This window comes from Nitrosovibrio tenuis (assembly GCF_900109785.1).
Lineage (GTDB): Bacteria > Pseudomonadota > Gammaproteobacteria > Burkholderiales > Nitrosomonadaceae > Nitrosospira > Nitrosospira tenuis_A.
In genome coordinates this window covers 1-57,671 of record NZ_FOBH01000006.1, presented here as the reverse complement: position 1 = coordinate 57,671, position 57,671 = coordinate 1, and the positions used below count along the sequence as shown (strand labels likewise).

General features: G+C 53.9%; 48 protein-coding genes, 1 tRNA gene, 1 rRNA gene and 2 pseudogenes (1 of these 52 running past the window's edge). 29 read left to right on the top strand and 23 right to left on the bottom strand.

Annotated features, from left to right (window positions below):
- From BMX00_RS09085 to BMX00_RS09075, 3 genes are all read right to left on the bottom strand, one after another.
- Nucleotides 1–745, bottom strand: a 16S ribosomal RNA gene (locus tag BMX00_RS09085) (it extends 791 nt beyond the left edge of the window).
- A gap of 302 nt (nucleotides 746–1,047) precedes the next feature.
- The gene (gene tyrS / locus BMX00_RS09080) at nucleotides 1,048–2,262 is read right to left on the bottom strand and encodes a tyrosine--tRNA ligase (RefSeq protein ID WP_090828784.1); all 1,215 of its coding nucleotides are present in this window, start codon (nucleotides 2,260–2,262) and stop codon (nucleotides 1,048–1,050) included.
- Between the two features lie 18 nt (nucleotides 2,263–2,280).
- Nucleotides 2,281–2,895 carry a superoxide dismutase gene (locus tag BMX00_RS09075; RefSeq protein WP_090828708.1) on the bottom strand — a complete coding sequence of 205 codons (615 nt, stop codon included), beginning with the start codon at nucleotides 2,893–2,895 and terminating at the stop codon, nucleotides 2,281–2,283.
- Nucleotides 2,896–3,359: 464 nt separating this feature from the next.
- On the opposite strand from BMX00_RS09075, the gene BMX00_RS09070 reads away from it, so the two are divergent.
- Nucleotides 3,360–4,640, top strand: a complete 1,281-nt coding sequence (locus tag BMX00_RS09070; protein WP_090828707.1) for a DUF2130 domain-containing protein — start codon at nucleotides 3,360–3,362, stop codon at nucleotides 4,638–4,640.
- A 70-nt stretch (nucleotides 4,641–4,710) separates the two neighbouring features.
- Nucleotides 4,711–5,163, top strand: coding sequence for a DUF1579 family protein (locus BMX00_RS09065; protein ID WP_090828706.1), 453 nt, complete (start codon nucleotides 4,711–4,713; stop codon nucleotides 5,161–5,163).
- Nucleotides 5,164–5,192: 29 nt separating this feature from the next.
- On the opposite strand, the gene BMX00_RS09060 is transcribed toward BMX00_RS09065, so the two are convergent.
- The 15 genes from BMX00_RS09060 to BMX00_RS08985 all read right to left on the bottom strand — a co-directional run bounded on the left by BMX00_RS09060 (nucleotide 5,193) and on the right by BMX00_RS08985 (nucleotide 19,956).
- Nucleotides 5,193–5,618, bottom strand: coding sequence for a group III truncated hemoglobin (locus BMX00_RS09060; RefSeq protein WP_090828705.1), 426 nt, complete (start codon nucleotides 5,616–5,618; stop codon nucleotides 5,193–5,195).
- A 758-nt stretch (nucleotides 5,619–6,376) separates the two neighbouring features.
- On the bottom strand, nucleotides 6,377–7,336 hold the full coding sequence (gene rpoS / locus BMX00_RS09050; RefSeq protein WP_177171821.1) for an RNA polymerase sigma factor RpoS: 960 nt from the start codon (nucleotides 7,334–7,336) through the stop codon (nucleotides 6,377–6,379).
- Nucleotides 7,333–8,235: a peptidoglycan DD-metalloendopeptidase family protein gene (locus tag BMX00_RS09045; protein WP_245727983.1), complete on the bottom strand. Its 903-nt coding sequence runs from the start codon at nucleotides 8,233–8,235 to the stop codon at nucleotides 7,333–7,335. Before BMX00_RS09045 ends, rpoS begins: the two co-directional genes overlap by 4 nt.
- 200 nt (nucleotides 8,236–8,435) lie before the next feature.
- Nucleotides 8,436–9,098 (bottom strand): protein-L-isoaspartate(D-aspartate) O-methyltransferase, encoded by a 663-nt coding sequence (locus BMX00_RS09040; protein WP_090828782.1) that lies wholly within the window; start codon nucleotides 9,096–9,098, stop codon nucleotides 8,436–8,438.
- A gap of 438 nt (nucleotides 9,099–9,536) precedes the next feature.
- A complete protein-coding gene (surE, locus tag BMX00_RS09035) occupies nucleotides 9,537–10,277 on the bottom strand; it encodes a 5'/3'-nucleotidase SurE (RefSeq protein ID WP_090828702.1) in 741 nt (246 codons plus the stop codon).
- Nucleotides 10,278–10,612: 335 nt separating this feature from the next.
- Nucleotides 10,613–10,689, bottom strand: a tRNA-Pro gene (locus tag BMX00_RS09030).
- A 134-nt stretch (nucleotides 10,690–10,823) separates the two neighbouring features.
- Complete coding sequence (locus BMX00_RS09025) at nucleotides 10,824–11,207, bottom strand: MerR family transcriptional regulator (protein ID WP_090828701.1); 384 nt, start codon at nucleotides 11,205–11,207, stop codon at nucleotides 10,824–10,826.
- A complete protein-coding gene (locus BMX00_RS09020; RefSeq protein ID WP_281245903.1) occupies nucleotides 11,185–11,505 on the bottom strand; it encodes an integration host factor subunit alpha in 321 nt (106 codons plus the stop codon). The genes BMX00_RS09025 and BMX00_RS09020 overlap by 23 nt, the downstream gene beginning before the upstream one ends.
- A gap of 9 nt (nucleotides 11,506–11,514) precedes the next feature.
- Nucleotides 11,515–13,911 carry a phenylalanine--tRNA ligase subunit beta gene (pheT, locus tag BMX00_RS09015; RefSeq protein ID WP_090828699.1) on the bottom strand — a complete coding sequence of 799 codons (2,397 nt, stop codon included), beginning with the start codon at nucleotides 13,909–13,911 and terminating at the stop codon, nucleotides 11,515–11,517.
- A 151-nt stretch (nucleotides 13,912–14,062) separates the two neighbouring features.
- A complete protein-coding gene (gene pheS, locus BMX00_RS09010) occupies nucleotides 14,063–15,088 on the bottom strand; it encodes a phenylalanine--tRNA ligase subunit alpha (protein WP_090828698.1) in 1,026 nt (341 codons plus the stop codon).
- Between the two features lie 99 nt (nucleotides 15,089–15,187).
- Nucleotides 15,188–15,547, bottom strand: coding sequence for a 50S ribosomal protein L20 (gene rplT / locus BMX00_RS09005; protein WP_090828697.1), 360 nt, complete (start codon nucleotides 15,545–15,547; stop codon nucleotides 15,188–15,190).
- Nucleotides 15,548–15,558: 11 nt separating this feature from the next.
- Entirely contained in the window at nucleotides 15,559–15,756 is a 198-nt protein-coding gene (rpmI, locus tag BMX00_RS09000) for a 50S ribosomal protein L35 (RefSeq protein WP_090828696.1), read from the bottom strand.
- A gap of 185 nt (nucleotides 15,757–15,941) precedes the next feature.
- Nucleotides 15,942–16,559: a translation initiation factor IF-3 gene (gene infC, locus BMX00_RS08995; RefSeq protein ID WP_218141528.1), complete on the bottom strand. Its 618-nt coding sequence runs from the start codon at nucleotides 16,557–16,559 to the stop codon at nucleotides 15,942–15,944.
- A 27-nt stretch (nucleotides 16,560–16,586) separates the two neighbouring features.
- Complete coding sequence (gene thrS, locus BMX00_RS08990; protein WP_090828694.1) at nucleotides 16,587–18,503, bottom strand: threonine--tRNA ligase; 1,917 nt, start codon at nucleotides 18,501–18,503, stop codon at nucleotides 16,587–16,589.
- Between the two features lie 208 nt (nucleotides 18,504–18,711).
- Nucleotides 18,712–19,956: a TIGR03790 family protein gene (locus BMX00_RS08985; RefSeq protein ID WP_090828693.1), complete on the bottom strand. Its 1,245-nt coding sequence runs from the start codon at nucleotides 19,954–19,956 to the stop codon at nucleotides 18,712–18,714.
- A gap of 55 nt (nucleotides 19,957–20,011) precedes the next feature.
- On the opposite strand from BMX00_RS08985, the gene BMX00_RS08980 reads away from it, so the two are divergent.
- From BMX00_RS08980 to BMX00_RS08900, 16 genes are all read left to right on the top strand, one after another.
- A complete protein-coding gene (locus BMX00_RS08980) occupies nucleotides 20,012–21,166 on the top strand; it encodes a rhomboid family intramembrane serine protease (RefSeq protein WP_090828692.1) in 1,155 nt (384 codons plus the stop codon).
- A 321-nt stretch (nucleotides 21,167–21,487) separates the two neighbouring features.
- Complete coding sequence (locus BMX00_RS08975; protein ID WP_090828691.1) at nucleotides 21,488–24,352, top strand: ribonucleoside-diphosphate reductase subunit alpha; 2,865 nt, start codon at nucleotides 21,488–21,490, stop codon at nucleotides 24,350–24,352.
- A gap of 30 nt (nucleotides 24,353–24,382) precedes the next feature.
- Nucleotides 24,383–25,582 carry a ribonucleotide-diphosphate reductase subunit beta gene (locus BMX00_RS08970; RefSeq protein ID WP_090828690.1) on the top strand — a complete coding sequence of 400 codons (1,200 nt, stop codon included), beginning with the start codon at nucleotides 24,383–24,385 and terminating at the stop codon, nucleotides 25,580–25,582.
- Nucleotides 25,583–25,681: 99 nt separating this feature from the next.
- A complete protein-coding gene (locus BMX00_RS08965) occupies nucleotides 25,682–26,302 on the top strand; it encodes a hypothetical protein (protein ID WP_090828689.1) in 621 nt (206 codons plus the stop codon).
- A 187-nt stretch (nucleotides 26,303–26,489) separates the two neighbouring features.
- A complete protein-coding gene (locus BMX00_RS14355) occupies nucleotides 26,490–26,750 on the top strand; it encodes a hypothetical protein (protein WP_177171820.1) in 261 nt (86 codons plus the stop codon).
- Nucleotides 26,751–26,955: 205 nt separating this feature from the next.
- Complete coding sequence (gene pgi / locus BMX00_RS08960; protein WP_090828688.1) at nucleotides 26,956–28,590, top strand: glucose-6-phosphate isomerase; 1,635 nt, start codon at nucleotides 26,956–26,958, stop codon at nucleotides 28,588–28,590.
- A gap of 250 nt (nucleotides 28,591–28,840) precedes the next feature.
- Nucleotides 28,841–30,943, top strand: a complete 2,103-nt coding sequence (gene tkt / locus BMX00_RS08955) for a transketolase (RefSeq protein WP_090828781.1) — start codon at nucleotides 28,841–28,843, stop codon at nucleotides 30,941–30,943.
- Nucleotides 30,944–31,001: 58 nt separating this feature from the next.
- A complete protein-coding gene (gene pgm, locus BMX00_RS08950; protein ID WP_090828687.1) occupies nucleotides 31,002–32,684 on the top strand; it encodes a phosphoglucomutase (alpha-D-glucose-1,6-bisphosphate-dependent) in 1,683 nt (560 codons plus the stop codon).
- 75 nt (nucleotides 32,685–32,759) lie between these two features.
- Nucleotides 32,760–33,359, top strand: a complete 600-nt coding sequence (locus BMX00_RS08945; protein WP_090828686.1) for a cysteine hydrolase family protein — start codon at nucleotides 32,760–32,762, stop codon at nucleotides 33,357–33,359.
- A gap of 140 nt (nucleotides 33,360–33,499) precedes the next feature.
- Nucleotides 33,500–34,519: a phosphogluconate dehydrogenase (NAD(+)-dependent, decarboxylating) gene (gnd, locus tag BMX00_RS08940; RefSeq protein WP_090828685.1), complete on the top strand. Its 1,020-nt coding sequence runs from the start codon at nucleotides 33,500–33,502 to the stop codon at nucleotides 34,517–34,519.
- On the top strand, nucleotides 34,494–35,930 hold the full coding sequence (gene zwf, locus BMX00_RS08935; RefSeq protein ID WP_090828684.1) for a glucose-6-phosphate dehydrogenase: 1,437 nt from the start codon (nucleotides 34,494–34,496) through the stop codon (nucleotides 35,928–35,930). Before gnd ends, zwf begins: the two co-directional genes overlap by 26 nt.
- A 198-nt stretch (nucleotides 35,931–36,128) precedes the next feature.
- Nucleotides 36,129–36,989, top strand: coding sequence for a carbonic anhydrase (locus BMX00_RS08930; RefSeq protein WP_090828683.1), 861 nt, complete (start codon nucleotides 36,129–36,131; stop codon nucleotides 36,987–36,989).
- 169 nt (nucleotides 36,990–37,158) lie between these two features.
- A complete protein-coding gene (locus tag BMX00_RS08925; protein ID WP_090828682.1) occupies nucleotides 37,159–38,340 on the top strand; it encodes a tetratricopeptide repeat protein in 1,182 nt (393 codons plus the stop codon).
- Nucleotides 38,341–38,576: 236 nt separating this feature from the next.
- Nucleotides 38,577–39,032: a hypothetical protein gene (locus tag BMX00_RS08920; protein ID WP_143053074.1), complete on the top strand. Its 456-nt coding sequence runs from the start codon at nucleotides 38,577–38,579 to the stop codon at nucleotides 39,030–39,032.
- A 931-nt stretch (nucleotides 39,033–39,963) separates the two neighbouring features.
- Nucleotides 39,964–41,625, top strand: coding sequence for a hypothetical protein (locus tag BMX00_RS08905; protein ID WP_090828678.1), 1,662 nt, complete (start codon nucleotides 39,964–39,966; stop codon nucleotides 41,623–41,625).
- A 508-nt stretch (nucleotides 41,626–42,133) separates the two neighbouring features.
- Nucleotides 42,134–44,011, top strand: a complete 1,878-nt coding sequence (locus BMX00_RS08900; protein ID WP_245727981.1) for a thiamine pyrophosphate-requiring protein — start codon at nucleotides 42,134–42,136, stop codon at nucleotides 44,009–44,011.
- Here the strand turns inward: BMX00_RS08900 and BMX00_RS08895 are convergent.
- Nucleotides 43,992–44,492, bottom strand: a complete 501-nt coding sequence (locus tag BMX00_RS08895; protein WP_143053073.1) for a hypothetical protein — start codon at nucleotides 44,490–44,492, stop codon at nucleotides 43,992–43,994. The genes BMX00_RS08900 and BMX00_RS08895 overlap by 20 nt on opposite strands.
- On the opposite strand from BMX00_RS08895, the gene coxB reads away from it, so the two are divergent.
- From coxB to BMX00_RS08870, 5 genes are all read left to right on the top strand, one after another.
- The gene (coxB, locus tag BMX00_RS08890; RefSeq protein WP_245727979.1) at nucleotides 44,477–45,739 is read left to right on the top strand and encodes a cytochrome c oxidase subunit II; all 1,263 of its coding nucleotides are present in this window, start codon (nucleotides 44,477–44,479) and stop codon (nucleotides 45,737–45,739) included. The two genes, BMX00_RS08895 and coxB, sit on opposite strands and share 16 nt — an antisense overlap.
- Nucleotides 45,740–45,888: 149 nt before the next feature.
- A complete protein-coding gene (gene ctaD / locus BMX00_RS08885) occupies nucleotides 45,889–47,877 on the top strand; it encodes a cytochrome c oxidase subunit I (protein ID WP_090828676.1) in 1,989 nt (662 codons plus the stop codon).
- A complete protein-coding gene (locus BMX00_RS08880) occupies nucleotides 47,870–48,469 on the top strand; it encodes a cytochrome c oxidase subunit 3 (protein WP_090828675.1) in 600 nt (199 codons plus the stop codon). Before ctaD ends, BMX00_RS08880 begins: the two co-directional genes overlap by 8 nt.
- Nucleotides 48,470–48,487: 18 nt before the next feature.
- Nucleotides 48,488–48,949: a hypothetical protein gene (locus BMX00_RS08875; RefSeq protein WP_245727977.1), complete on the top strand. Its 462-nt coding sequence runs from the start codon at nucleotides 48,488–48,490 to the stop codon at nucleotides 48,947–48,949.
- Nucleotides 48,950–49,048: 99 nt separating this feature from the next.
- Nucleotides 49,049–50,338 (top strand): cytochrome c, encoded by a 1,290-nt coding sequence (locus BMX00_RS08870; RefSeq protein ID WP_090828673.1) that lies wholly within the window; start codon nucleotides 49,049–49,051, stop codon nucleotides 50,336–50,338.
- Between the two features lie 106 nt (nucleotides 50,339–50,444).
- Here the strand turns inward: BMX00_RS08870 and BMX00_RS08865 are convergent, their stop codons facing one another.
- On the bottom strand, nucleotides 50,445–51,266 hold the full coding sequence (locus BMX00_RS08865) for a cytochrome c oxidase assembly protein (protein WP_090828672.1): 822 nt from the start codon (nucleotides 51,264–51,266) through the stop codon (nucleotides 50,445–50,447).
- A gap of 84 nt (nucleotides 51,267–51,350) precedes the next feature.
- Nucleotides 51,351–51,998, bottom strand: a complete 648-nt coding sequence (locus BMX00_RS08860) for an SCO family protein (protein ID WP_245727975.1) — start codon at nucleotides 51,996–51,998, stop codon at nucleotides 51,351–51,353.
- Nucleotides 51,999–52,303: 305 nt separating this feature from the next.
- Between BMX00_RS08860 and BMX00_RS08850 the strand changes: the two genes are divergently transcribed.
- The 6 genes and pseudogenes from BMX00_RS08850 to BMX00_RS08825 all read left to right on the top strand — a co-directional run.
- Nucleotides 52,304–53,836, top strand: coding sequence for a 2-isopropylmalate synthase (locus tag BMX00_RS08850; RefSeq protein ID WP_090828670.1), 1,533 nt, complete (start codon nucleotides 52,304–52,306; stop codon nucleotides 53,834–53,836).
- Nucleotides 53,837–53,866: 30 nt separating this feature from the next.
- A complete protein-coding gene (locus BMX00_RS08845) occupies nucleotides 53,867–55,120 on the top strand; it encodes a YihY family inner membrane protein (RefSeq protein WP_090828669.1) in 1,254 nt (417 codons plus the stop codon).
- Between the two features lie 4 nt (nucleotides 55,121–55,124).
- A complete protein-coding gene (locus BMX00_RS08840) occupies nucleotides 55,125–55,637 on the top strand; it encodes a TlpA family protein disulfide reductase (protein ID WP_177171819.1) in 513 nt (170 codons plus the stop codon).
- A gap of 197 nt (nucleotides 55,638–55,834) precedes the next feature.
- On the top strand, nucleotides 55,835–56,077 hold the full coding sequence (locus BMX00_RS08835) for a type II toxin-antitoxin system RelE/ParE family toxin (protein ID WP_218141526.1): 243 nt from the start codon (nucleotides 55,835–55,837) through the stop codon (nucleotides 56,075–56,077).
- Between the two features lie 43 nt (nucleotides 56,078–56,120).
- Entirely contained in the window at nucleotides 56,121–56,447 is a 327-nt protein-coding gene (locus BMX00_RS08830; protein WP_218141525.1) for a helix-turn-helix domain-containing protein, read from the top strand.
- A gap of 302 nt (nucleotides 56,448–56,749) precedes the next feature.
- A pseudogene (locus BMX00_RS08825) lies at nucleotides 56,750–57,024 on the top strand (Tn3 family transposase); the annotation flags it as partial.
- Nucleotides 57,025–57,046: 22 nt separating this feature from the next.
- Here BMX00_RS08825 and BMX00_RS08820 read toward each other — a convergent pair.
- Nucleotides 57,047–57,336, bottom strand: a pseudogene (locus BMX00_RS08820) (transposase); the annotation flags it as partial.
- A 23-nt stretch (nucleotides 57,337–57,359) separates the two neighbouring features.
- Nucleotides 57,360–57,488: a transposase gene (locus tag BMX00_RS15035; protein WP_425433885.1), complete on the bottom strand. Its 129-nt coding sequence runs from the start codon at nucleotides 57,486–57,488 to the stop codon at nucleotides 57,360–57,362.
- Nucleotides 57,489–57,671: the final 183 nt, after the last annotated feature.

The window sequence follows — 57,671 nt, the reverse complement described above, 5'->3', positions numbered from 1 at the left end:
AGTGTTAACCCAGGGGGCTGCCTTCGCCATCGGTGTTCCTCCACATCTCTACGCATTTCACTGCTACACGTGGAATTCCACCCCCCTCTGCCACACTCTAGCCTTGTAGTTTCAAACGCAGTTCCCAGGTTAAGCCCGGGGATTTCACATCTGACTTACAAAACCGCCTGCGCACGCTTTACGCCCAGTAATTCCGATTAACGCTTGCACCCTACGTATTACCGCGGCTGCTGGCACGTAGTTAGCCGGTGCTTCTTCTTCCGGTACCGTCAGTAGTCACGGGTATTAGCCGTGACCGTTTCGTTCCGGCTGAAAGAGCTTTACAACCCGAAGGCCTTCTTCACTCACGCGGCATGGCTGGATCAGGGTTTCCCCCATTGTCCAAAATTCCCCACTGCTGCCTCCCGTAGGAGTCTGGGCCGTGTCTCAGTCCCAGTGTGGCTGGTCGTCCTCTCAGACCAGCTACTGATCGTCGCCTTGGTAAGCCTTTACCTCACCAACTAGCTAATCAGGCATCGGCCGCTCTAAGAGCGCAAGGTCTTGCGATCCCCTGCTTTTCTCCGTAGAGATTATGCGGTATTAGCACACCTTTCGGTGCGTTATCCCCCACTCGAAGATACGTTCCGATGCATTACTCACCCGTTCGCCACTCGCCACCAGGGTTGCCCCCGTGCTGCCGTTCGACTTGCATGTGTAAAGCATGCCGCCAGCGTTCAATCTGAGCCAGGATCAAACTCTTCAGTTTAATACTGGTAAAACTCTCGCTTGACGTATTACCCGATTCCGAATTTACCCTGAGTCCTCAAATTGAGTTCCCGGGGCAATTGGAATCTTCTTACTTCGTGCGAGCACTTCAACTTTTGATACTCGGCCATCCCCTTTTAAGAAGAGAATAGCCATAGTGTCCCAGTCAAATGCCCACACCTATCGGCTGTAAATTGTTAAAGAGCAGTGCCGGCTTGAAATTTAACACCCTACAAGCCAAGCAACGAAAGGCGGCATTATACAGATACCAGAGAGACGGTCAAGGACTTTTGTCTTTTGTTTTTATTCTCCGTCAGGGGAGATTGTCACCCTGGCGAATTTTCGCTTGCCTACTTGCACCACAGCGGTTTGACCACGACCCAGTGTGATAGTTTTATCGCTGACCCTTTCGCCATTTAATTTTACACCACCTTGCTCAATCATGCGCAGTGCTTCTGTCGTACTGGCGGTCAATCCAGCCTGCTTGAGCAACTGGGAAATGGATAAACCTTCTTTTCCGGTATGCAATAATTTTTCCAGTATATCGTCCGGAGTTCCACCGCGCCTGAAACGGGCCTCGAAATCAGCAAGCGCTTTTTCGGCATCCTGATTGCTGTGGAAACGCGCAACGATTTCTTGGGCAAACATGACTTTGATATCCCGCGGATTACAGCCATGCTTCACCTCGTGCTGCCACTGGCGGATGACACTGGTAGGCTCAAAAGATAATAAATCGATGTATCGCCACATCAGTTCATCGGAAATCGACATCAGCTTACCGAAAATTTCGGCGGGACTCTCGGTAATTCCAACATAGTTGCCCGTGGATTTGGACATTTTGCTGACGCCATCCAGCCCCTCAAGAAGCGGCATGGTCAGAATACACTGAGGCGATTGCCCAAAATGCTTCTGCAATTCACGGCCCATCAGCAAATTGAATTTCTGATCGGTGCCACCCAGTTCGACATCTGCCCTGAGCGCAACCGAATCATAGCCCTGGATCAGAGGATAAATGAATTCGTGAATGGCGATCGCCTTGTTGCTTCGATAGCGTTTTCCGAAATCGTCACGCTCCAGCATGCGCGCGACGGTATGAGTCGCCGCCAGTTTTATCAGGTCGGCGGCGCTGAATTGATCCATCCAGGCGGAGTTGAATACGACCTCGGTCTGTTCAGGTTTGAGTATTCGGAAAACCTGGTTCTGATAGGATCGTGCGTTCTCGATCACCTGTTCGCGCGTGAGAGCAGGGCGAGTGGTATTCTTGCCACTGGGATCGCCGATCATTCCCGTGAAATCGCCAATCAGGAAGAGGGCATGGTGCCCTAAATCCTGAAAATGGCGCATCTTATTGAGCAGGACAGTATGCCCCAGATGCAGATCCGGCGCTGTGGGATCGAATCCCGCCTTGATTCTGAGAGGCCGATTGGAAGCAAGCTTCTGCTTCAACTCCTCTTCTAGCAGAAGCTCGCTACAACCGCGTCGGATAATTTCCAGCTCTTCTGGAATCTGTCTCGCCACCGTCACAACCAGTGTGTTTTAAACATCATTGTCCGCGGCAAATCCCCAATTGATCAGCTTATCAAGGACGGCGCTGACGTAATCGGCACGACGGTTCTGATAATCGAGGTAGTATGCATGTTCCCATACGTCGATCGTTAACAGCGGCTTCAGCCCTTTAATGATTGGCAGATCCGCATTGCTCGTCTTTATCACTTTGAGACTGTCCCCATCCTTTACCAGCCATGCCCAGCCACTGCCGAACTGTGTGGTCGCGGCGTTCGCCAGCTCTTTTTTACACGCATCCACACCACCAAACGAGGTTTCGATCTTTTGCCTCAAAGATGCGGGGGGCTCACCGCCTCCTTTTGGCGACAGACTGTTCCAGTAGAATGTGTGATTCCAGACTTGTGCCGCATTGTTGAAAATCGCTACCTTGTCGGCCTGGCCAGCCGTTGCGGCGATGACCCCCTCCAGGGACACATCCGCAAGCTCGGTCCCGGCTATCAGCTTGTTGAGGTTGTCGACATAAGTCTTGTGATGTTTCCCGTAATGGAAACCGAGTGTATTTGCCGATATGACAGGCTCCAGCGCGTTATCCGAATAGGGCAGAGGTGGGAGGGTATGTGGCGCATTTCCAGTTTGATTGCTCATCTTTTTCGCTCCTATGTGGTGACATAAAATCTGATCCGTTCTTACTCTCTGATTTATGCAGAGTAAGGCATATAAAAGCAACCGACAAGGCGTAAGAGATAGCTTATATCTCTGCCAAAAACCTGCCGCTCCAACTCATGAAGGACACAGGCGATGATAATAAATAAGTAGAATTGAAAACTGGTTTGTAATGAAGTGACCAAGGATACGCTGAATCAGCTCGGCAGAAACAGCGGATTCGTCGAGAGATTTTCAAAGCCAGGTGATCCCCGGGCTCGTTCCGGATAATTTACCTGTCAGTTTCTAAAACCAAGTATATCTCAAATATGTTCTTCCCCGTATTGGCGGCTACGTAAATCAGGCGATCGCGCAGCGAGGCAACAAATGCCTGGCTTATAATCGCGAACAACAATCGGCATCCAGCAAGGCTGGATTCAGCTACTAACGCTTTAGGGGAAATGAATATGACAGAACCTACCATTAAGTGCCCTAAGTGCCAAGCCGAAATCCGGCTTACCGAATCGCTTGCGGCACCGCTTATAAATGCCACGCGCCAGCAATACGAGCAGAGACTTTTGCAAAAGGATGGGGAAATCGCAGGGCGCGAACAAGGTATTCGCGAAAAAGAAAAGCAAATTGCGGAAGCCAGACGCACGCTGGATGATCAGATAGCCAGCCAGGTCGCCGCGCAGTTGAGTACAGAGCGTAATCGCGTTATTGCCGAAGAATCCAGAAAGGCAAAACTCGCCAATGCTGCCGAACTGGATAGCAGAGCGCGGGAAATTGCGGAGCTTCACGAAGTTCTTAAGGTACGCGATGAGAAACTGGCTGCGGCCCAAAAAGTGCAAGCGGAACTTGCCAGAAAACAACGCGAACTCGACGATGCCAAACGCGAACTCGAACTTACGATCGAAACACGTGTGCAGCATGGACTCAACGCGGTGCGCGCGCTGGCCAGGCAGGAGGCGGAAGAAGGTCTCAGACTCAAGGTAATGGAAAAAGATCAGACCATCGCATCCATGCAGCAAAAAATCGAGGAACTGAAGAGAAGAGCCGAGCAAGGTTCGCAACAATTGCAGGGCGAAGTGCAGGAACTCGCGCTTGAGAATCTGTTACGCATAAAGTTTCCCTTCGATGCAATCGAGCCGGTACCCAAGGGCGATTATGGAGGGGATGTTCTTCACCGTGTCGTGGGTGCGGCCGGGCAACCCGGGGGGACGATTTTGTGGGAGACAAAACGTACCAGAAACTGGAGCGATCTCTGGCTTGCAAAATTGCGCGAAGACCAACGCGCCGCCAAAGCCGAAATCGCGGTCATCGTGAGCCAGACGTTGCCAAAAGGTGTGGAAACTTTTGAAATGATCGACGGCATCTGGGTTGCGCACCCGCGCGCCGCGCTCCCCGTGGCGCTTGTCCTGCGACACTCACTGCTGGAGCTTGCGCTTGTGCGCCAGTCTTCCGAAGGCTTGCAAACCAAAACGGAACTGATTTATCAGTATCTCACCGGTCCGCGCTTCCGTCAGCGTGTTGAGGCGATAGTGGAAGCATTTTCCACCATGCAGGAGGACCTGGATAAGGAACGCAAGGTAATCATGAAGCAATGGGCCAAGCGCGAAGAGCAGATCATGCGCGTAATGAGCGCAACAGTAGGCATGTACGGCGACTTGCAAGGAATCGCGGGCAAGTCGCTCCAAGAGATCAAGGGGCTCAAGCTGAAGAGCTTGGGCCTGGACGAGGAATTGTAACGGTTCTTTCCAGCGAGCTGCGCTTTTGCAGCTGCTGAACCCACACGGCCAGACGTCATATTAATCCGGGATGGAGGCGGATCCACCCAGCTCGCGCGACCTATGGGTGTATGCCGGGCCGTTGAGCCCGGAAGGAAAGATGCTGACGCTCGATTCCGAGGGTCCGAATTGCGCGGAGGAGGGGAATCTGGTGAAGTACAGGGACGTGATTGAGGTGAAGCGTCAAGACCACCGGGTATTGATATCGCATATGCTGGGCAATGACGGAGAATGGCGCCCATTCATGATGGCGAATTATCAGCGGAAAAATGTAGTGGCCGAGCCGCCCCGTTCGTCCGCCGGGTGCAATAAACCAGCGGAAAAATGCTGGGCCATCATGCGCGATAGCGCCCATACGCGTCCCGTCCGAGCAAGCCTGAGTCTACATAGCATAACGCGACTAAGATTAGCTACAGTGCTGCTCGCAGATCCTGCTTCGGCCGCCTCGCTCGACGCTGGAAAAACCGGACAGGAGCGCGTTTAAAATCGGCAACGAGCGAGTCGCACCCACAACTACATTTGGGAGAGCTCGACCATTTCTCTGTCGGGATAGCGCTCCATCTGATACCTTTGCCACAACCTGGTCCCGATATGATAGGCCAGCATATCAGCGTTGAATTGCAAAATCGGATTACCCATTTCGCTTGTGGTTTGACGGAAGAGCTGCAGCCATCTTTCGAACAATTGGGCGTTGAGCCCCGGCAGAGCTACATGCTTGGGCATGGGGGCACCCCGAAAATGGCTGGTGCCACGCAGTTTCATCGACCAGAAATTGATCATTTGCACAAAATGCGCATCCCAGTCCACGACATGCGCTTCGAATATCGGACCCAGAGATGGATCACGCCTGGCCCGCGCATAAAATGTATGGACCAGTTGCGAAATCTCCTCTTCGGTACACAGGTTGGGGTCGGGGGCTATAAACTCTAGTTGTGACATGGCTATAAGTAAGTTAGAAAATAATAGATTATCGCAAACGCGGGGAGCCGTCATTTGGAATCTTCGTGGGTTACAGCGCTGATTCCGCATGACGGTATTGATAACTTATCACATTAGTTTATGTGATAAGTTTGACCGAGTAAAGAGTTTAACCTAAATCGGGCACTTGATCGCTTGGGGTAGTTCAGGGTCAACGACGGTCAAGCTAACGAGGAGCAGGCGGATCCAGTTGCTCCGGCGCCTTCTTGCATAGTTCTGAACTCAAGCTCCGCCCGCCCTGCGGCAAAGTGGGTAGGAAACGTCGGGACCCGCTGAACAAGTCCTCGCGGGACGCGATTGTGGCTGGGTAGGATGAGCGAAAGGTGACGCAGCGATTGGTGCGACCGGATGGTGGGCCGCTTTAGGGCGGAGCAGTGCCTTCTGGAGGAAAGTGCGATCTGGAAGTGAGCAGTTTCGAAATTGATGAAGTTCAGTGAACACGGTCGTGGCATCCCTTCGCTGTGCGATCCCGCTTTGCAGGAGTCATCGCCGATGCTTGGGGATGCCCCCGCAGCGGGTGCCCACAAACGCGGTCGCGGCACTCGACCTTGCCCGATCCGCTTCGCGGGGTCCGGGCTCCTTGGGCAGCGCCGGGGCGCCACCGCGTTGGACTTCCTGACATCGCAGACCAACAGCTACGACTCTGCATCGCGCCTTGTGATATTCCCGAGTTACTGTAACATGCTTGCGAGGCTCATGAGGACTTGTCCAGAGGCTCGCTAGAATACCCCTTCCCGCGATACTCCATCGCATCGCAATATGATACGCAACGTCTGCAGTGCTTCGAGCTGAATCTGGCGAACTCGTTCACGGGTAAGATCAAGTGTGGAGGCCAGTTGTTCCAGTGTTTGAATTTCATAACCGTTGAGGCCGTAGCGCTTTTCGATTATATAACGTTGTTTTTCATTTAGACGGTATAACCACTCTTGCACCCGGTCTTTGATCTCGGATTGTTCCAGCATGAGATCGGGGCCAGGCGTGTTGTCGTCGGGCATGATGTCACCCATGGATAGCAACGGGTCAACCTCGAGCGGCGCATCCAATGACATCATGCTCATGTTCAAGGACAGCATTCGCTGTACTTCCTTTACCGGGCGCCCGAGCAGATGCGCCACATCATTGGCCTTGGGCTCCTTTCCGGTATGCGCTTCGAGGTGACGGGCCGCCTGCAGAATAATGTTTAAATCCTTAATGACGTGTACCGGCAGACGAATAGTCCGCGATTGGTTCATGATGCAACGCTCGATATTCTGGCGTATCCACCATGTGGCATAGGTGGAGAAACGAAACCCGCGTTCCGGATCGAATTTGTCCAGCGCGTGCATCATTCCCATGTTTCCTTCTTCGATCAGATCCAGCAAAGCTACGCCATGATTGGTATAGTGCTTGGCGATATTTACCACCAGCCGCAGGTTACACTCAATCATTTTCTGGCGCGCAGAAAAATTGTCCTGCTTGACCTGGCGAGTCAGCTCCCCTTCTTCCTTCGCGGTCAACAGGCAGTTTTGCCCGATCTCATTGAAATAGATTTGCGTAACATCGGTCAGCAAATAATCGCTTTGAGGCTCCACCCCAGCAGCCGGCGCTGCCTCGGCAACTTCAGGGGGCAAGTCATCTGGATCCATTGGATCCGTCTGATCGAACGGCTCTTCGTCGCAGCTATAATTTAGTTGGCTCATCCAGATACCTCGGGTAAATGTTTCAGTGGATCCACAGGCTTTCCGTTCTTCCGAATTTCGAAGTGAAGTTTTACCAGATCGGTGTCAGTATTTCCCATCTCAGCGATTTTTTGCCCTTTGGCTACTGCTTGTCCTTCCTTTACCAAGATTTTATTGTTGTGAGCGTAAGCGCTCAGATAAGTATTATTATGCTTAATAATTATGAGCTTACCATAGCCGCGCAATCCTGCGCCGCTATAGACCACCTTGCCTGCTGCCGAGGCGGTGACTGCTTGCCCCGGCTTGCCCGAAATATCGATGCCCTTGGTACTTTCGGAAAACCCTTCCAGCACTTTGCCTTTTGTCGGCCAGATCCATTCAACCCCATCGTCATTTCGGACAGCTTCCGCCGTAGAGGGCTTGACACTGATTTCGGCATTTTTTTCAATCATTGCGTCAGCCTTGGCCACCGCCGGAAGAACTGCCACGGGGGTATCGGCCAAGCCCTTTAACTGTGCTACTGCCTGCTCGGAATACGGCAGTTTGAATGCTTTGGGCTGGTTTTTCAGCTTTTCGGTATTGCTCAGCGGTTTTGCTTCCGATAGCGCAAGAGTGCCGGGCGTAGCGATAGCCTTGGATGGCGATGCGGGTTGGGGGAGTGAAAAAAGAGAAGGCTGCGTCAGTTCGGCGGGTGGAGACAAGTAAAGCTGTTGGCCAACATGAATGGCACCCGGATAGTGAATATTGTTCCATTCGGCCAAATCCTTTTGACTAACCCTGTTACTCAGCGCGATGGAATAGAGGGTGTCGCCTTTCTGCACGACATGGATCTTGGGTCGTTGGACGGTTATTTCGGAAGTGGGACCCGGTGTATCTACCGTAATTTGCGGTTCTGCCGTGGTACGATCAATGATTGGCACGGGTTGCTGGGTCGATACGCAACCGGTGATCAGCAGAGATAAAAGAAGGCACGGTCGAAGAAGGGACGGCCCATATGTAAGGGCAAAGTTCTTTCCCGTAAATGATCCAAGACGGCATCCCATCTTAACCCGGGCGGACGATACACGACTATTCGCGTGCCCCTGCCTGATCCTTGTACGCCTCATTCCCATCTCTCACTTTAACGTTTCCAGATACCGGACATCATGGGGACAAACTTCACTTCATCGAGGATTATCTCCGTATATCCGTCCGAGTTGCGTTCGATAACGCACAGAGACTGCTTTTGATTTCCCTTGGGTAAAATCATCCTTCCGCCGACCGCCAATTGTTCAAGCAGCAGAGGAGGAATATGTGCCGTCGCGGCCGTTAGGATAATTGCGTCGAATGGCGCGCATTCTGGCAACCCGAGCAAACCATCAGCATGCTTCAGGCGTATATTGCCGAGCCGCAACTCACGCAAGCGGGCACGAGCGCGAGTGAGCAACGGGCCCACCCGTTCGATCGAATAGACCTCGCGCGCAAGCTGTGCCAATACGGCTGTCTGATAGCCGCAACCTGATCCGATTTCAAGCACTTTATCAACGCTCGAGCCTGCGCGTGCGAGCTCGCTCATGCGCGCTACGATAAATGGGCTTGAAATAGTCTGTCCAAAGTTTATAGGTAGGGCAACATCATCATAAGCGCGGGTTGCCAGAACTTCTTCGACGAAAATATGGCGAGGAACTACGCTCATTGCCGCCAGTACCACTTCGTCAGCGATACCTTGTGCGCGCAACCGCTCGATCATGCGCGCGCGGGTCCGCTGAGAAGTCATGCCGATTCCGGAGTGATGGCTATTCAAGCTCTTCATTACCTCGAGAAGGGGGCTGCAGCCATGTCCAAATGGCGACGGGAAATGTTGAATAAGTTTCCTGCGGTTCGCATTGGGATAAGATCGGGAGGATCACAAGCGTGCGACGTTAATTGTAGCGTGATCTACGATCTCAGAAAGTGCGGCGCAGCGACGCCCAAGGCGTTGCCGAACGGGCTCCGCGAAGCAGGGATCGGGCAGCGTCGGGTGCCGTGACCGCGTTCGTGGGGGCCCACATCCCGCTGAGGGGGCCTTCCCGAAGCATCGGGCGAGGGTTCCCGCAAAGGGGGATTGCACAGCGAGGAGGATGCCCCGAACATGTTCACTGAACTTCATCAATTTCGGAAGCGCTCACTTCCCGGTCGCACCTTCCTGCGGAAGGCACTGCTCCACCCTGCGCGGCCGCATCCGGTCTCAGAGGTTTGCGGGCTATTTGATCCATTCCCGCACGGCATCCATCTGCCCATACCGGGTCAGGTCGATTTGCAACGGTGTTATAGACACACGGTTGCGCTTGATTGCAAAAAAATCCGTACCCTCGCCCGCATCTTGGGCGGGTCCGGCTGCGCCCACCCAATAAACCGTTTCGCCCCGCGGACTTTTCGATCTGACTACCGGCTCCGCTTTGTGCCGCCGGCCGAGGCGTGTAACTTCCATGCCTTGCAGTTCGGAATAAGCGATATCGGGAACATTGATGTTCAGCAATACCGCCCCATGCAGCTTGTCATTTTCCAAACGTTGCACGATTTCTGTCGCGACGCGCGCTGCGGTAACAAAATTTCCCGCGGAAAAACTTGCAAGAGAGATGGCAAGAGAAGGTATGCCCAGCAAAAAACCTTCAGTGGCAGCAGCTACAGTGCCGGAATAAATTGTATCGTCGCCCATGTTGGCACCGTAATTGATGCCGGAAACCACCATATCGGGCAATGTGTCCAGCATTCCGGTTACCGCCAGATGCACACAGTCCGTGGGAGTCCCGTTGACATAATAAAAACCGTTGTGCGATTTATGTAAATTCAGAGGCCGGTCGAGCGTCAGCGAATTGCTCGCGCCGCTTCGGTCGCGCTCGGGCGCGACCACGATGATGTCCGCGATAGCGGAAAGCGCTTCCGCAAGACAGGCTAGGCCAGGCGCAAAATACCCGTCATCGTTGCTGAGCAATATGCGCATTCGAACAGTACCCTAGCCCGGATATTTCACCAGACCGGCCGGAAAATTGTCGCAAGCAGCGTGAATAACGCCATTGGTTAACAGAGCTGAAATTCAATTTGTACCGCTAGCCCTCACAGGCTGACGGGCGTTTGCGGCATCTTTGCCCCGCTTCCGGCGAATAGACTCGACTATTAGCTTGACTTGGGATGCGAAAAATTCTGGTCGCACATCACCTTGCCACCATCCCACGATCCCGAGATGTATCCGGGCTGGATGTTTTTAGCTTATCGGGAAGGACAGCTCATTACGCTAGCCCTCGATATGCAGAGGAATCGATCAGATTGTGGCTTGGCTGGTCGGGGCGAGAGGATTTGAACCTCCGACCACTTGCACCCCATGCAAGTACGCTACCAGGCTGCGCTACGCCCCGAAGGTTGAAATTATAGCAAAAGCAGGAAGGTTAGGCGTCGCTGAATATATTTCTTGTGGATCAATCAGGTTATCCGTACCATGAGGCGGGTGAATTCATGGCGTGCGGGCGCGGGAGACACGCGCTAAACCAAGTTAAGACCGAAGCAAAGAAACAACACTTTCAATCTCGCTCCGTAATAGCGCCAGATCAATTGGCGAAGACAATGGTGGAGTTGCTGAGGCAGTGGCATACGGCATCGCCTCGATCATCCCCTGACCCAGGCGGCTGCGCGCGCCATGAATGGTAAAACCCTCTTCATAGAGCAATTCGCGGATACGACGGACAAGCAGTACCTCATGGTGCTGATAGTAGCGACGATTGCCGCGGCGCTTTATGGGCTTCAATTGCGTAAATTCCTGCTCCCAATAGCGTAACACATGGGGTTTGACCCCGCACAGCTCGCTCACCTCGCCAATCGTAAAATAACGTTTTGCAGGAATGGGAGGCAGGGCACTACTGGCTATTATGTTTTCCATGCTGATTTTTCTCTACCATGGCTTTCAATTTCTGGCTGGCGTGAAAAGTCACCACCCGTCGGGCGGTAATCGGAATTTCTTCCCCGGTCTTGGGGTTACGGCCGGGGCGTTGGGGCTTATCCCGCAGCTGGAAATTGCCAAAGCCGGAAAGTTTTACGCCATCACCATTTTGCAGGGCGACGCGAACCTCCTCATAGAAGGATTCCACCATGTCTTTGGCTTCGCGCTTGTTAAAGCCGACCCTTTCGAATAGCAAATCCGCCAGTTCGGCCTTTGTTAAGGTCATAGTCTCTTTCACCCGTTTTCCTTAGTTACGCAACGTTGCATCGAACCGTTTTTCCAGAATGTTCAGCAACCTTGCAACCTCCCGATCCGCTTCCGCATCGGTGAGCGTTTTTTGAGTATCTTGCAATAAGATACGGAATGCAAGACTTTTTTTGCTGTGCTCGACTCCCTTGCCGCGATACACATCGAATAAGGAAATTTCCGAAACGATGGACGATTTCTCAGCTTGCATGCAGTCCAGCATCATCTGAACCTCGATGTTCTCAGCCACTACCACGGCGATATCACGCCGTATCGGTGGGTATTTGGAAATCTCTGCGGCTCTCGGCAGTGTTCGCGCCATCAAAATGCCAAGATCCAGTTCAAACAACACTACGGATTTAGGCAGATCGAAATTTTTCTGCCAGCGCGGATGCAGTTCTCCCATATGGCCGGCAACCTTTTCCCCCAAGCGTATTCTCGCCGATTTGCCGGGATGCAACGCCGGATGGGGTGCCGGTTCGGCGCGTATCGAGGCCGGCCAGAACAGCGCCTCGATATCAGCTTTCACATCGTAAAAATCCACCTCGCGGGCAGGGGCATCCCACTGTTCTGCCACGATATCGCCGTAACAGAGTCCAGCCAGTTTTTCCTCCTGCAAGTAGACATCTCTGTCTTTTTCTCTTGCTTTTGTAAAGCAATAGCCTATCTCAAACAGGCGCACCCTGGGCTGCTTATGGTTGAGATTAAACCGGAGGTTTGATATCAGGCCGCCGAGCAAGCTGCTGCGCATCGCGCTCATCTGGCTGGACAGCGGATTCTTCAACATTACCGGTGTCCTGTTGCCCGCCAGCTCCGATTCCCACGAGACATCCACGAAACCATAATTGATTACTTCCTGGTAGTCGCGCCCCGCCAGGATTTGCCGCAACTGCGACGGCGCGCGAGCGGTTTCCGGATCCGGCAGCATACCCAACCCGGCGGCGGGTAAATTGGCTGGAATGCGATTGTAACCATGTACCCGCGCCAATTCCTCAATTAAATCTTCTTCTATGGCAAGATCGAAGCGATAGGTCGGAGGCGTCACATGAAACACACCATCAGCGGATCGAAAGTTGAACTGCAAGCGCTGCAATATTTCCGCGATCCCGGTTTCACCGAGATCAATGCCGAGGATTCGCCGCGTCCTTTCCAAACGCAAACATATGGGATCGCGCCGTGGCAACTCGCCTCTGATTTCAGAAACCGGTCCCGCCCGGCCGCCGCAAATATCGAGTATGAGGCGGCTCGCGCGCTCCATCGCATCGCGCGTGGCAGCAAAATCGACGCCGCGTTCGAAGCGATGAGCCGAATCCGAGCTGAAACCCAGGGTAAACGATTTCCCGGCAATTACCGTGGGACTAAAAAAAGCGCTTTCCAGAAACACATCCTTAGTGTGCGGTTCCACCCCGCTTTCAATACCACCCATGATGCCCGCCAATGCCAGCGGCTGCACCTCATCCGTAATGACCAGCATATCGGGCTGCAACACGAGATCTTCACCATTCAGCAACTGTATTTGCTCGCCGTGCTTCGCATAGCGCACGTGAATCGAACCCTTACCCCCGAGCCCGTCCGAAATTTTGGCGAGATCGAAAGCGTGAAGCGGCTGCCCGGTCTCCAGCATTACGTAATTGGTCACATCCACCACCACATTGATGGCACGGATGCCGCTGCGTTCCAGGCGTCGAACCATCCATGGTGGCGTGGGCACGTCCAGTGTCACATTTCGTATGACTCTACCGCAATACAGCGGGCAGGCATCCGGCGCCTCCACGCTAATGGGCAGAGCATCGCCGATCTGGCTGGCGACCGGTTCAATCGCCAAAGGGTAGAGGTTTTCGCCAGTAATAGCGGCCACCTCCCGCGCCACGCCCGTCAACCCAAGGCAGTCGCCGCGATTTGGCGTTAATTTGAGGGTAAAAAGCTTGTCATCCAACTCATAATAATCGCGAAAATCCACGCCTGCCGGAGCGTCGGGGGGAAGCAACAATAAACCCTGCGAGTCTCCCTGCAGACCCAGTTCCTGGGCTGAACATAACATTCCCGCGGATTCGACGCCACGTATTGTTGTCTGCCTGATGGTAATACCCGGAAGTTGAGCGCCCGGTAGAGCGCACGGCACTTTTATTCCCGCCCGGGTATCAGGTGCTCCGCACACAATTTGCAGTGGCTCCGCATTCGTGGCTAAACCAGTGTTTACCCGGCATACGCTAAGATGATCCGCGTCGGGATGCTTCTGAGCAGACAGCACTTCACCTACCACTACCTTGTCAAAGGCTGGGGCAACCGCTTCAATAGCTTCCACTTCGAGCCCCGCCATGGTCAAGGCGTTAGCCAGTTCGGTAGCTGACAGAGGCGGGTCAACGAAAGTGCGGAGCCATTTTTCCGAAAATTTCATGAGAATATATTGTTCTTTTTGGACAAGGCACAATGCGCCTGATGCGCTTCAGATATCTTCCCCGCTCCTTTCGCTGAGAGCTGGGAAAGCTTATCTGGATGCACGGAAACGTTGAGGGAATGCTTTGAGGGGAACTCTTTAAGGAAAACTTTTAATTGAATTGTCTCAGGAACCGGAGATCATTCTCGAAAAATAATCGCAAATCATTTACGCCGTATCTCAGCATGGCCAGCCGCTCCACACCCATGCCAAAAGCAAAACCAATATACTTTTCGCTGTCTATACCGACATGTTTGAAAACGTTAGGATGGACCATGCCGCAACCCAGCACTTCGAGCCAGCCGGTATAACTGCACACGCGGCAGCCATCCCGGCACATCACACAACCAATATCCATTTCAGCCGAGGGCTCGGTGAAAGGAAAGAATGAAGCACGGAAGCGTACCGGCAAATTGTCGCGCTCGAAAAACTGTTGCACGAAGTCTGCCAGCACTCCCTTTAACGCTGAAAAATTTGCATTTTCCGCAATCCATAACCCTTCAACCTGATGAAACATCGGCGTATGGGTTAAATCGGAGTCGCGGCGATAAACGCGCCCTGGGGCAATCACTTTTAAAGGTGGCTGCGTTTTCTGCATATAATGAATCTGCACCGGCGAGGTGTGCGTACGCAGCAAATGCGTATTGGCCCCGTTATCTATATAGAACGTGTCGTGCATCGCACGCGCCGGATGATTTTCGGGAATGTTAAGCGCCGTAAAATTGTAGAAATCGGTTTCGATTTCCGGACCCGATGCTACAGCAAATCCGATTGAGTGAAACAGTGCCTGAATTCGCTCCAGTGTGCGGGTTACCGGATGAAGTCCGCCCATTCCCATACCCCGCCCGGGTAGCGTGACATCCAGTGTCTCTTCCGCCAACTGCGCTTCGAGCTCCTTTTGCTGTATTGCATCGCGGCGTGAGTTGAGCGCTTCCTCCAATGTTTCCTTTGCACGGTTGATGCGCACGCCCATTGCAGGACGATCTTGGGGCGGCAGCTTGCCTAACCCCTTCAGTAACTCGGTCAGCCTGCCATGCCGGCCCAGGTAACGCCCTTTTGCCTGCTCGAGCTCGGCAGTGTCACTGATCCCGTTGAACAGATCGATGGCTTCGCTAAGGAGGTGATCCAGATTATTCATGAAATATACTAGGGATGGGCCGCCGGCCTTCTGCAAGAAAAAAGGAGGCAAGGCGCCTCTGCCTTTAGCCTCCTCCAGTTTTCGTCAATTCTTTTACTTTTATACAGCCAGACTGGCTTTGGCCTGTTCCGCTATCTTCGCAAAAGTCGCCTTGTCGAATATGGCCAGATCGGCCAGTACCTTGCGGTCCACCTCAATCGCAGCTTTCTTCAGGCCATTCATGAATACGCTGTAGGACAGACCGCATTCACGCGCTGCGGCATTGATACGAGCGATCCACAAGGCCCGAAACTGGCGTTTCTTCTGACGGCGATCACGGTAAGCATATTGCCCCGCTTTCATTACTGCTTCCTTGGCGACACGATAGACGTTCTTCCGACGCCCGCGGTAGCCTTTTGCCAGATCCAGAACTTTCTTATGGCGGGCGTGAGCCGTTACACCACGTTTTACTCTTGGCATGTCATTCTCTCCTATGCGTAGGGCAGCATAGCGCGCACGGATGCCACATCACTGCAATGCACGCCGACGGTTCCACGCAATTGCCGCTTACTTTTCGTGGTTTTCTTGGTAAGAATATGACGCTTGAACGCCTGTGAACGCTTGACACTTCCGCCAGCGCGCACCACAAATCGCTTGGCTGCGCCGCTCTTTGTTTTCATCTTGGGCATGACACTACTCCTGCTTTAATATGACAGCGGGTGTTTCCGTCCGGAACACTTTGAGACCCGAAAATCACTTGGTTTTTAAAAAATGAACAACACTTGCGGGAAAAAAGCAATTGCCCTGCACCTGCTTTCAATTGCGTTATAAACGAAAGCATTACAACGGAAATCCGGTTTTCAGCTACGGATATCTACGGTTGTACCGGACCAGGATTCTGCGCCACAACCCCGTTTTCTCCGTTCTCCCCAACCATTTTTGGCTTGGATTCCTTAGGCTTGACTATCTTTACCTCTTTCTTCTTCGGGGATAGCACCATTACCATCTGCCTGCCTTCCATCCGCGGAAATTGCTCAACCACCGCATAGGGTTCCAAATCCGTCCTTACGCGCTCCAGCAGGCGTATACCGAATTCCTGATGCGCCATTTCACGACCGCGGAAACGTAACGTGATTTTGGCTTTATCTCCCTCTTCCAGAAAACTGATCAGGTTGCGCAGCTTGATGGCATAATCGCCGTCATCCGTGTTGGGCCGGAACTTGACTTCCTTGATCTGGATCTGTTTTTGTTTAAGCTTGGCCTCGTGCTTTTTCTTGCTTTCCTGATAGCGGAATTTGCCGTAGTCCATCAAACGGCACACAGGGGGCCGAGCGGTAGGCGCAATTTCCACCAGATCCACTTCGGCTTCTTCCGCCAAACGATTGGCAGCCGCCAGGGTGACTACGCCTATCTGCTCTCCATCTGCACCAATCAAACGCACTTCCGGCGCATTAATCTCTTGATTGATACGTGCTGCTTTTTCTTGAACTATAGTAATTCCCCAAATCTGATTGATAAATTAAACCGCACCAGCTTTCGCGGATATCTCTGCCTTGAGCCGTTCAATCAGGCCGTTTAAGGACATCTGGCCAAGATTGGCGCCTGCCCGGTTCCGCACCGAAATCATTTGTGCGGCCACCTCCTTGTCACCCACGATGATCTGGTAGGGCAGTTTTTGCAAACTGTGTTCTCTGATTTTATAGGTTATTTTCTCATTTCTCAAGTCTGCGTACGCGCGAATGCCGCCGCGCTTGAGCTCCTCGGTTATCCTTTGTGCGTAGTCCGCTTGTCCTTCAGATATATTCAACACCACTGCCTGATCGGGTGACAACCACAAGGGAAGAGCCCCTGCATAATTTTCGATGATAATGCCGATAAAGCGTTCCAACGATCCGAGGATGGCACGGTGCAGCATTACCGGCACCTGGCGGGAATTATCTTCTGCCACGAATTCGGCCTCCAACCTCCCCGGCATGGAGAAATCGAGCTGCAGGGTGCCGCACTGCCATACACGGCCGATGCTGTCCTTGAGCGAAAACTCGATTTTGGGGCCATAAAACGCGCCTTCGCCGGGTTGGAGTTCCCAACCGAGCTTCTTGTGATCCAATGCCGATTTTAGTGCGGCTTCCGCCTTGTCCCACTGCTCTTCAGAGCCCACGCGCTTCTTCGGGCGGGTGGAAAGTTTTACCAGAATCTCGTTAAATCCGAAATCTGCATAAACCTTTTGCAACAGGTCGATAAATTGCACAGCCTCATTCTGCACCTGGGATTCGGCGCAGAAAATATGAGCATCGTCCTGGGTGAACGCTCGCACGCGCATGATACCATGCAGAGCCCCGGAGGGTTCGTTTCGATGACATGAACCAAATTCTGCCAGCCGCAAGGGCAGGTCACGGTAACTTTTTAGTCCCTGCCTGAATACCTGGACGTGACCGGGACAGTTCATCGGCTTGACTGCAAAGTCGCGCTCCTCCGCCCGGGTGATGAACATGTTCTCGCGAAAGTTTTCCCAGTGCCCGGAGCGTTCCCACAAACCTTTGTCCAGAACGGACGGTGTGCGGATTTCCATGTAACCGTTATTACGGAATATGTCCCGCATATACTGTTCCACCTGTTGCCAGATAACCCAGCCTTTGGGATGCCAAAACACCATGCCCGGCGCTTCTTCCTGAATGTGAAACAAGGACAATTGCCTGCCGAGCTTGCGATGGTCCCGCTTTTCCGCTTCTTCCAGACGATGCAGATAGGCGTCCTGGTCTTCCTTTTTGACCCAGGCAGTGCCATAAACCCGCTGTAGCATTTCGTTGTGGGAATCCCCGCGCCAGTATGCGCCGGCCAGCTTCATCAATTTGAATACTTTGAGCCTGGAAGTGGTCGGTACGTGCGGACCGCGGCACAAGTCGGTGAAATTGCCCTGGGAATAGAGCGAAACATCCTCGTCTCCAGGGATGGACTCGATAATCTGCGCCTTATAATGTTCGCCCTGGTTCTTGAAGAAATTGATAGCGTCCGAGCGATCCCACACCTGGCGTTCCACTTTCAGATCACGCGTACTGATTTCCGCCATGCGTTTTTCTATCGCAGCCAGGTCTTCCGGTGTAAAAGGTCGCTTATAAGAAAAATCATAGTAAAAGCCGTCTTCGATTACCGGACCAATGGTAACCTGTGCATCGGGAAACAGCTCTTTCACCGCATGCGCCAGCAAATGCGCGGTAGAGTGACGAATGATTTCCAATCCCTCCGCATCCTTTTCGGTAACAATTTTCAGCTCGCTATCCGCTTCGATGCGGCTGGACATATCCACCAGTTTGCCGTTCACTTTGCCCGCCAGGGCGGCACGAGCCAGTCCTGCGCCAATCGACGCTGCAACTTCTCCTACCGTCACTGGCTGTTCATACCTGCGCTCCGACCCGTCCGGTAACCGAATGACCGCCACAGCTCTTCCTTTCAAAAATAGTGTTATTAAAAGTTGCGTGACCTTGATAAAGCCGGTTTTCTCCCGAACCCGGACAGCACAAGACGGGATTCTCCCACAGATTCCCTACATGGACCAAAGCCTGCCAAATTCTGCTTTGCCCTGCTTTCCGCGGCAAGCGCAGATAACAGCCCTGTGGATGATGCGCTCATGGCATTCGTGTATCGCATCACCACCTCAACCGGAGGTAGCCTTCCGTTTCAGTGAGTTTGAAGCGCACCAGATTGGCGCCACGGCGTAGGGAAATTTGCCGGGGAAGCGGCCTGAAAGGTCCGGCAGCCGAAAGGGACCGTTCCACTCCGAGCCGCCTTTCGCGCGGCGAAAAAATTTGCAGCTCGAACTGCCCTGGTCGAAGTTCCCGCAACTTGGGCGCAAAGGGTTGCGCCAGCGGTTCACCTATGAAAACGCCTTCTCCTGGCCAGGCTACGCTTTTCCAATAAGCTTCAATGGCGCTTGCGCCAAGCGCGTAGTGAAACATCGCAATACCCGGGAAAGGGAACTTCTGCATATGGTTGCATGGTTCCACCACGGTTCCGTAACTTGCGGTGGCGCCTGCTTCCAGCCACCTCAAGCTGCTCATTTGATTCGAACCGGTAAGCTGGCCGCCCGATGAGGTCAAATGATCAGCCAGCGCGCCGGGCAGAAATTCCAGCGTGTGAAGGTCGGGTACCTGCGCAAGCCCGGTGAAATAAAAGAGGACGTCGTGTCGGTCCGTTATTGCCTCGGCTTCAACAATTTCGATTGGAAAAACACCGGCCAGTTCTTTTGTAGTCCGCTCGAAATAGCTTGCCCGCACGCTGCGTGCTTTATCCGGGGTTATGACCAAGTATGCGTGCCCCTTGGGGAAACTCTGGTCGGCGGCAACACCGCGATCGATTAGCGCCTTGACCTGGTCGAAGTTTATGCCAGCGAGCATCATGGCAGGTCTTAGCTGGTAGTCGCGCGCCGGACTGAGGCTGGAAGAGTTGAAATAAGGGCTGGGTTTAGTCGGACCACATTCCGATGAGCAATAACTCTCATCGAAGCCAAGAGCCAATGCAGAGGTAAGCGACATGCAATTTACTCTATAAGGAACAGTCCAAGCCACAGCATAAGCTTGAACATGAGGAGGTGTCGCCCGATCGACCTCGGCCTTCAGTTGCTGAAATTCATCCTTTGAGAGCATATCCCGCCCGGATGGAAAATCCACATGGATCACGTTGGCTGCCGGGATATGACGGACCTTTTGATAATAATCACCGATTTGCCTGGATAGCGGATCCGCATCATTAATAATGACGGCCAAGTCACCAGGCGCCAGCCCCGTACGCGGTAACTGAATCCGCGGTTGAGCGTCGGCGAACGAGGGGCGGGCCGGCAGAGAGATCAGTAGATAAAGGAATAGCTGTGTTAAAACCTTCAAGCTTGCGGACAAGAATGGCTATCGAGCGATGCATAATAATGGGTCACCGGAAATGAGTCCACCGTTCATGCTTTCCCTCCATGATCTGCTTTATCAACGAGCGCCACGTGTACCCGTGACTCTGCTGCTTGTAACAGCCAATTTGCTGATCTTTCTCGCCATGCTTGCCAGCGGCGCGGGATTGTGGCACTCGGCCAACAGTATACAACTGGCTTGGGGCGCGAACTTTGGCCCGGCTACTCAGGATGGCGAGTGGTGGCGTCTGGGCACCGCCATGTTCCTTCATTTCGGCGCTATTCACTTGACATTGAATATGTGGGCACTCTGGGATGGGGGTCAGTTGGTGGAACGCATGTATGGGCACGCCCGCTTTGCCGGCATTTATTTCTCCAGCGGCCTGACCGGCAACCTGTTGTCCCTCGTCGCACATAAGGGAGCGGCTATTTCCGGCGGTGCTTCAGGTGCTATTTTCGGGATGTATGGCGCGCTGATGGTATTTCTCTGGCGTGAGCGCCGCAATCTTCATCCGCGAGATTTCCGCTGGTTTTTCTGGGGAGCGGCCGGATTTGCCTCTGCCAGTCTTGCGCTTGGCCTTTTGATTACCGGAATCGACAACGCTGCACATATCGGCGGTTTCCTGGCCGGGATACTTGGCGGAGTAATATTAGCGCGACCCATCAATAAAGCCAAACCTGACCCCCATCGCCCCCGGGTCCTGGCGGGAGCCGCGTTTGCTTTGTCCATTGTCATCCTTATCGGCGGAATCCCCGCGCCTGCTTATCTATGGAGCCAGGAATTGCTGGCGCGCAAGGAAATTGGACAATTTCTGCGTGACGATGCTGCAATCAGCCAGGCTTGGCAGAAAATACTGGATGAGGGCAAACGGGGTAATATCTCTTTTGAAGAGCTGGCGGGCCGCATCGATACCGTAGTGAGCGACCGTTATGAAGAGAGCTTTGAGCAACTTTCCCATATTCCACCCAACCCTGCCATGCCTTCCGCCGCCACATTGGAGACGCTGCGCCATTATGCGGAGCGCCGCCGGGATGCCTCGCGCGCTCTGGCGGAAGGGCTGCGCGCCCATGAACCGGAACAGATCCGTCACGCTTTGGAAATGGCAAAACAATCGCAACAACCGGCTCAGCCCGAGAGGGAAGACGTCAACAAGTCGATAAATAACAAGGCTGACCGGGGTTCAGTAAAAACGGAGGATGAGCGATAGCGGAAAGCATTTCGCACTGCCGCCTTTATTCTCGGCCAAAGCCTGAATTTTCGCTGCGTGCCTTGTCCATTCTTTCAATATCATTTCTGCGGCGCATAACCTTTCAATTGCTTACCTGTAATTTAGAAAAACCCTGCAAAAAATTTTTGACATGCACGAATTGACATACGCGAAGAAATATTGCACCATTGGCTGAACGCACTAACTGTAGTAAAATACGTTCAACAGTAATACTAGATATAGTGGTTTAGGAGTTTTAAAAATTTCGGCTCCGGCCATCGGAAAGGAGCAGTTTCCGATATAGATGAGGAGGAATCCGACATGCAGCTTGCAACAGACCCTATGAATCGCCCGGCAGTATCAGGATATGATTCTTCTACAGCCCCCGCCAGTCAGGATGCGAGATATTCCCAGTACAAAATCATTCGCCGCAATGGTTCGGTGGCCGCGTTCGAGCCGGGCAAGATATCCATTGCGATGACGAAAGCATTCATCGCCGTTAATGGCGGACAGGGTGCGGCCTCCGCCAGAGTGCGTGAAGTCGTGGCGCAGCTGACTGATGAAGTAGTGAAAGCGTTGATTCGCCGCCAACCGGCGGGAGGAACTTTTCATATTGAGGATATTCAAGACCAGGTAGAACTGGCCTTGATGCGCTCCGGCGAACATGACGTGGCACGCGCCTACGTGCTCTACCGCGAGGATCGCGCCCGCAAGCGGGCGCAACAGAAAGAAATGGCCCTGGTGGAAGCGCCAGCCAGCATTCTGAATGTGCTGGAGAATGGCCACAGAACACCCCTCGATACGGCCGAATTACTGAAGCTGATCGAGTCCTGCTGCACCGGATTGGGTGAAGCGGTGAATGCCACCCTTATACTCAAGTCTACGTTGAAAGACCTGTATGACGGCGTGCCGATGGAAGAAGTGAGAAAATCGGCCATTCTCTCGGCGCGAGCATTAATCGAAAAAGAGCCCGGCTACAGCTATGTGACTGCGCGACTGCTGCTGCACACCCTTCGTTTAGAGGTGCTGGGTGAAGAAGTCGTACATCAGGAAATGGTAGATCGCTATACAGAGTATTTCCCCGGCTTCATCAAATACGGAATTGATGCCGAGTTGCTGGATGAGCGTCTGGCACAATTTGATCTGCCGTGCTTGGCCAAGGCACTGGATGCCAGCCGTGATCTCAAGTTTGGCTATCTTGGTTTACAAACTTTGTATGACCGTTATTTCCTGCACGTACGGGACCGCCGTATTGAGTTGCCTCAGGCATTCTTCATGCGCGTGGCCATGGGACTTGCGTTGAATGAAATCGACCGCGAAGCGCGCGCTATAGAGTTCTATCACGTGCTGTCGAATTTTGATTTCATGAGCTCCACCCCAACACTGTTCAATTCAGGCAGCCGCCGTTCACAGTTGTCTTCGTGTTATCTGACCACAGTGTCGGATAACCTCGATGGTATTTACGAAGCGATCAAGGAAAACGCCTTGCTCGCCAAGTATGCCGGCGGACTCGGCAATGACTGGACACCGGTGCGTGCAATGGGATCACGCATCAAAGGCACGAATGGCAAATCGCAAGGCGTGGTACCGTTCCTCAAGGTGGTATCCGACACTGCGGTAGCGGTCAATCAAGGGGGTAAGCGCAAAGGCGCAGTTTGCGCTTATCTGGAATCATGGCATCTGGATATCGAGGAATTTCTGGAGCTGCGCAAGAATACCGGCGATGACCGCCGCCGTACTCATGATATGAATACTGCCACCTGGGTTCCCGACCTTTTTATGAAACGGGTAATGGAGGGGGGCGAATGGACGCTTTTTTCCCCTTCTGACGTGCCTGATCTGCATGAAAAGTTCGGTAAACAGTTTGAGCAGACGTATCTTGGCTACGAGGAAAAAGCCGCTCGCGGCGAGCTCAGCCTGCACAAGAAAATTCCAGCGCTACGGTTATGGCGCAAAATGCTCAGTATGCTGTTTGAAACCGGCCACCCATGGATTACTTTCAAGGATCCATGCAATATCCGTTCGCCGCAAAACCATGTGGGCGTGGTGCACAGCTCCAATCTCTGCACCGAGATAACTTTGAATACCAACGAGCATGAAATTGCCGTGTGCAACCTGGGTTCGGTCAACCTGGCGGCACACGTCCATGACGGCGAACTTGACACCGCCAAGCTCAAGCGGACCGTGGGCACCGCTATGCGCATGCTGGATAATGTCATTGATATCAATTTCTACGCTGTCGCCAAAGCGCGCAATTCCAACCTGAAGCATCGTCCGGTAGGGCTGGGCATCATGGGCTTTCAGGACTGCCTGCATAAGCTGCGCATTCCCTATGCCTCAAAAGAGGCGGTGGAGTTTGCCGATCACGCAATGGAAGCGGTTGCTTATCACGCCTTTTGGGCTTCCACTGAACTGGCCGAGGAGCGCGGCCGTTATGCTTCGTATCGCGGCAGCCTGTGGGATCGCGGCATTCTGCCCCAGGACACGCTCGATCTGTTGCGCGAAGAGCGCGGAGGATTTGTCGATGTGGATATGTCGTCCACGCTGGATTGGAATCCATTGCGCGAACGTATCAAGAAATATGGCATGCGTAACTCCAATTGTCTTGCAATTGCGCCAACCGCAACCATTTCCAACATCATCGGCGTATCCGCCAGCATCGAGCCGACCTATCAGAATCTTTATGTCAAATCCAATTTATCGGGAGATTTCACCCTGGTTAACGAGTACCTGGTAAACGACCTGAAAAAATTGGGACTCTGGGACGAAGTCATGATTTCCGATCTCAAATATTTCGATGGTGTCTTAAGCAAGATAGACCGGGTGCCGGCCGATGTTCGCGAACTTTACGCCACGGCTTTCGAAGTGCAACCCCAGTGGTTGATCGAAGCCGCGGCACGGCGTCAAAAATGGGTCGATCAGGCGCAATCGCTGAACATCTACATGGCGGGTGTTTCCGGGAAAAAAATGGATGAGGCCTACAAGCTGGCTTGGCAGCGCGGTCTGAAAACTACTTATTATCTGCGCTCGCTGGGGGCAACTTCAGCGGAAAAATCCACAGTGGAAGCAGGCTCTTTGAACGCAGTCCCCGCAGAGCGAAACATGGCCGCCATGAGTGCGGCCACGCCCGCAACCGACGTGAAATATTGTGCCATTGATAACCCCGAGTGTGAGTCTTGCCAATAATGCAGGAGATTCGGAGTAAAAGGAGAAGGTATGTTGATATTTGAGGACGAAACAGTGCAATCAGGGATGGCACGGCTAAACGGGACATTGAGTGATGCGATGCTGACCGCATCCAGTCCAGGTCCGCAAACAACCGGCCGCGTGACGGATTTCAAGAATATCGAAGCAGTCCATAGCGGAAACGATGAGCATTTTGCTGGCAGTGACGCCACGCGTCGCGTGTCGGTTGAAGATAAGCGTATTATCAATTGCAAGGCGGATGTCAACCAGCTCGTGCCATTCAAATACAAATGGGCATGGGAGAAATATCTTTCCGCCTGCGCTAACCACTGGATGCCCCAGGAAATCAATATGAGCCGCGACATCGCCCTCTGGAAAGATCCCGATGGGCTGACCGAAGATGAGCGCCGCGTCGTTAAGCGTAACCTGGGCTTCTTTGTTACGGCTGATTCGCTGGCCGCGAACAATATCGTGCTCGGAACCTACCGCCACATCACCAACCCCGAATGCCGCCAATATCTGTTGCGCCAGGCATTCGAAGAAGCAATTCATACGCATGCCTATCAGTACATCGTCGAGTCGCTCGGGCTGGATGAGGGAGAAATTTTCAACGCCTATCATGAAGTGACGTCCATTCGTGAAAAGGACGAGTTTCTGATTCCGTTCATCGATATACTCACCGATCCGCAATTCAAGACTGGCACGCCTGAAACGGATCAGAAGCTGCTGAGAAGCCTCATCGTATTCGCCTGCATCATGGAAGGACTGTTCTTTTATGTCGGTTTTATACAAATCCTGGCGCTCGGAAGGCAGAACAAGATGACGGGTGCGGCGGAACAATATCAATACATCCTGCGGGATGAATCCATGCACTGTAATTTCGGCATAGATGTCGTGAATCAGATTAAGATGGAAAATCCACACTTGTGGACCAAGGCGTTCCGTGACGAAATCAGCGCACTCATGCGAAAAGCGGTGGAATTGGAATATCGCTATGCCGAGGACACGATGCCGCGCGGTGTGTTGGGACTGAACGCGCCGATGTTCAAGGAATACTTGCGCTATATCGCCAACCGCCGCTGTCAGCAGATTGGCCTGGAGGCGCTCTATCCCGGGGCCAGCAATCCCTTTCCATGGATGTCCGAAATGATTGATCTCAAAAAAGAGAAAAACTTTTTTGAAACCCGCGTTACCGAGTATCAGACCGGGGGGGCTTTAAACTGGGACTAAAGCATAAAAATGGCAAGGAATGTAAGGATGCTGGGCAGATCGATAGGCGCAATAATAATTAATGAGCTGTAATTCCATAACTTTAATCTGGAGGTTGAAATGGCAACGACTAAGAAATCCGCAGCAAAGAAACCTGCCGTCGAGAAGTCCGTGGCTGTGAAAAAGCCGGCAACCAAGAAAGAAGTTTCAGCTAAAAAAACGACCAAGGAGTCCGCCGAAAAAAAAGTGGAGAAAAAGGACGAGAAAAAAAACGCGGCAGCAACTAAAAAGTCTGCTGTAAAGAAAAAGACTTCAGCAACAACTTCTGAAAAAACTCCTGCCAAGAAAGAGGTAACCGGTAAGAAGACGGCGGGCAAGGAACCAGTCGAAAAAAAGCCTGAGAAAAAGGCGGAGAAAAAGGCGGAGGGGAAAACAGGGAAAAAGGCTGAAAAGGGGGCTGGAAAGAAAACCGCCACATCAACCAAAGGAACAGCAGTCAAGAAAGAAGTTTCGGACAAGAAACCCGCTTCAACCAAGAAAACAAGCCCTTCCAAGGGGTCTGCGGGGGAAAAATCGCCGCCTGAAAAACCTGCGACAGAGAAAAAAGCTTTGACCAAAAAACCTGCAACCGGAAAAAAAACATCTGGAAAAAAAACATCGGAAAAAGCAGCTGATACCTCCGCCGCAACCAGCACCCCAACTTCCAGTTGGCCGTTTCCGCTTTCAGGGTCGCGCTCTTGATTGATGGTTGACTCTGCGGATCAGCGCCTGTTACCTTGTCAGTAGCGCCTGGCTTCTGGGTAACAGGCTGATCCGGGGATTTGCGAGCACGATGGTGCAAGCCCATCTTCACCGCGGGCATTCCCTTTCCTGCCCCATGGGTTTGCCGAATTGCTCACATTTACTTCACTTTTCGGTAACACCTGCTATGCTAGATTTGAACCTGAATCCGGCAGTTGGATGGGATGTGCGATTTTTTAGGGATGCAGAGCAAGGTCGCAACGATGCGGAATGGTTGCGACCCCACAGCGACATGCAGGCGCCCCGACGAACCATCAATGCGCCTGTTGCTTCCGCTGCGCTGCCCGCTCGCTTCGCACGGACCCGGGTGTGGCGCTTTGCGGCGTCCCCATTCCAAGGCGTTGCGACACCGCCACCTGCCGCAAGAAACGCGTGTAATCCAAAATAGGAATCCTACGGGTAGCGAACTCGCCATGAAGGTGAAGTTCAGGTATCGCGAAAGGGCTCTGTGAATCATAGCGATAAACTGGAAAATGAGTGGCCAACCATGAATTCAGGTTTAACCAAGATGAAGCCAGGCTCCTCAAGTCATGCTTCGATTTGATTCACTAGACTCCCAAGGCCAGCTAGACACGGGCGATCAGCCGGCAGGAATGGCACCCCCGCGAACGCAATCCCTGGTAGAGCGCCCCGCATGGAAGGCGCTCGAACAACATTATCGGGAAATCCAGCCGTTGCATCTGCGTCAGCTTTTCGCTGATGATCCCAAACGGGGTGAACGCTTCACGGCTGAAGCCGCCGGCATTTACCTCGATTATTCAAAAAACCGAGTCACCCGCGAAACGCTTGAATTGCTTGTGCGGCTTGCTGAAGAGTGTGGTTTGTGCGGACGCATCGATGCAATGTTCAGAGGTGAACAGATCAATTTCACTGAGAAGCGGCCCGCGTTGCACATTGCCTTGCGCGCGCCCAAGGGTGAACGGATCGTTGTCGAAGGTATCGACGTCGTGCCCCAGGTGCACGCGGTACTCGATCACATGGCTGCTTTCGCGGATCAGATACGCAGCGGCGTCTGGCGGGGTCATACCGGCAAACGGATTCGCGTTATCATCAATATCGGCATTGGCGGCTCCGATCTAGGTCCGGTAATGGCTTTCGAAGCCTTGCGCGCTTACAGCTTGCGCAGTATGGACTTTCGTTTCGTATCCAATGTGGACGGCACCGATTTCAACGAAGCAACCAGAGATGTCGACCCGGAAGAAACGTTGTTCATTATCTGTTCCAAGACGTTCACCACGACTGAAACGCTAGCCAACGCCTGCGCGGCCCGTGAATGGATGCTACGCAAGCTCGATGACACGAAAGCGGTGCGCAAACACTTCGTTGCTGTTTCGACCAATGCGGAGGAAGTGTCGAATTTCGGGATCGATACCGCCAATATGTTTGAATTCTGGGACTGGGTGGGCGGACGGTATTCGATGGACTCAGCGGTGGGCCTCTCAACCATGATCGCCATCGGACCCGAGAATTTTCAAAGCATGCTGGCGGGCTTTTATGAGATGGACCAGCACTTCCGCACGGCTCCTTTCCAGGAAAATGTGCCCGTTATCATGGCACTGCTCGCGATCTGGTACAACAATTTCTTCAATGCGCACACAATTGCCGTGCTGCCCTATGAGCAATATCTCAAGCGCTTCCCGGCTTATTTGCAGCAATTGACCATGGAGAGCAATGGCAAGCATGTCACTATGGATGGTATTCCTGTAGATTATCAAACCTCTCCCATTGTGTGGGGAGAACCCGGGACGAACGGTCAACACTCTTTCTATCAACTCATACATCAGGGGACCCGGCTGATCCCGTGCGATTTCATCGGCTTCTGCCAGACGTCCCAACCGCTGGGTAACCATCACGATCTGCTCATGGCGAATCTCTTCGCTCAGACCGAGGCCCTGGCGTTCGGAAAGACCGAGGAGGAAGTGAGAAGCGAGGGAGTGCCGGACTGGCTCTGCCCGCACCGGGCTTTCGAAGGCAATCGCCCAACCAATACCCTACTCGCGGAGCGCCTGACGCCCTATACGCTCGGAGCTTTAGTCGCTCTCTATGAGCACAGCGTTTTCACGCAGGGGACGATCTGGAACATTGATTCTTTCGATCAGTGGGGCGTCGAACTGGGCAAGGCGCTGTCCAGGCAAATTATTGCGGAGCTGGAAAATACCGACGGCCAACTGAATCATGACAGCTCGACCAATGCGCTGATACGGCGATACCGTGGTTGCAGGCTTTAATAATCATGAGCAAGGGCCTCGTTTACATAGTGGATGATTTTGCCGGCTTGTCGGCTGGTTGAAGCTTCAAATTGGGATAGGGACGACCTTCAGGCGCAAGTGTGCTTCAAAATTCTGGTTAGGCTCCAGACGTTTGCTTAAGAGGGATGTAAGCGAAGGGTTGTTAGGTTGTAGGCGTTGTAGAAGAGAGTGTTTTTGAGGCATTTTTTACCAAGCACAGCCGAGCCGCTTGCTCTACCGGACCAATGCCATGCCCGAACAAATGACACTCGACCAGTTATGTATCAATACCCTCCGCAGTCTGTCCATCGATGCCGTGGAAAATGCGCATTCCGGCCATCCCGGCACCCCGATGGGTGCCGCTCCGACGGCATATTGCCTGTGGCAGCGCTTCCTCCGCTATGATCCGGATGATCCGGAATGGCCCAATCGCGACCGTTTTATCCTTTCAGCCGGCCACGCCTCGGCATTGCTTTATAGCCTCCTTTATCTCACTGAAGTAAAAGCGGCGAGCCCGCGCTATGACACGACAGACCGATTGGCTGTAACGCTCGATGACCTCAAGAATTTTCGGCAGGCCGGCAGCCGCTGCACGGGACATCCGGAATATGGCTGGACCTCGGGTGTGGAAACCACCACCGGCCCCCTCGGCCAGGGTGCCGCCGTCAGCGTTGGGATGGCTATGGCCGAGCGCTGGCTGGGCGCCACGTATAACCGACCGGATTTCAAACTGTTCGATTATAACGTCTACGCGCTCTGTAGCGACGGCGACATAATGGAGGGAATCAGCAGTGAGGCTGCGTCTTTGGCCGGGCATCTCAAACTGGCCAATCTGTGCTGGATTTATGATGACAATCACATCACCATCGAGGGATCAACCGATCTCACCTTTACTGAAGACACGGCCGGGCGATTCCTGAGCTATGGATGGAATGTCACGCGAGTTGGTGATGCAAATGACCTGAATCTTTTGACGCAGGCTTATGAAGCATTCCTCAATACGCATGACCGTCCGACACTGATTATCGTGCGCAGCCATATCGGTTACGGCGCACCGCATAAACAGGATACGCGAGAAGCCCACGGCGAACCGCTTGGCGCCGAAGAAGCGCGGCTGGCGAAAGAATTCTATGGCTGCGATCCCGATAAGCAGTTTTATGTGCCGGATGGCATCCGGGAGCACTTTAAAGCGCAGCTCGGGCAGCGCGGTGCAGCCACGCATGAGGCCTGGAAAAAATCGTTTGCGAGCTATCATACGCGGTATCCCGATCTGGCTGAACAAATCGACTGTATGCAACAGCGTGGTTTGCCGGCAGGCTGGGACAGCGCGTTACCGGCCTTTCCCGCAGATGCCAAGGGGATCGCGACGCGCGAGTCATCGGGCAAGGTTTTGAACGCGATTGCAGGGAAAATACCGTGGCTGCTCGGGGGTGCGGCAGACCTTGCGCCTTCGACAAAAACAGAATTGAAGGGTGAGGAGTATGGCGATTTCCAGGCGCCCGGACAGCGTGGGGATTACCGCGGACGCAATTTCCATTTTGGCTTGCGCGAACACGCGATGTGCGCCATTTCGAATGGAATGAGCTTATCGAAACTGCGCTTCTATGCTGCAAGTTTTCTAATTTTTTCCGACTACTGTCGGGCGGCGATCCGGCTGAGCTCGATGATGGAAATTCCCGTCATTTACATCTGGACCCACGATTCGATCAGTCTGGGTGAGGATGGACCCACGCACCAGCCCATTTCGCATCTTGCTTCCTTGCGCGCAATGGTGGGCATGATCGTGTTACGGCCAGCGGATGCGAATGAAGTCATTGAGGCCTGGCGAGTCATCATGCAACTCAGGGATTGTCCCGCTTGCCTGATACTGACCCGCCAGGCGGTACCTACTTTCGATCGCACTCGGTACGCGCCTGCGAGCGGAGTCTCTCGCGGCGCATACGTCCTCGCTGATGCTGAGGATGGCAAACCCGATGTGCTGCTGCTGGCTACGGGAAGCGAGGTCGCGCTGTGTATTACGGCCTATGAACAGCTCAAGTCCGAGGGAATCAAGGCGCGCGTCATCAGCATGCCCTCCTGGGAATTATTTGATAATCAGAGTCAGGAGTATCGCGACAGCATCCTGCCGCCCCAGATATGGGCACGAGTAGCGGTTGAAGAAGCGTCCACCTTCGGTTGGGAACGCTATACCGGCGTGGCGGGACGCATCCTGGGCATGCGCTGCTTTGGCTTGTCCGCCCCGGCAAAGGTGGTCGCTCAGCACTTCGGATTCGAACCCGGACATGTCGTAGCTGCAGCCAAGGAGCAAATAGCGCGGCATGCTTCACACTCGTCAGGTCAGGCTGGTAGATGAGATCGCGCCTGCGCTCGATGGCTGGCCGGCCGGTCTACCATAATTTCAGAAGATCACTATGAAGATCAGCCCCCTTGCAGGGAAACCTGCCCCGGCGTCCGTGCTGGTGAACGTACCCAGACTTGTTACCGCCTATTATACGGAAATTCCGGATTCGGCAGTGGCAGCACAGCGAGTGGCGTTCGGTACCTCGGGGCATCGCGGCTCGGCACTGGAAACGAGCTTCAACGAGTGGCACGTGCTTGCCATCACGCAGGCTATCTGCAGTTACCGTAAACAGCAGAATATCAATGGGCCACTGTTTTTGGGCATTGATACCCACGCGCTTTCCGAGCCGGCTTTGGCCAGCGCGCTTGAGGTGCTGGCCGCTAATGGGGTCGAAGTCATGCTGGCGAAAAATCGCGCCTACACCCCTACGCCTGCCATATCTCATGCCATACTGACCTATAACCGCGGACGCACCGAAGGTCTTTCTGACGGCATCGTCATTACGCCTTCCCATAATCCTCCCGAGAGTGGCGGCTTTAAATACAATCCACCACATGGCGGTCCGGCCGGCGTTGAAATCACCGCATCCATAGAAACTCTGTCAAATGAATTTCTCGAAAATGGTCTGGCCGGCATAAGAAGGGTACGTTTCGAAAACGCCCTGCGCGCTTCCACCACACATCAGCATGACTTTCTGAATAATTACGTAAACGACCTTGCCGCTGTAGTCGATATGGATGCGATACGTGAAGCCGGTATTCATATCGGGGTGGACCCGCTCGGCGGCGCCGGGGTGGACTATTGGCCAGCAATCGCGGAGCGCTACAAGCTGAACCTCAAAACCGTGCGCGAGGAGGTCGATCCGACATTTCGATTTATGACACTTGATTGGGACGGCAAGATTCGCATGGATCCATCCTCGCCTTACGCCATGCGGGGGTTGATCGGTTTGAAGGATCATTTCGATATTGCCTTTGCCTGCGACACGGACCATGACCGGCACGGGATCGTGACCCGAAGCTCAGGTTTGCTGCTTGCGGATCATTATCTGTCCGTCGCTACCCACTATCTCTTCCAGAACCGCCCGAAATGGACCAGCGAAGTGGCGGTAGGAAAAACAGTGGTAAGCAGCCGGATGATCGATCTTGTAACCGCAAAGCTTGGCCGCCGCCTTTACGAAGTACCGGTAGGTTTCAAATGGTTCGTGGATGGCCTGCATAACGGCTCGCTCGGCTTTTGCGGTGAAGAAAGCGCGGGGGCATCATTCCTGCGCTTCGACGGCTCGGTCTGGACAACGGATAAAGATGCCATCATTCCGGCGCTGTTATCCGCGGAGATTACCGCACGCACCAACCGCGATCCCGGCGAGCTATACAATGAGCTTGGACGCGAGTTTGGCGACCCGGTATTCAAGCGCGTTGACGCGCCCGCCTCTCCGGTGGAAAAACAAATTCTGGCGAAATTGTCGCCCGAGCAAATCGATTGCAGGGATCTGGCCGGGGAAAAAATCCAGACTATTCTCACCCGTGCCCCAGGCAATAATGCCGCCATAGGCGGGATCAAAGTCATTGCTGAACATGGCTGGTTTGCTGCACGCCCGTCCGGCACTGAAGATATCTACAAGATCTATGCCGAGAGTTTCCGTGGAACGGATCACCTGCAGCATATCCTTGAGCAGGCGGAAACAATCGTGGCCGATGCGCTTGCTGCGGCAATGAAGGACAATGCTGAGGGCATGCGATCGGCCGGCTGAAGGTGCTGCCCCAGCCGGGCCACATTACTATCGGAGCCGTCAGCATGACGCCTGGCGGAGCGGATAAACTATCGAATGAATAATGAGTGCGTGCGTCACGAATGCGCCGTTGCGCTTCTCCTGGTCGATGTCATCAATGACCTGGAGTTTGAGGAAGGGGAAGATCTGATGAAGACCGCCCTGCCCGCAGCCCGGAATATTGCACGGCTAAAACGGGAAGCAAAGAAATATGGGGTTCCGTGCTTGTATGTAAATGACAATTTTGGCCAGTGGCAATCCGATTTCAAACACTTGGTGATGCGTTGTGTGACAGATGACGCACGGGGCGCGCCGATAGTCCGGGAACTTGTTCCACAACCCGACGATTACTTCGTTCTCAAGCCCAGGCACTCCGGTTTTTTCCAGACACCGCTGGATCTTTTGCTCCAGCATCTGCACGCGACCCAATTGATCCTTTGCGGATTTACGACGGATTCCTGTGTGCTATTTACGGCTAATGACGCGTATTTGCGTGGTTTTGGGATCCATGTTCCGGAAGATTGCAGCGCCGCGGTGGCCAAAAGCCGGCACGTCAGCGCGCTTGCGCAGATGCGAAAAACAATAAAGGCCGACACCTGGGACTCTGTGCAGCTCGACTTTGAGCAGTTATTGAAAAAGGATTGGAAAAAGAATTAAGTCAGCCTCTGTTCAAGATTTAAATATTATCGCAACTTTTTTTACGGGTGAACGGATTAATTCCACCTTCCGGATGGCTGGTCTTCTGAACCCGTGCCAGCCCCGGCGAACTCGGCATTTTTAAGAGAAGGAGACGCACGATGCAGCTCGGAATGATCGGATTGGGGCGTATGGGTATCAACATGGCAGCCCGCCTGATGAAGGCTGGGCATGAGTGCGTGGTGTATGACCAGCGCGCCCAAGCCATCCATGAACTTCAATCGCAGGGCGCGGTTGGCACCACCTCGCTTGAAAACCTTATCGCCCGTCTGGCCAAACCGCGGGCAATATGGTTGATGATTCCCGCCGCCGCGGTGGATGGACTTCTTTCGGAGGTACTGCCGCTGCTCGAAAAGGACGACATTGTTATCGATGGTGGAAATTCCTATTACCACGACGATATCCGGCGCGGCGCTGAGCTAAGCTTAAAAGGCATGCATTATGTTGACGTCGGCACAAGCGGCGGCGTTGCCGGACGCGAACGGGGATATTGCCTCATGATCGGTGGCGAAAATGAAATTGTCCAGCACCTGGATCCGATCTTTGCCGCCCTTGCCCCAGGCATCGACGCAGCGCCCCGCACATACGGCCGCCGGAAGGCGGAAGGGACAGCCGAGCGGGGTTATCTCCACTGCGGACCGCACGGAGCCGGCCATTTTGTAAAGATGGTCCATAATGGGATCGAATACGGTCTCATGGCGGCCTATGCCGAAGGCCTGAATATTCTGCACAGCGCTAACGCGGGCAAGCAGGCGCGTGATACGGATGCCGAAACGGCGCCCATGCGTAACCCGGAGTTTTATCAGTATGAACTCGATGTCGCGGAGATCGCGGAGGTCTGGCGCCGCGGCAGTATTGTCGCTTCATGGCTGCTCGATCTGACGGCGGAGGCACTGGTCGAAGACGCCGATCTCAGCAAATTTTCGGGAAGGGTATCCGACTCGGGCGAAGGACGCTGGACCACGCTGGCCGCGGTGGATGAGGGCGTACCTGTACCGGTGATCAGCGCCGCGCTTTTCAGCCGCTTTGAGTCTCGCGGCAATGCGGACTATGCCGACCGTGTGCTTTCTGCGATGAGAAAGCGGTTCGGCGGGCATGATGAAAAAAAAGGACAAGCCTGAGATGACTGGCGTAAACAGAACCGATGGGAGTACTGTGCGTTCGGATGCGCTGGTGCTATTCGGCGTAACGGGCGATCTGGCGTATAAAAAAATCTTTCCGGCACTGTACGCGATGGTAAAGCAGGGTTCGCTCAACGTGCCCGTTGTAGGGGTGGCCTCCACGTCATGGAGCACTGACCAGCTTCGCGACAGGGTTATCGATTCGGTTTCGAAGTCGGGGATCGACGATCGAGATGCGCTTAGCCATCTCCTTTCGCTGCTACAGTACGTCTCTGGGGATTACAATAACGCGGATACGTTCGCAACGCTCAAGCGCGCCCTGGAGGGAACCAAGCACCCCCTTCATTATCTGGCCATCCCCCCTTCCCTTTTCGAAACGGTAATAAAAGGGCTGGGCGCCGCCAGTTTGGCGCGGGGGGCCCGTGTCATCGTGGAAAAGCCGTTCGGGCGGGATCTCGAGTCCGCCCGCAAACTCAATTGCATCGCGCGATCGGTGTTTCCGGAAGATTCGATTTTTCGCATCGATCACTTCCTGGGCAAGGAGGCGATCATGAATATTCTTTATTTTCGCTTCGCCAACTCCTTCCTTGAACCGATCTGGAACCGGAACTATATCGGCAGCGTCCAGTTAACACTCGCGGAGAATTTCGGCGTCGAGGGACGCGGCAGATTTTATGAATCGGCGGGTTGCCTTCGCGATGTAATCCAGAATCATCTTTTCCAGATCGTCGCGCTGCTTGCCATGGAACCGCCATCCCACAAAGGCTTTAAGCCCATTCAGGGAGAAAAGGCAGATGTCTTTCAGGCCATGCGTCCGGTGAACCCGGATGACGTCGTACGGGGCCAATATGCGGGCTATCGTGAGGAGCCAGGCGTCGCACCGGACTCCGACGTTGAGACGTTCTGCGCCTTGAGGCTTTTTATCGACTCCTGGCGCTGGGAAGGCGTACCGTGGTACCTGCGTTCCGGCAAATTCCTTGCCGAGACCGCCACTGAAGTACTTGTCCAGTTGAAGCCGCCGCCGCAGCAGCTTTTTGCTGACCCAGCACCCGATGCCAGGGATGCCAATTACCTGCGGTTTCGCCTTTCTCCCATCTCCGCCGTTGCGCTCGCTGCGCGAGTCAAGCGCACGGGAAAAGAGTTCGTCGGCGAGCAGCGGGAACTCTGCCTGGTCGAAGAACACTTCGGGCGCGAGTCCCCTTATGAACGGCTGTTGCGAGACGCGATGAATGGCGATGGAGCCCTGTTTGCCCGCGAGGACGCGGTGGAGGCCGCGTGGGCAGCCCTGGAACCTGTTCTGAAAAAGCATCACCCCGTTATTCCTTATGAGCGCGGAAGCTGGGGACCTGAAGCGACGGATAAGCTGATCGCACCGGATGGCTGGTGGCACAACCCCGAGTCGAGAATCTGACCGGACTGTACTGTCAACTTTCGACAGTAACAAGAGTAACCCTGGTCATAACATTCTAATGTGACGTTATAGTGAACCTTAACGAATTTTTAACGTTTAAGCGACGCTTTTTTCACATAGGTCATGTTACTTTTGAATTGCATAGCGTTATATGCAACCCTTCCATTCAAATGCCATCTTTATAAGGGATCCCTCATTATGAAATCATCATTGTCTCGGTTATTGCCGTTAGCATCGCTTGTCTCCGCCCTTTTCGTGTCCGGGCTGCCCGCTGCCTATGCGGATATAGTGGATGATAAATTAGCTGGAATGGAGGCCCAAAGTCCGATCGATATTCGTTCGGACAATACATTTTTTGGAAATTTATCTCCGTTGACATTTAATTTGAGTTCCAGCACCACGCTGGATGTTATCAATAACGGTTCCCCCGGTAAGGAGAAAACCGTCAGAGCCAATGTAGCTGCCGGCGCGGGGTCTATTACGGTCGATGGGGATACCTATAATTTAGCCCAATTCCATTTCCATACGCCTTCAGAGCATTTGGAGAACAGTCACGCAACCCCCCTGGAGTTGCATCTGGTATTTAGCGATGCTAATAGTCATCTTCTGGTGGTTGGCCGGTGGATCAACTATGGCGATACTAATGCCGCACTTGCTCCAATTTTCTCTAATCTGCCCCAAACCACTGCCGACCATCTTGCGGTCAATTCCTTCAATCTGAATTCGCTTATTCCGGATAACCTGGAATCTTTTCGCTACACTGGTTCGCTCACGACGCCCCCCTTCTCGGAAGGTGTAAAGTGGATCGATCTGGCTCAGCCGCTGGATATGTCCGCAAGCCAAGTTCAAGCTTTTCAAAAGCTCTTCCCGGATGGGGATGCGCGTGAGGTTCAGCCGCTTAACGGGCGAATCATACTCACTGATGTACCGAATTTCGTCCACGTCACGCCCGTTCCCGAGCCCGAGACCTATGCCATGCTGCTCGCTGGTCTGGGTCTGATCGGTTTTATTGCAAGGCGGCGCCTGGCCACCCCTGGCTTTATGGGATCTGGTGCATAACTTCCCGTCGCAATTTTCTATCCACGTCGGTCGTTCACCATCCTGATGGTGGGAGACCGAAGTGGATTACAATCCAGTTTCCCACGGAAAGCTTGTCTTCGGTTTCTGACCGCTTGCCGAAATGCCCCATAAAAGCTGTCGTGTCTATACCTGTGGGTTAGTACGAGAAATGGAAAAGACGGCAATCTCGTTATTTCTTATTACTTTTCTACTTGCCCTTGCATCTTTTGCTCATGCCCAGAATGCGGAATGGGCTCATCTCAATAACGAAGCACGGCTACTCTATCAGAGAGGTAAATACGACCAGGCAATAGTGCTGGTGAAAGAGGCGCTCGAGGTCGCTCGTAAGGAGTGGGGCGATGACCATCCAAACGTAGCCCAGACTTTGAACAACCTCGGGTTGATTTATCAGGACCTGGGCGAATATGTCCAGGCGGAGCCGCTTTACAAGCATTCGCTTGCCATCTGGGAAAGAACCTTTGGCCCCGATAGCCCCGCCGTGGCAAAGGGCTTGAATAACCTGGCGGAGCTCTACCGGGTGCAAGGCCAGTACGCCAACGCTGAGCCGCTCTATAAACGCTCTCTTGCGATTTGGGAAAAAACATTCGGACCCGAACATATCGATGTCGCAACCAGCCTGAATAATCTCGCGCTGCTTTTCAAGATACAGGGGCGCTATGCGCAGGCGGAGCCGTTATACCAGCGCTCGCTCGCTGTCTCGGAAAAGGCGCTCGGCGCGGGCCATCCCGATGTCGCCATCAGCCTGAATAATCTGGCCGGGCTTTATCTGGCACAAGGCCTTTATTCAAAGGCTGAGCCTCTCTACAGCCGCTCGCTGGCAATTCTTGAAAAAGCCCTCGGACCGGATCACCCGCGCGTGGCGAAGAGTTTGAACAACCTCGCGGAACTCCATATGGCCGATGGCCGCTATGAAGTGGCGAAGCCTCTCTTCAAACGCTCGCTCTTGATTCTGGAGACAGCCCTGGGGCCCGCCCACCCGGATGTGGCCACCACACTGAACAACTTGGGGAATCTTTATTATGCGCAGGGTCACTTTATCCTGGCCAAACCCTACCTCGAGCGCTCGCTGGCAATCTGGGAAAAAGTGCTCGGGCCCGGCCACCCCCATGTCGCCTTGAGTCTGAACAATATTGCCGCACTCTATGAAGCTCAGGGTCAATATGCGGAGGCCGAATCGCTCTTCACCCGCTCATTGACAATTCTGGAGAAAACCCTAAGCCCCAACCATCCGAAGGTGATCACGAACCTCAAGAATCTTGCGGAACTCTACAGAAAATCCGGCAGGGAAATTGAAGCGGCGGCGATGGAAAGACGGGCTCTGGTTGAGTAGAGCCCGGGGGCCAGGCGTATTGGGTATAAGCGTTGATTACTTGACGGCCGCATATCGAAACCGATATGTTATGCCACCGGCTCCATAATGCTTGAGTACCGGAGGTGAAAGCTTCTTGCTGTGTCTTTAGTATTGAATAGTGTCACAGGCAGCTCGCTATCTCCACGCTCACGCATAATGTATTCATGCGGTATTATTTGCTTTGCTGTGGGGCGTAACAATCAGAGAGGACCACTATGAACCGTATTCCCATTTTGAGAAACTCTGCAGTATCCGCCGCACTTGTGAGCATCATGCTTTTACCCGTGCCAAATGCAGCCCATGCACAGGCCGGCGCGGCTACACAAAATAGCACGGGAACGCAGTCCACCCCTGCACAAGCTAACGCTGCACAGACCAGCTCAGCGGCTGGCCAGCCGGCAGCGGGGTGGAGTGAAACCGCACCGGATCGGGGTAACTGGTTCTCGAGAATTTTCGGTAGCTCCGCCTCTGGGCCCGCCCGTTCCGATCAGGCAGGCTCCGGGGGAACATGGTCGTCCGCAAGACAGGGGTATAGCACCTGCAGGGATGCCGCTTCTGGCCAGGAGGACTTTCTCTGCAAATTGGGCAGAATATTGTGGGGACCTGACACGCCACGCGGGCCTAACCGTGACATGGACGACAATGTTGCGGCGGGAGGCGCAGGGGGCTGATTGTCCCACTGAATAATGGAGTTGATTGAATTTCATTGTTGAGAAATGCGAATTCCGAACAAAGCCTCGAACAAATCCTATGGAGGGCCTCAGGCGGGTGATCACGGTTTTTCAAGCATTCGCGGGAAGAAGAATTTATGCTTCCTGCTTCCTTATGCTTCCTGCTTCCCTTAAGCACGCCACAGCCCGAGCTATCTACCTGTGCGCAACACTGTTTCTTTGTGCTGCATGCGTATCCCAATCACCGGGAGGTACGTCGGAATGGGGTAGCGTCACGATGCCCGGCCGCGCCAGTTCAGTAACGGAAACTCCTCCTGGTCAAAAAGCCGTAACCACAGGCCAGGAAGTTTCGCCATCCGAAAATAGAGGTTCGGCTTCGGGGCAGGCGGCAGCTGATCAACCGGGTTCTTCGACGGGTTGGGCCACGGCAGGGCAGACGCGCCGCTCGTGCGCACCGCCAATACCGGAGAATGAAGGCCTTCTCCACAAGATCGTTAGGATTTTATCTGGACCTGACTGGTGCGGTCCGGATCCTGACGTGGACACCAATATTTCAGCAGGGGGAGCAGCCGGAGGATAACGACGGTTTCGCTCGAGTTCAGACCCCATTCTTCCGCGCATGCGCGGCAATCCGCCGCACCCCAGCCCGCCTTTTCCACAACCCCTGCCCCCCACAGCGCCATTAATGCCTTATCAGGCAAAAACACTACCGAGATAGTGGTTTTGCATATCCCCGGCTGCAAGAAATCGTCAACGAATAATTCACTTCTCCGTCACATTTAACTCACGTATTTGTCACGTTTTTTTCACCGTCCCCTGACGGTTTTTTGACACCTCCCATGCTATTTTGACCAATAGGATCAAGCTTTCCCTACTTTTCATCAATATAACTAATTAAACCTATAGCATAACTCTGATCAGGGAGATCGTAATGAAATGTCATGCTCCGTTGTTATTACTGTCAGGCTGTTTACTTTCAGTTCCCCTGCATGCACAGGATAAGCCGACATCCGCCGATTCGGATGCTGCGTCTTCGAAGGCTTATGTCATCGATCTTTATGTGGACACCAAAACTAAACAGATTTACTCGGAACCCGGTGAAGGACGGGTGCGCATGGGGTCCTTCGAAAAGGTTTCGGATAAAAAACCTGCTCCCAAGGCCGGGGCGGGTGAAGCTGCCGAATTGCCCGCTACCAGTCAGGCCGGGGGAGCTATTGCCGCCGGCGGTCCAGCTCCCGCTCCCACACCCTCGGGAATGGGTTACGCAAACTGGAAGTCACCTGATCCATTCAAGTGGAACCTGAATCCGGATGGAAGCCAGTACCTGAAATTTGGCTTCCTGAACCAGGTCTGGCTACGGTATGAGCAGAACAATCCAGGTTCGCAGGTCCTGGGTCACCCGGTGACAGACACGACCGATATTGGGCTGCGCAGAACCCGTTTCGTGTTACAGGGTCAACTGACTGACCGGGTGTATTTCTATACCCAGTACGGGATGAACAACTTCAACTTTCTTACGCAGGATGCCAGTACCCAGCACAATGGTGTAGATACGGCTGTCGGCAACAGGAAGATCCAGGCATTCTTTCACGATGCGTTTGGTGAATTGCGCCTGACCCAGGGCCATCAGATGATCGTGGGCGGCGGCCTGGTCATGGCCAATGGCGTGTCCCGCTTCAGCAGCCCCAGCGTCAGCACGATCATGACCATGGATATTCCGCTGTTCGCCCAGTTCACCGCCGACCGGACCGACATCTTCAACAGAAGCCTGAGTGTTTATCTCCGTGGTCAGATCGGCATGTTCAATTACCGGTTCACCGCCAGCGATCCGTTCCCCATCAATACCTCAGGCACGGCCTTCGAGACCATCTCGCCCACCATGGCTCAGTTCTCTCGGGAAGGGCATCACAAGCGCTACCAAGGGTTCTACGCCATCAACTTCTGGGATACCGAGCCCATGACAAACCCCTACTGGCAGGGAACCTATCTGGGCAAAAAGAGCGTATTTAACCTTGAAGGCGGCTTCATCACTCAGAAGGGGGCAACGTGGACGGGCACCCCAATACTGAATGGAAGTGGCGCCGAAGTAGGCGAAACAAACGTCAAATTCCACGACATGACTATCTGGTCGCTGGCGCTCTACCTGGATGCGCCGGTGGACAAGGTCAAGGAGACCGCCGTCTCGGCTTATCTGGGTTTTTTCGACACAAATTACGGCCCGAATTACCTGCGCATGAACGGCATTGGCATGGCTCCGGCCACGGGCGGTACGGCACCGTTCGCTACCGGAGGCAACGCGTTCCCGATGTTTGGAACGGGAAAGCTTTTCTACGGGCAGATCGGCTATCTGATGGCCAAGGACTTGCTCGGCGGCAACAACGGGCAGTTGATGCCCTACTTCTCCTGGACGAGCGCAGACTACCAGGCTCTGCATAACCAGGTAAACGTTTTCAACGTGGGCATAAATTGGCTGATAAAGGGCCACAACAGCAAGGTCACGTTTGATTACCAGAACAGGCCGGTATTCAACAATGACGGATACAAGATTTCCAATAGAGGCCAGTTCGTCCTGCAATACCAGATTGCTTTCTGATTTCAAAAAAGTCTCATCTGACATTCGCTTTTCGATTTGCTCTCAGGCAGGCCTGGCAGTCCAGGCCTGCTAAATCATTTTCCTGCGCATTGCCCTCCGCATTTTCTAACGCAAGTTCTTCTCCCTCCCAGCTTTCCTGCATGCGCCCCTCTATTCGCGGCCGGGAGCGGTGTCATCCCGGGCCTCATTGTCCTGTTTTTTCTCCTTATCCGCCCGCCATATGTTGATGACATGTAGTCGGCCATAAATATTCCTGTAAATGATCAGCTACGCAGTACGCGCTGAAATATCTATTTTCAATATTTCAAGACAAGACGTATGAGTGGGCTAGCGCACAGAAACACTGGATTCGCGGCGTAGTATTGAATTCATGGATCGATGTCCACCTGATACCTAATTGTACGGACTGTAATTCAAGCGGCTCAAACTCTGCCGTAAACCCCGTAAAGCGCCTGGGCCGTAATGCATTGAGAAACTGACAGGAGGATACATACCGTCAGCATCATACATGTCCGCGGGGAACTCGCGTCTGAAAACGAGCCGAATAGAAGCGCAAGGCGATGCATTAAAGGTCGTTCCGATGTTCTGCCGGACTAAAGGAGCAACAGAGGAGATGGCAATGAAGGAGAATGTCAGCGATTTTTTAGTGCGACGCTTATCCGAGTGGAGAGTCAAACGCATCTTTGGATATCCGGGAGATGGCATCAACGGGATCATGGGTGCACTGAACCGCGCCCCTGATAGAATTGATTTTGTACAGGTGCGGCACGAAGAGATGGCCGCATTCATGGCCTGTGCGCACGCGAAATTCACCGGCGAAGTAGGTGTTTGCCTGGCTACCTCCGGTCCAGGCGCAATTCATCTGCTAAACGGCTTATATGACGCCAAACTCGATCACCAACCGGTGGTCGCCATCGTCGGCCAACAGAAACGCGCCGCGCTGGGCGGCAACTTCCAGCAGGAGGTCGACCTGATCTCCTTGTTCAAGGACGTGGCGCACGAATACGTCCATATGGTATCCACGCCAGAGCAAATGCGCCACATTCTTGACCGCGCCATGCGCATCGCCCAGGTTGAGCGAAACGTGTGTTGCATTATCGTACCCAATGATATCCAGGAGATGGATGCGGAAAAACCCGCGCGGGAGCACGGTACGATCCACTCTGGAATTGGATACAAGGAGCCCCGCGTGATACCTCGGCCGGAAGATCTACAGCGCGCCGCCGACGCCCTCAATGCCGGCTCGAAAGTCGCGATGCTGGTGGGCGCTGGCGCGCTGCAGGCCACACCTGAGGTCCTGGAAGCTGCCGATCTGCTCGGTGCCGGTATTGCCAAAGCTTTACTTGGAAAAGCAGTGGTTCCGGATGACCTGCCCTTTGTAACTGGATCGATAGGACTGCTGGGCACCAGGCCGAGCTATGACATGATGATGCAGTGCGATACGCTGCTCATGATCGGATCGAGCTTTCCCTACTCCGAATTTTTACCCGAGGAAGGTCAGGCGCGCGGTGTGCAAATCGATATCGATGGCCGCATGATGAGTATTCGCTATCCCATGGAAGTGAATCTGGTCGGAGACAGCGCGGAAACGCTGAGATTACTTATCCCGCTACTGAAACGAAAGAATGACCGCGCCTGGCGTAAAAAAATCGAGGATGAGATAACCCAGTGGTGGAAGACGATGGAGGCCCGCGCCATGGCGCCGGCCAGCCCCATCAATCCACAAAGAGTATTCTGGGAACTGTCTCCGCGCCTGCCGGACGGCTGCATTCTCACCTGTGACTCCGGCTCTTCCGCAAACTGGTATGCGCGCGATCTGAAAGTCCGCCAAGGTATGATGGCATCGCTTTCAGGTGGACTGGCCACCATGGGGCCGGCGGTACCTTACGCGATTGCGGCCAAGTTCGCGCACCCCCGCCGGACGGTCATTGCAATGGCCGGAGATGGTGCAATGCAAATGAACGGCCTGAATGAACTTATCACCGTCGGGAAGTATTGGCGGCGCTGGAGTAATCCGCATTTACTGGTGATGGTGCTGAACAACCGCGATCTGAATCAGGTAACCTGGGAACAGCGCGCCATGGAAGGCGACCCGAAATTCGAAGCATCGCAGGATGTTCCCGACTTTCCCTACGCGGCATACGCGGAAATGATCGGCTTGCGGGGCATCCGTGTTGACCGTCCCGAAGAAATCGGCAGTGCCTGGGGCTGCGCCTTAGGCGCCGACCGTCCGGTGGTTCTGGAAGCCTATACCGATCCGGACGTGCCGCCTCTACCGCCACACATCACATTCAAGCAAGCGAAAGCGTATGCGTCGGCAATATTGCACGGCGATGCCGATTCACCCGGAATCATAAAGTCATCCGTCAAGCAGATTTTCGCTTAAAAACGGATTCCCATACGAACACAGGCGCCGCCCGGCCGCGATGGGGAGGTAGTATGCTTCGCATCTCCCGGGTATCGGTATCCGATTTTTCTATTCCGACCGCAACCTCGACACGACGTTCCCAGCATCCTGCGGCCCTACCCGCCGCTTCGATTCCCGTTAGGCTGCTCTTGCCTTGATGAGCACGATTGCCTGTCCGGGCACGCGAGGAATTGATGAGGTTGTTCCCACGCCCCCTGGAGTCAGCTGTGACCTTGCTGCACCAACGATCGATCTGCCGCACTGCTGGGAAGATACGGTCTGATGCGACCATGCTCGCATGGCGCCGCGTGCGACGACCTCGAAACCGTTTCTCGAAAAATCCGCGCAGTGTGGTGCGGAAGACGCGGCAGGCATTCACACCGTGGCGCACTGCAAGGCATTTACTATACTGAATGGAACTGCTCCTCGAATCCACGCGATCCCATGCATGACGAGCCATACGCCTCGGCGTTCGCGATCAAGACGAACCTCGAAGCGGGGTACACATACACAGACGGCACCTTTGATCTCGCCTTTACCTTGGCGCCTCGGTCCGTTGCGGCTGCAACATCCAGCTCAAACAGCGTCGAAACCGCGGTTCGGGCCTGTCAAAGCATGAATCCACCTCCACCGGAATCCCTGGATGAATGCGGTGAAGCGAGGCCCTGGCCCGGCTCAACACTAACAGGCGGGCGCGGGTTCGGCGCGGCCGTGGCCGGGCTGACGGCCGTTCCGGGCGCATGCATGGCCGAGACGCTGGATGCTCCATTGAATTATTTTTTGCACAGTTATGGCCCTGCGGCCCGCCCGACCATGTACCTTGGCTGGGTACTCGTTGGAGTATGCGCCGCGGTCTGTTTCATTATCGCTGTGCTGTTGATCATGGCGGTTCGCCGTAAACGTCCAGCCGCCGATCCACGCGCGATCGGCCGCGAAGGCGAAGGGCTTGAGTGGCTGTATATTGGGACGGGAATCTCGACCCTCGTCCTCATCGGGCTGGTGGTTTATTCGCTGATGGTACTGAATGCCGTTGCCAAGCCGCCCGAGGCACCGACCGTTACATTGACCGTTACGGGATACGATTGGTGGTGGAAAGTCGAGTATGAACATTCCGATCCGGCACAACGCTTTATTACCGCGAACGAGGTGCATATCCCTGTGGGCCAGCCCGTTCTCATCAAATTAAAAAGCGCCGACGTCATTCATGCCTTTTGGGTGCCGACACTCGCTGGAAAAACACAGATGATTCCGGGCCTGATGAATCAGAAATGGATCCAGGCGGACGCGCCCGGCACCTACACGGGACAGTGTGCACAATATTGCGGCGCTGGCCATGCCCACATGGGTTTCGAAGTCATTGCGGAAGATATCCAGGAGTTTGAAAAATGGCGCGATACTCAGCGCCGGCCAGCATCATTATTGCCTTCCGTATCGAATGAGGACCCCGGATACAAACTGTTCATGGACCGTTGCGCCGGCTGCCATGCGATTCGCGGCACCAAGGCTCGCGGTACTCATGGGCCCGATCTGACCCACTTGAAATCGAGGCGGAGGCTTGCGGCGGGATTGTTGACCAATACACCCGACCATTTGATGGATTGGATCATTCATGCGCAACAGTTCAAGCCGGGATCGCGCATGCCAAGCATTAGCTTGTCGGAAGCCGAAAGCTCTGCACTCGCAACATTTTTATCGAAGCTGGATTAAACCTAAATCCGGCAGTTGACCGCTCATTTTTCAGTTTATCGCGATGATCTACAAAGCCCTCTTTCGATACCTGACCTTCACCTTCATGATGAGCTCGCTACGGAAGCCAACTGCCGGGTTTAGGTTAAAGACAGATACCGGGATAAGCCATGGCTAGCGCTGATATCACCGAACGTCCAATCGATGACCATCTTGCCCGGGTGCCGGAGATTGGCTGCGCGCCGCCTGGTTCCGACATCGAAGTACAGCTCGCCAGAACGTGGGAATCGGAACCTGGATGGCGTGGATGGCTTTCGACCGTGGATCATAAAGCCATCGGTTTGCGGTACATCGTTACCGCTTTCATCTTCTTGATAATAGGCGGTCTGGAGGCGCTGCTCATACGTATCCAGCTGGCCCGGCCCGATCAGACATTGCTGACCCCGGAACAATATAACCAGCTTTTCACCATGCACGGTGTGACAATGATTTTTCTGTATGCCCTGCCGATACTGTCGGGGTTTTCAAATTATCTTTGGCCGCTATTGCTGGGTTCAAGGGATATGGCTTTCCCCCGGCTTAACGCTTTTTCCTATTGGATATTCCTGTTCGCCGGCATCTTCATGTACGTAAGTTTTCCCCTTGGCCAGGCGCCGAACGGAGGCTGGTTCAACTACGTCCCTTTTTCAGGGCCCACGTTTAACACGGGCCCGAACATTGATGTCTTCGCACTCGGCATGGTGCTGTTAGGCATATCCACATCCGTCGGATCAGCCAATTTCGTGGTGACACTTTTCAGGATGCGTGCGCCCGGCATGACAATAAACCGCGTGCCGATTCTGGTCTGGGGCACGCTCACAGCGTCCGTAGCCAATCTTCTGGTAATACCTTCTGTCAGCCTGGCATTTTTTCTGTTATGGCTCGACCGGCAGATGGGCACGCATTTTTTCGATGTCGCCAACGGCGGCAAACCGCTGCTCTGGCAGCACTTGTTCTGGATCTTCGGCCATCCATGGGTTTATGCCATCGTGCTTCCGGCCATGGGTATTGTATCCGATGCATTGCCGACATTCTGCCGCCGTCCGCTGGTAGGTTATACCGCGATGGCACTGGCTACCATGGCCGTCATGCTGATCGGTTTTGAGGTCTGGATCCATCACATGTTTGCAACCGGTTTGCCGACCGTTGCGTTGTCGATCTTCGGCGCGGCCAGCATGGTGATCTCAGTCCCGAGCTCGATAGCCGTGTTTGCCTGGATTGCGACCATCTGGCTGGGAAGACCTGTGTTCAAAACGCCGTTTTTATTTTTTGCCGGGTTTGTCATGCTGTTTGTGATCGGCGGCTTGTCCGGCGTGATGACAGCGGCGGTACCGCTCGATTGGCAGCTTAACGAAACCTATTTTATAGTCGCCCATCTGCATTACGTTTTACTCGGTATTAATGTCTTCCCCGTGGTAGGGGGCATCTATTATTGGTTCCCAAAATTCACGGGCCGGATGATGGACGAGACGCTTGGAAAATTGAGCTTTTGGGTCATGTTCATCGGTTTCAACGTGGGGTTCTTCCCCATGCATTGGGCGGGTCTGCTGGGCATGCCCCGGCGCGTTTACACTTATTCGTCCCGGATGGGATGGGATGGCGTCAATATGATCACTTCAATCGGCTCTTTTGTGTTCGCAATTGGCGTCCTTATCTTTTTAGTCAATGTCGTGGTAAGTCTCAAGCGAGGAGCCCTGGCTGGCCCGAATCCGTGGGATGCGGCAACGCTGGAGTGGGCGACATCGTCGCCGCCGCCCGCATACAACTTTGCCGTAATTCCCACTGTGGCAAGCCGTCACCCGTTATGGGAGGATCGGCTGGATGAAGGCAGAGGACGTTCCAATTTCAAGGAAGGTCTTTTGCTTGCTGAAGGGCGCGAGGCAATCAGTACCTCTCCGATTGATGCCAAGCCATTGGCTATCCTAAAAATGCCGGATGACACCTCCACACCTTTTTTTCTCGGCCTGTTCATTTCGCTGCTGTTTGTCGGCCTGCTTCTGCATTGGTGGCTGTTCACAGCCGCAACTGCCATCGCCGGAAGCCTGGCGCTGATCGTATGGCTGTGGCCCAGAAAAGCGCTCGCTCAGCGCGCAATGCCTCAAGGAGATAACAATGGTTGAGCCAGTACAGCTCCAGAGTGAACGGTTGCCTGTGGGAAGTGCCGGGAAACTTTCGGGCGGGTGGTGGGGGGTGCAGACATTGATCGTGACAGAAGCCTGCCTGTTCGGGTATCTGTTGTTCTGCTATTTCTATCTGGCAGCTCAAACCGAGCAGACATGGCCCCCAGACGGTTTGCCCAGCCTGCTCGTTCCGGGCGCCAATACCCTTATTCTTCTTGCGAGCAGCGCTTGTGTCTGGGCTGGAGAGCGCGGTGTTCACCAAAGCCGAACGGGCCGGGGTATCGCGGGCTTGACAGCCGCGATTGTGCTGGGTACCGCATTCGTGGCAATTCAGCTCATGGAATGGCGTAACAAGCCTTACGGAATGACCACGGACTTATATGGTTCGCTGTACTTTACGATCACTGGATTTCATATGGCCCACGTCATCATAGGATTGGCCGTACTGTTACTCCTCCTGGTATGGGCAATGCTGGGTTATTTTGATAGCAGACGTTACGTGGCCATGACCATTGGCGGAGCTTACTGGCATTTCGTGGACGTTGTCTGGCTGTTCGTTTTTTCAACCTTATATCTGTTTCCATACCTTTAAAGAGACGCTGTGTTGGAAATGAGTCCCTCCGTTAAACAAAACGTCTCAGCGAAACATCGCTCTCCTCATCGCTATCCGATGGGCAGAACGCTGGTTAGCTTATTTGGCGCACCCGTGGCCTGGGTCATGCAGATGTCATTGAGCGAACCGATCGCGGCTTATGCCTGCTATCCGCGCCAAGTGCCGCTTTCGGCCCCGCTCTGGGTCGAGTTGCCTCTGATTCTTGCTGTAATCAGCCTGGTTTGTCTGGCAGCTGGTTTACTGTCCGGATATGTGGCCTGGACTTCATGGCGGCAAATACGCAATGGATCAGTGGTGATTACCAAAGCGGCAAATGGGCATCCTGACGCCGGGGTTGACGAAGGGCAGACACGGTTTCTGACAATGCTGGGAATGATGTCGAGTTCTTTATTTATCGTCGCGATTGTATTTACGTGTTGCGCAATTTTTTTGGTACCGCCTTGTAGCGCCTGGATTTGAGGAGGCGGATTCCAGGTTTTCAGGCCCGGATACAATGAAGGTTATGCGGGGGCGAGGCCCATCAAGTCCTTACCCGGACCGTATCAGGGAGTCGCTTTTATGGATTCGATTAGCCGGATGCAGCGCAAAGCTGCTGGTTGCTCATGGATTGTCCTGTGCGCGGTCGCCGCAACCGCTCAGGCCGCGGAAGCTGATCTGGTGGCGCGCGGGGCCTACCTGGCCAAGGTTGCTGATTGTGCGGGTTGCCATACCGCCGGGCCAGGTCACCCGCCTTTTGCCGGTGGGCTGGCGATCAACTCGCCGTTCGGGACCATTTATTCGACCAACATCACACCTGATCCGGTATTCGGTATAGGCAACTATAGTTATGAAGATTTCAGCCGCGCGCTTCGTGATGGGGTCGCGAAAGGTGGAAGACGTCTTTATCCAGCCATGCCATATCCCTCCTTCACGGCGATATTGGACAGCGATGTTGAGGCGCTCTATGCCTATTTCATGAACGGCATCAAAGCGGTCAGCCAGAGGCCGCCTCAGACTGCATTACCCTTCCCTTTCAATCAGCGCTGGGTGTTTCGATTCTGGAACGCGGCGTTCGTTAAGGACGGACGTTATCAACCGCGTACCGACCGCAACGAGCACTGGAATCGCGGCGCTTATCTGGTGCAAGCGCTGGGTCATTGTGGCGCCTGCCATACTCCTAGAGGTCTCGCCTATCAGGAAAAGGCGTATTCCGAATCATCAACAGAATACCTGAGCGGGGCGGTAATCGAGAACTGGTTTGCAGGTAACTTGACCGGAGATCGCGCGTCCGGCCTGGGCAGATGGACCGAAACAGAGATTTCCACGTTTCTGCAGACAGGCCACAATAGTCATACGGTTGCATTTGGCAGCATGGTCCTGGTTATCGAAAATGGCACACAGTATTTACAAAAAGAAGACCTGGATGCAATCGCACACTATCTCAAGTCATTGAGAGCCAGAAAGGGAAGGTCATCCTATCTAACCCAAGCGGCACCTGTCTCGAAGATCTCGACTGGATTTCCGGTCGATGCGTTTGAACGCCCCGGCGCGGGTATATACGCCGGATTCTGCGCCAAATGTCATAGGGATAACGGTACAGGCAAGACACCGGAGATTCCGCGGCTTGCCGGCAGCCCCATGGTGCTATCCGACAATTCCACTTCCCTGATCCGCCTCATGCTGGAAGGGGGCAAAGGCCCGGCGACCAGACACGGGCCGAAACCGAAGGAAATGCCCGGTTACGCAAAAGAATTATCCAGCCGCGAGATTGCGGAGGTCCTTACCTTTGTTCGCAACAACTGGGGCAATACAGCATCCCCGGTAACGACGCGCGATGTGTATTTGTTACGAGAGGCGTTGCAAAAATGAGCTATGCGGGCAGCCTAATCTTTCGTAGTCTTTAACTCCAGCATCTGGGGCATAAGCTCAGGCTGATCGCTTGCCATGGAAAATGAACTGCGGGGGGCGCGCCTTGTCAGCCCGGCTGCTCCTGTTCCCGCGCTTTTCCTGGCATCAGTTCATTGCGAGCCACAATCAATATGCCGATGGCGCTCATCATTGCACCATGAATCCATAGAATTATTCCTCCGATTTGCTGATCTGCTATGGCACTCACGCCGCCAATAGCTCGGCCGCAAATGGTGTAGATCGGGTAGATTTCCCGCGTAGCAAAAAAAATCAGTGCTCCCAGCACGATTTGTGGCGGGATCACGGCGAGCATCATGGCGATACGGGAACCCGGCGTCAGGCGGACGGACAGTATGGGCCTCTGATGCAGGACGATCCCCCAAAACATCAGTCCGTTTATAAACATGCTCCAGTTCATCAAGCGATACAAGCGCCAGTCGATCATCGCGGTGAAATGTACGGAAGGCAATAGCCAGAAACCGATGAGCGCACTGAATAGCGTCACCGCAATAATGGGTTTGCAGAGAACCCGGTCCAAATAGAGGAGTGGCTTCCATTCGGCTATTTGAGCGCACAGTTGTCTTCCCGGATGAGGCATGCCCGCAAGAAGCGTCGACCAGGGGCTGCTCAAAATGATTAGAAAGGGTCCCAGGTGATGCAATACCAGATGCTGAAGCCGATGAATGAAAAATTGATGTTCGGCGTAATAGTCGAACTGTGTATGGGAAACGAGGTAGAGGAGAATGAGTCCTGTCCAAAAATACAATTTCTGCTGAAGCCGTGGATGGCTTCTGCCACAACCGCGCAAGAATAGGATGGCCGCAGTGCCTGCCACGACGGCAACCAAAGCGGATTCCTCCCAAGGGGTGAACCAGTACAACATATCCATGATTGGTTCGCTCCAGAAATTGTACCGCTACTTTGGGTCCGGAACTTGCCATAAGGCTGAGCCTTACTTCAAGCATGGGGCCATCTAGTAATTGGTCTTGATGAGACGCTGCAGGTCTTTCGCCAAACTCTCGTCCGAGTCGGAGGATGTCGCCAGCAGGCGTGCTTGACCTTTTGTATCAAAAATATACACCGCATCGCCATGCTCTATATCCCCCGCTTCATCAATTCTGGAGCGAGGGCGGTAGGCTGCCCGATATTGTTTGGTAAGACGTTCGATATCGGCTATCGTCCCCGTCAGTCCGACCGCATGTTCGGAATCAAATTGGGTGACGTAACGATGCAATATCTGCGGCGTATCGCGTCGGGGGTCAAGCGTGACAAACAGGATACGCGCGCGGTTCGCATCGTCCCCCAGGAGTCGCATGACGTGCGCTAGGCGTGCCATCGAAACAGGGCATTCGGCAGTGCAACGTGTAAACCCGAAGTACATCAATAACAGGTAGCCCTCATATGTGCTTGCTGTCACGGTACTGCCGTGATCAGAGGTCAGGGAAAAATTCAGATCCGGCAAGTGTCCCGTAACCTCTTCCACATGCCAGGGTTTTTCCGCAATACAACCGCTTAGCGCGAGCGCTATTGTCATGCTCAGAATATAGCGGCGTAGCGGCACACCCGCCCGGGAGAGCCTCATTTCCACCTCGCGCTCGCGCTTTTTTAATTTCGGGTGCATTATTGTTCACGCAGTCCGTTATCCTCGATATGCTTTCAATATAGCAGCCAGGGAGGTATGCAGGGAACGTCTGAACTGGCTCAGGAAAGTTCTTGCACGAACGTGTGAAACCTTTTATATTCCGAGTATGACGCATGCCGGTTATCGTTGCCCGCCCCGCTTTTTGCCTCGCTTGCCGCTCCTGGCAAGGCCGCTGCTGCGCCCCGCGCGCTAACTACCCACCCCCTCTTCGAGTTTTGCATTGACGGAATCTGTTTCTGGTTCTGTATCACAGTTCGGGTATCCTTTCTCAAGCGGAGAAAACCGTGAAAGATCATCTAATTATTTTTGACACCACTTTGCGTGATGGCGAGCAGAGCCCTGGCGCTTCGATGACCAGGGAGGAAAAGATCCGTATTGCAAGGCAATTGGAGCGCATGCGCGTGGATGTAATTGAAGCCGGATTTCCGGCCGCGTCCAACGGCGACTTTGAAGCAGTCAAGGCAGTGGCTGACTCGGTCAAGGAAAGTACGGTGTGCGGCCTTGCCCGTGCGATAGAAGCCGATATCCGGCGTGCCGGTGAGGCATTGCAAGGTGCCAGCGCGTCGCGCATACATACATTTATTGCTACGTCGCCCATTCATATGGAAAAGAAGCTGCGCATGTCACCCGATCAGGTGGTGGAGCAAGCGGTCAGGGCGGTGAAATGGGCGCGCCAATACACGGACGATGTAGAGTTTTCTCCTGAGGATGCGGGCCGCTCGGATATCACATTTCTCTGCCGTGTGCTGGAAGCCGTTATCGATGCGGGAGCCAAAACCCTGAACATTCCGGACACCGTCGGTTACACCATGCCTGAGCAATTCGGCAACCTCATCCGTACGCTGCGCGAGCGCATACCGAACTCGGATAAGGTGGTGTTTTCCGTACACTGCCACAATGACCTGGGGCTGGCGGTGGCGAATTCGCTGTCTGCGGTAGCAAATGGAGCGCGGCAGGTGGAATGCACGATAAATGGCTTGGGGGAACGCGCAGGCAACGCTGCCCTGGAGGAAATCGTGATGGCAGTGCGCACTCGCCAGGATTTTTTCCCCTGCGACACACGCGTCGATGCTGTACATATCGTACCGGCAAGCAAGCTGGTCTCGGGAATCACCGGCTTTCCGGTACAACCCAATAAAGCCATTGTCGGAGCAAATGCGTTCGCCCATGAATCCGGCATACATCAGGACGGCGTGCTCAAGCACCGCGAAACCTATGAGATCATGCGTGCTGAAGATGTCGGCTGGGGCGCGAATAAAATACTGCTTGGCAAACATTCCGGCCGAAATGCTTTCCGCACCCGGCTGGCCGAGCTCGGTATCGAGCTCAATTCGGAAGAAGCCCTCAATACCACTTTCATGCGCTTTAAGGAACTAGCGGACAAGAAGCATGATGTTTTCGACGAGGATTTGCATGCACTGGTTTCGGACGAAGCCATGGTCCTGCAGGAACATTACCGGCTTCTCTCGCTTATAGCACACAGCGAAACGGGCGAAATGCCCTATGCCCATGTGGTCATCTCGGAAGATGGGAGAGAGTCGCGCGCGGAATCCGAAGGAAGCGGTCCCGTAGATGCGACATTTCGCGCAATTGAAAAAATTCTGATCAGCGGCGCCGAGTTGCAATTATTCTCGGTTAACGCCATCACCAGCGGTACCGATTCGCAAGGTGAAGTCACCGTGCGGCTCCAAAAATCGGGACGCATCGTCAATGGCCATGGGGCGGATACAGATATTGTGGTGGCGTCAGCCAAAGCATACCTCAGCGCGCTCAATAAGCTGCACAGCAAGCTGGAGCGGGCTCACCCTCAGGTTTAGGGTAGCCAATTTTCCGATGGCCCGTAACTCATGAAATCTGCGCGATTTCTGGATTTCACGCATTATGTACTGATCCGTTTTTTCCAGCATAACTGCACCCAGGTCGCGGCCAGCCTGACCTTTACAACCTTGCTTTCATTGGTGCCTTTTATAGCGATTGCCTTGTCAGTAGTGGCGGCATTTCCGGCTTTTAGTGACTACTCAACCCAAATAAAAGTTTTCCTTCTCACCACCATGGTGCCGGAGGCCGCAAACCGGGCAATCGAAGTGTACATGCAGCAATTCGCCGACAATGCGGTCAAGCTCACAGCTATCGGCACATTCTTTCTGGGCGTAACGGCCATTGCCCTGATGCTGACGATCGATAAGGCATTGAACGCCATCTGGTGCGTGCCACGGTTGCGCCCGCTATTGCATCGCGTGCTGATCTATTGGGCCGTTCTGACCATCGGACCGCTATTGATAGGCGGAAGCCTGTCTCTTACTTCCTGGCTGATCGGAATCTCGATGGGATTAACCCAGGATATTCCCGGCATTAACGTTGTGCTTCTGCAATTGGCGCCGCTCGTGCTGACAAGCATTGCATTTTCAATTCCCTATCTGATCGTACCTAATCGCCAGGTCTTGTTGCGTCACGCAATTGCCGGCGGGGTGGCAGCGGCGGTCGGGTTTGAGATAATGAAAAGAGTTTTCGGGTTGTACATTTCCCACTTCCCGACTTACCAGGCGGTGTATGGCGCGTTTGCCACCGTTCCCATTTTTTTGCTCTGGGTCTATCTTTCCTGGCTGATGGTGTTACTCGGCGCGGTGATTGCCGCCTCGCTTTCGAGTTGGCGCTTTCGCGCGTGGCGGCGCGACCCAACAGCGCAGGGAAAGCAATTTTTCGACGCTTTGCGTTTGCTGCAAGCACTGGGAGAAGCATTACGGGACGGAAGAGTTGAAACCTATTGCAGCCTGCAGAAGCGGCTGGATCTAGGTTTCGAAGAGATCGAGCCGATACTGGAGCGAATGGTTCAAGCCAATCTCGTCCGGCAGGTCAAAACAGGTGGATGGGTCCAGATAGTGGACCCTGATAAAATCATGGTGGCCGATATTTACCGCCTCTTTACATTCCGCCCGGAAGCAGCACGTGCCGCGGCAGCGGGTAATGCAAAGCTGGAGCGATTGCTTGATGGCATCGTTGCCGCAATGAATGAGAAAATGGACGTGCCGCTGTCGCAGCTTTTTGCGGAGGCGGTTCCTCAAGATTCTCCACAGATTTCAACCGAGGCTGTTCTTCAATAGCAGTATGATACGACGCTCCCTTGCTGTGTTGTTCTGCCTGCTGCTGTTGTTGCCTATCGGCGCACAGGCAAAGGGCTTTACGTTTACAGATACCAATGGCAAGAAACTCACGCTTTCCAACTTCAAGGGCAAGTGGGTACTGATAAACTTCTGGGCCACGTGGTGTCCGCCCTGCCTGAAGGAGATTCCCGATCTGGTATCGCTCTATGAAAGCCGCAAGGATGTGATGGTGATTGGTATCGCGATGGATTACCGCGATCCGAAGACCGTGCTGAAGTATGTCAAATCGATGTCGATTTCCTATCCGGTCGTATTGGGCGATAAAAAAACGGCGTCCCAAATCGGTCCGGTGTCGATGCTGCCCACTACGTATGTGTTCGATCCTGATGGCAATCCGGCAGTCTATAAGGTTGGACTGGTTTCCCGGGAAAGTCTGGAGGAGTTCATGCGGGAATACTCAAGAAATCCTCCAAATCAGCAGCGGCCGAGCGACACGCGGCAGCAAAAATACAGATAAGCCCGCGCGCAAGTGCCGGTAGGCGGCCACGCGAGCCGCAAGCATGGTCAAAAGACTAGAATAAGGTGCAGCTATAACTATATATTTTCGCCGAAGCAGGCCGATTGGCTTGGCAGGGGTTGGCTGCGTAGTGTATGGCGTCACTAAACACCGAACACCTTTTCTGGTAGCCTAGCCTGAATCGTGAAGATCAGAACGTGGTCCATAAAGGATTACGGTTCTTCATCGAAAACGATGATGCCAGCGGGCTACAGCCCGCCGTCATAGCCAAAATCCGGCGCATGGTTTCCTTCCTCCAGGACATGGAGAAGGAAGACGAGCTGCGCACGGTGCCGAGCTGGAAAGCCCATCAGCTTACCGGCGACCGCAAAGGGGCATGGGAGCCTGTTCGTCACCAAGAACTGGCGCATGACGTTTCGGATCGACCAGGAAGAGATTGAGATCATCGACCTCGATTATGAGGATTACCACTAGGAGGTGGCCATGGCTGCAAATCTAGGAATTTGCGTGAAGAACCCGGCCCATCCCGGCGGCTTTATCAAGAATGAGATCATCGAGCCGCTGGGCCTGTCCGTGACGGGTGCGGCCGATGTGCTAGGTGTCACGCGGGCAACGCTTTCGACGCTGCTCAACGAGCGCGCATACCTGTCATCGGAATGGCGCTGCGCATCGAGAAGGCCTTTGGCATTTCGATGGATACGCTCATGCGGATGCAGAACAGCTACGACATTGCCTAGGCCCGCAAGCGGGAAGGGGAGATCAAGGTCGCGCCCTACAAGGGCGAGCCGCTTGAGTCGCAACCGGCGCTGATCTGACCAGAATTTATAAAGTTTACGACAACACCGCGCCTAACGCGGGTAGGGGTTTCATGAATACTTTACTTGTGTAGCAAAATGGTTCCCTTTTGTCCGCTGGGCTGGAGCATATCAGAGCTGGTACCGGAAATTTTAATAAGCCGATAAGTGGAGAGTCTGCTACCTTTGATTGCCCTACAGGGCGAGGAAATGGAGCAGAAGATGGCAAAAAGAACGAGACGGACGCACTCAGCGGCGTTCAACGTGCTCACGAAACGGAAAAAGTACGTTAAGATCTGACTGTTTCATGACCCTAAGGAAATGTTAGACCTGCGACGCCGGGTGCAGGTCGGCCTGAACAAGGGCGAAAGCAAAGGATTCCCTGGCCCGCGCCGTGTTCCTGAACCGGCTAGGCGAAATCCATGGCCGCAGTTTTGAGAAGCAGCGTTATCGCGCGAGCAGCCTCAACCTTGTGGGTCGCCGCCATCGTATTGTGGAACACGATCTACCTGGAACGGGTGGCGCAGACCTTGCGAGAACCGAGGAAGGACGTGAATGACACTCTGCTACCACACGTGTCGCCGCTGGGCTGGTAGCACATCAACCTGACCGGTTGAACGCGTACCTTACCGGGACTCCTTGGCAAAGTACGCCGCGGCCTTTTTTAGAATGTCGCGCTCCTCGGTTACACGTTTCAACTCGGCCTTCAAACGCCGCATCTCGGCAGCTTGGCTTTGCTGTTCCTGCCGAACATCCGCCGGGTGGCCATAGTCCTTCAGCCACACATACAGACTGTGCTGTGATACGCCCAACCGGAGCGCAACTTCCGCCACCGGGTAGCCTCGCTCGGTCACTTGCTTGACCGCCTCAATCTTGAATTCTTCACTATAACGCTTGCTGCTCATGACACCTCCTTGTCGCTTCAAGTTTAAAGGTGTCTATAAATTCCGGGGCGATTCATATTGTGCTTATGGCAGATGTCTCGGATGACCGCCCCCTCAACTTCTCCTTCACGCAATATTCCTATGATCTGCTCTTCACTAAATCGCTTCTTCATCTTCGCCTTCATGTAAAAATAACATGAAGACTCACTCAGTGGATGGCCACAAAATTCTTAGCAGGTCAGCCCATCCTCCTATTTTCCTGGGGAGAAAGCGGCAAAATCAGGATCTTTTTGCGCCTTCCAAGTCAGATGTAGCTGATTTGGGCCGCCAAAAATGGATTGCGGTACCCACTAGCG

Excerpts from the sequence above, each read along its gene's own strand:
- BMX00_RS09075 (WP_090828708.1), bottom strand. The coding sequence starts at position 2,895 with ATGAGCAATCAAACTGGAAATGCGCCACATACCCTCCCACCTCTGCCC.
- BMX00_RS09070 (WP_090828707.1), top strand. The coding sequence starts at position 3,360 with ATGACAGAACCTACCATTAAGTGCCCTAAGTGCCAAGCCGAAATCCGG.
- BMX00_RS09065 (WP_090828706.1), top strand. The coding sequence starts at position 4,711 with ATGGAGGCGGATCCACCCAGCTCGCGCGACCTATGGGTGTATGCCGGG.
- BMX00_RS09060 (WP_090828705.1), bottom strand. The coding sequence starts at position 5,618 with ATGTCACAACTAGAGTTTATAGCCCCCGACCCCAACCTGTGTACCGAA.
- rpoS (WP_177171821.1), bottom strand. The coding sequence starts at position 7,336 with ATGAGCCAACTAAATTATAGCTGCGACGAAGAGCCGTTCGATCAGACG.
- surE (WP_090828702.1), bottom strand. The coding sequence starts at position 10,277 with ATGCGCATATTGCTCAGCAACGATGACGGGTATTTTGCGCCTGGCCTA.
- BMX00_RS09025 (WP_090828701.1), bottom strand. The coding sequence starts at position 11,207 with ATGGAAAACATAATAGCCAGTAGTGCCCTGCCTCCCATTCCTGCAAAA.
- pheT (WP_090828699.1), bottom strand. The coding sequence starts at position 13,911 with ATGAAATTTTCGGAAAAATGGCTCCGCACTTTCGTTGACCCGCCTCTG.
- pheS (WP_090828698.1), bottom strand. The coding sequence starts at position 15,088 with ATGAATAATCTGGATCACCTCCTTAGCGAAGCCATCGATCTGTTCAAC.
- rplT (WP_090828697.1), bottom strand. The coding sequence starts at position 15,547 with ATGCCAAGAGTAAAACGTGGTGTAACGGCTCACGCCCGCCATAAGAAA.
- rpmI (WP_090828696.1), bottom strand. The coding sequence starts at position 15,756 with ATGCCCAAGATGAAAACAAAGAGCGGCGCAGCCAAGCGATTTGTGGTG.
- BMX00_RS08980 (WP_090828692.1), top strand. The coding sequence starts at position 20,012 with ATGCTTTCCCTCCATGATCTGCTTTATCAACGAGCGCCACGTGTACCC.
- BMX00_RS08975 (WP_090828691.1), top strand. The coding sequence starts at position 21,488 with ATGCAGCTTGCAACAGACCCTATGAATCGCCCGGCAGTATCAGGATAT.
- BMX00_RS08970 (WP_090828690.1), top strand. The coding sequence starts at position 24,383 with ATGTTGATATTTGAGGACGAAACAGTGCAATCAGGGATGGCACGGCTA.
- BMX00_RS08965 (WP_090828689.1), top strand. The coding sequence starts at position 25,682 with ATGGCAACGACTAAGAAATCCGCAGCAAAGAAACCTGCCGTCGAGAAG.
- BMX00_RS14355 (WP_177171820.1), top strand. The coding sequence starts at position 26,490 with ATGCTAGATTTGAACCTGAATCCGGCAGTTGGATGGGATGTGCGATTT.
- pgi (WP_090828688.1), top strand. The coding sequence starts at position 26,956 with ATGGCACCCCCGCGAACGCAATCCCTGGTAGAGCGCCCCGCATGGAAG.
- tkt (WP_090828781.1), top strand. The coding sequence starts at position 28,841 with ATGCCCGAACAAATGACACTCGACCAGTTATGTATCAATACCCTCCGC.
- pgm (WP_090828687.1), top strand. The coding sequence starts at position 31,002 with ATGAAGATCAGCCCCCTTGCAGGGAAACCTGCCCCGGCGTCCGTGCTG.
- BMX00_RS08945 (WP_090828686.1), top strand. The coding sequence starts at position 32,760 with ATGAATAATGAGTGCGTGCGTCACGAATGCGCCGTTGCGCTTCTCCTG.
- gnd (WP_090828685.1), top strand. The coding sequence starts at position 33,500 with ATGCAGCTCGGAATGATCGGATTGGGGCGTATGGGTATCAACATGGCA.
- zwf (WP_090828684.1), top strand. The coding sequence starts at position 34,494 with ATGATGAAAAAAAAGGACAAGCCTGAGATGACTGGCGTAAACAGAACC.
- BMX00_RS08930 (WP_090828683.1), top strand. The coding sequence starts at position 36,129 with ATGAAATCATCATTGTCTCGGTTATTGCCGTTAGCATCGCTTGTCTCC.
- BMX00_RS08925 (WP_090828682.1), top strand. The coding sequence starts at position 37,159 with ATGGAAAAGACGGCAATCTCGTTATTTCTTATTACTTTTCTACTTGCC.
- BMX00_RS08920 (WP_143053074.1), top strand. The coding sequence starts at position 38,577 with ATGAACCGTATTCCCATTTTGAGAAACTCTGCAGTATCCGCCGCACTT.
- BMX00_RS08905 (WP_090828678.1), top strand. The coding sequence starts at position 39,964 with ATGAAATGTCATGCTCCGTTGTTATTACTGTCAGGCTGTTTACTTTCA.
- BMX00_RS08900 (WP_245727981.1), top strand. The coding sequence starts at position 42,134 with ATGTCCGCGGGGAACTCGCGTCTGAAAACGAGCCGAATAGAAGCGCAA.
- coxB (WP_245727979.1), top strand. The coding sequence starts at position 44,477 with ATGCATGACGAGCCATACGCCTCGGCGTTCGCGATCAAGACGAACCTC.
- BMX00_RS08895 (WP_143053073.1), bottom strand. The coding sequence starts at position 44,492 with ATGGCTCGTCATGCATGGGATCGCGTGGATTCGAGGAGCAGTTCCATT.
- ctaD (WP_090828676.1), top strand. The coding sequence starts at position 45,889 with ATGGCTAGCGCTGATATCACCGAACGTCCAATCGATGACCATCTTGCC.
- BMX00_RS08880 (WP_090828675.1), top strand. The coding sequence starts at position 47,870 with ATGGTTGAGCCAGTACAGCTCCAGAGTGAACGGTTGCCTGTGGGAAGT.
- BMX00_RS08875 (WP_245727977.1), top strand. The coding sequence starts at position 48,488 with ATGAGTCCCTCCGTTAAACAAAACGTCTCAGCGAAACATCGCTCTCCT.
- BMX00_RS08870 (WP_090828673.1), top strand. The coding sequence starts at position 49,049 with ATGGATTCGATTAGCCGGATGCAGCGCAAAGCTGCTGGTTGCTCATGG.
- BMX00_RS08865 (WP_090828672.1), bottom strand. The coding sequence starts at position 51,266 with ATGGATATGTTGTACTGGTTCACCCCTTGGGAGGAATCCGCTTTGGTT.
- BMX00_RS08860 (WP_245727975.1), bottom strand. The coding sequence starts at position 51,998 with ATGCACCCGAAATTAAAAAAGCGCGAGCGCGAGGTGGAAATGAGGCTC.
- BMX00_RS08845 (WP_090828669.1), top strand. The coding sequence starts at position 53,867 with ATGAAATCTGCGCGATTTCTGGATTTCACGCATTATGTACTGATCCGT.
- BMX00_RS08840 (WP_177171819.1), top strand. The coding sequence starts at position 55,125 with ATGATACGACGCTCCCTTGCTGTGTTGTTCTGCCTGCTGCTGTTGTTG.
- BMX00_RS08830 (WP_218141525.1), top strand. The coding sequence starts at position 56,121 with ATGGCTGCAAATCTAGGAATTTGCGTGAAGAACCCGGCCCATCCCGGC.
- BMX00_RS15035 (WP_425433885.1), bottom strand. The coding sequence starts at position 57,488 with ATGAAGAAGCGATTTAGTGAAGAGCAGATCATAGGAATATTGCGTGAA.